This is a genomic window from Arthrobacter sp. fls2-241-R2A-172 (assembly GCF_030208885.1).
Taxonomy (GTDB): Bacteria; Actinomycetota; Actinomycetes; order Actinomycetales; family Micrococcaceae; genus Arthrobacter.
Genome location: NZ_JARVTB010000005.1, coordinates 55,139 through 112,161, shown reverse-complemented (window position 1 = coordinate 112,161; position 57,023 = coordinate 55,139). Strand labels below are relative to the sequence as shown.

The 57,023-nt window shown below is 63.6% G+C and carries 50 protein-coding genes and 1 riboswitch (2 of these 51 running past the window's edge); of the genes, 21 read left to right on the top strand and 29 right to left on the bottom strand.

The window, feature by feature from the left end; genetic code table 11:
• The 3 genes from QRM57_RS11620 to QRM57_RS11610 all read left to right on the top strand — a co-directional run.
• Positions 1–563: the final stretch of an ABC transporter ATP-binding protein gene (locus QRM57_RS11620; protein ID WP_284986711.1), read on the top strand. Its footprint begins 1,591 nt before the window's first position; 563 of the gene's 2,154 nt are visible here — the last part of the coding sequence; the start codon falls outside the window, past its left edge; it ends in the stop codon at positions 561–563.
• 77 nt (positions 564–640) lie between these two features.
• The gene (locus QRM57_RS11615) at positions 641–2,371 is read left to right on the top strand and encodes an ABC transporter family substrate-binding protein (protein ID WP_284986710.1); all 1,731 of its coding nucleotides are present in this window, start codon (positions 641–643) and stop codon (positions 2,369–2,371) included.
• Positions 2,372–2,616: 245 nt separating this feature from the next.
• Positions 2,617–3,663: a Gfo/Idh/MocA family protein gene (locus tag QRM57_RS11610; RefSeq protein WP_284986709.1), complete on the top strand. Its 1,047-nt coding sequence runs from the start codon at positions 2,617–2,619 to the stop codon at positions 3,661–3,663.
• Here QRM57_RS11610 and QRM57_RS11605 read toward each other — a convergent pair.
• On the bottom strand, positions 3,629–4,129 hold the full coding sequence (locus QRM57_RS11605) for a hypothetical protein (protein ID WP_257370761.1): 501 nt from the start codon (positions 4,127–4,129) through the stop codon (positions 3,629–3,631). The genes QRM57_RS11610 and QRM57_RS11605 overlap by 35 nt on opposite strands.
• Positions 4,130–4,147: 18 nt before the next feature.
• On the bottom strand, positions 4,148–5,341 hold the full coding sequence (locus QRM57_RS11600) for a WXG100 family type VII secretion target (protein WP_284986708.1): 1,194 nt from the start codon (positions 5,339–5,341) through the stop codon (positions 4,148–4,150).
• Between the two features lie 281 nt (positions 5,342–5,622).
• Between QRM57_RS11600 and QRM57_RS11595 the strand changes: the two genes are divergently transcribed.
• From QRM57_RS11595 to QRM57_RS11585, 3 genes are all read left to right on the top strand, one after another.
• A complete protein-coding gene (locus QRM57_RS11595) occupies positions 5,623–6,345 on the top strand; it encodes a hypothetical protein (RefSeq protein ID WP_284986707.1) in 723 nt (240 codons plus the stop codon).
• 87 nt (positions 6,346–6,432) lie between these two features.
• Positions 6,433–6,984, top strand: coding sequence for an RNA polymerase sigma factor (locus QRM57_RS11590; protein WP_284986706.1), 552 nt, complete (start codon positions 6,433–6,435; stop codon positions 6,982–6,984).
• The gene (locus QRM57_RS11585; protein ID WP_284986705.1) at positions 6,981–7,760 is read left to right on the top strand and encodes a hypothetical protein; all 780 of its coding nucleotides are present in this window, start codon (positions 6,981–6,983) and stop codon (positions 7,758–7,760) included. Before QRM57_RS11590 ends, QRM57_RS11585 begins: the two co-directional genes overlap by 4 nt.
• 129 nt (positions 7,761–7,889) lie before the next feature.
• On the opposite strand, the gene ald is transcribed toward QRM57_RS11585, so the two are convergent.
• Positions 7,890–9,008: an alanine dehydrogenase gene (gene ald, locus QRM57_RS11580; RefSeq protein WP_257370766.1), complete on the bottom strand. Its 1,119-nt coding sequence runs from the start codon at positions 9,006–9,008 to the stop codon at positions 7,890–7,892.
• A 209-nt stretch (positions 9,009–9,217) separates the two neighbouring features.
• Between ald and QRM57_RS11575 the strand changes: the two genes are divergently transcribed.
• Positions 9,218–10,432, top strand: a complete 1,215-nt coding sequence (locus QRM57_RS11575) for a PucR family transcriptional regulator (protein ID WP_284986704.1) — start codon at positions 9,218–9,220, stop codon at positions 10,430–10,432.
• Positions 10,433–10,591: 159 nt separating this feature from the next.
• Here QRM57_RS11575 and QRM57_RS11570 read toward each other — a convergent pair whose 3' ends face one another.
• The gene (locus QRM57_RS11570; protein ID WP_284986703.1) at positions 10,592–11,743 is read right to left on the bottom strand and encodes a hypothetical protein; all 1,152 of its coding nucleotides are present in this window, start codon (positions 11,741–11,743) and stop codon (positions 10,592–10,594) included.
• Between the two features lie 2 nt (positions 11,744–11,745).
• Positions 11,746–11,891: riboswitch (cyclic di-AMP (ydaO/yuaA leader) on the bottom strand.
• 263 nt (positions 11,892–12,154) lie between these two features.
• On the opposite strand from QRM57_RS11570, the gene QRM57_RS11565 reads away from it, so the two are divergent.
• Positions 12,155–13,219, top strand: a complete 1,065-nt coding sequence (locus QRM57_RS11565; RefSeq protein ID WP_284986702.1) for an ATP-dependent DNA ligase — start codon at positions 12,155–12,157, stop codon at positions 13,217–13,219.
• A gap of 61 nt (positions 13,220–13,280) precedes the next feature.
• Here QRM57_RS11565 and QRM57_RS11560 read toward each other — a convergent pair whose 3' ends face one another.
• From QRM57_RS11560 to ptsP, 5 genes are all read right to left on the bottom strand, one after another.
• Positions 13,281–13,544, bottom strand: a complete 264-nt coding sequence (locus QRM57_RS11560; protein WP_235521087.1) for a DUF6480 family protein — start codon at positions 13,542–13,544, stop codon at positions 13,281–13,283.
• 132 nt (positions 13,545–13,676) lie between these two features.
• The gene (locus QRM57_RS11555) at positions 13,677–14,480 is read right to left on the bottom strand and encodes an alpha/beta fold hydrolase (protein ID WP_284986701.1); all 804 of its coding nucleotides are present in this window, start codon (positions 14,478–14,480) and stop codon (positions 13,677–13,679) included.
• Positions 14,461–14,862 (bottom strand): helix-turn-helix domain-containing protein, encoded by a 402-nt coding sequence (locus QRM57_RS11550; RefSeq protein ID WP_284986700.1) that lies wholly within the window; start codon positions 14,860–14,862, stop codon positions 14,461–14,463. Before QRM57_RS11550 ends, QRM57_RS11555 begins: the two co-directional genes overlap by 20 nt.
• A 24-nt stretch (positions 14,863–14,886) precedes the next feature.
• The gene (locus tag QRM57_RS11545; RefSeq protein WP_235521081.1) at positions 14,887–15,165 is read right to left on the bottom strand and encodes an HPr family phosphocarrier protein; all 279 of its coding nucleotides are present in this window, start codon (positions 15,163–15,165) and stop codon (positions 14,887–14,889) included.
• Positions 15,166–15,197: 32 nt separating this feature from the next.
• Positions 15,198–16,883 carry a phosphoenolpyruvate--protein phosphotransferase gene (ptsP, locus tag QRM57_RS11540; RefSeq protein WP_284986699.1) on the bottom strand — a complete coding sequence of 562 codons (1,686 nt, stop codon included), beginning with the start codon at positions 16,881–16,883 and terminating at the stop codon, positions 15,198–15,200.
• 117 nt (positions 16,884–17,000) lie between these two features.
• Here ptsP and QRM57_RS11535 point away from each other — a divergent pair, with 117 nt between their 5' ends.
• From QRM57_RS11535 to QRM57_RS11525, 3 genes are all read left to right on the top strand, one after another.
• A complete protein-coding gene (locus QRM57_RS11535; protein ID WP_235521078.1) occupies positions 17,001–17,723 on the top strand; it encodes a TetR/AcrR family transcriptional regulator in 723 nt (240 codons plus the stop codon).
• Positions 17,724–17,788: 65 nt separating this feature from the next.
• Positions 17,789–19,825 (top strand): PTS mannitol transporter subunit IICBA, encoded by a 2,037-nt coding sequence (locus tag QRM57_RS11530; RefSeq protein ID WP_284986698.1) that lies wholly within the window; start codon positions 17,789–17,791, stop codon positions 19,823–19,825.
• Positions 19,825–20,973 carry a mannitol-1-phosphate 5-dehydrogenase gene (locus tag QRM57_RS11525; RefSeq protein ID WP_284986697.1) on the top strand — a complete coding sequence of 383 codons (1,149 nt, stop codon included), beginning with the start codon at positions 19,825–19,827 and terminating at the stop codon, positions 20,971–20,973. Before QRM57_RS11530 ends, QRM57_RS11525 begins: the two co-directional genes overlap by 1 nt.
• 381 nt (positions 20,974–21,354) lie before the next feature.
• On the opposite strand, the gene cycA is transcribed toward QRM57_RS11525, so the two are convergent.
• The 5 genes from cycA to QRM57_RS11500 form a co-directional block, all read right to left on the bottom strand.
• On the bottom strand, positions 21,355–22,815 hold the full coding sequence (gene cycA, locus QRM57_RS11520; RefSeq protein ID WP_284986696.1) for a D-serine/D-alanine/glycine transporter: 1,461 nt from the start codon (positions 22,813–22,815) through the stop codon (positions 21,355–21,357).
• Between the two features lie 161 nt (positions 22,816–22,976).
• Positions 22,977–23,738 carry an ABC transporter permease gene (locus tag QRM57_RS11515; RefSeq protein WP_284986695.1) on the bottom strand — a complete coding sequence of 254 codons (762 nt, stop codon included), beginning with the start codon at positions 23,736–23,738 and terminating at the stop codon, positions 22,977–22,979.
• On the bottom strand, positions 23,735–24,508 hold the full coding sequence (locus QRM57_RS11510; protein WP_284986694.1) for an ABC transporter ATP-binding protein: 774 nt from the start codon (positions 24,506–24,508) through the stop codon (positions 23,735–23,737). Before QRM57_RS11510 ends, QRM57_RS11515 begins: the two co-directional genes overlap by 4 nt.
• Positions 24,505–24,870: a DUF1048 domain-containing protein gene (locus QRM57_RS11505; RefSeq protein ID WP_235521065.1), complete on the bottom strand. Its 366-nt coding sequence runs from the start codon at positions 24,868–24,870 to the stop codon at positions 24,505–24,507. Before QRM57_RS11505 ends, QRM57_RS11510 begins: the two co-directional genes overlap by 4 nt.
• A gap of 1 nt (position 24,871) precedes the next feature.
• The gene (locus QRM57_RS11500; RefSeq protein ID WP_235521063.1) at positions 24,872–25,201 is read right to left on the bottom strand and encodes a PadR family transcriptional regulator; all 330 of its coding nucleotides are present in this window, start codon (positions 25,199–25,201) and stop codon (positions 24,872–24,874) included.
• A 140-nt stretch (positions 25,202–25,341) separates the two neighbouring features.
• Between QRM57_RS11500 and QRM57_RS11495 the strand changes: the two genes are divergently transcribed.
• Genes QRM57_RS11495 through QRM57_RS11485 form a run of 3 tightly spaced genes read left to right on the top strand, consistent with a single transcriptional unit; the run spans position 25,342 to position 27,569 of the window.
• On the top strand, positions 25,342–25,812 hold the full coding sequence (locus QRM57_RS11495) for a GNAT family N-acetyltransferase (RefSeq protein WP_284986768.1): 471 nt from the start codon (positions 25,342–25,344) through the stop codon (positions 25,810–25,812).
• A 42-nt stretch (positions 25,813–25,854) separates the two neighbouring features.
• Positions 25,855–26,298, top strand: coding sequence for a MarR family winged helix-turn-helix transcriptional regulator (locus QRM57_RS11490; protein WP_257370780.1), 444 nt, complete (start codon positions 25,855–25,857; stop codon positions 26,296–26,298).
• Between the two features lie 32 nt (positions 26,299–26,330).
• Positions 26,331–27,569, top strand: coding sequence for an MFS transporter (locus tag QRM57_RS11485; protein WP_284986693.1), 1,239 nt, complete (start codon positions 26,331–26,333; stop codon positions 27,567–27,569).
• 54 nt (positions 27,570–27,623) lie between these two features.
• Here QRM57_RS11485 and QRM57_RS11480 read toward each other — a convergent pair whose 3' ends face one another.
• The 3 genes from QRM57_RS11480 to rraA all read right to left on the bottom strand — a co-directional run bounded on the left by QRM57_RS11480 (position 27,624) and on the right by rraA (position 31,930).
• On the bottom strand, positions 27,624–29,093 hold the full coding sequence (locus tag QRM57_RS11480) for a sugar porter family MFS transporter (RefSeq protein ID WP_284986692.1): 1,470 nt from the start codon (positions 29,091–29,093) through the stop codon (positions 27,624–27,626).
• Between the two features lie 577 nt (positions 29,094–29,670).
• Positions 29,671–31,323 carry an MDR family MFS transporter gene (locus tag QRM57_RS11475; RefSeq protein ID WP_235521055.1) on the bottom strand — a complete coding sequence of 551 codons (1,653 nt, stop codon included), beginning with the start codon at positions 31,321–31,323 and terminating at the stop codon, positions 29,671–29,673.
• A gap of 130 nt (positions 31,324–31,453) precedes the next feature.
• The gene (rraA, locus tag QRM57_RS11470) at positions 31,454–31,930 is read right to left on the bottom strand and encodes a ribonuclease E activity regulator RraA (RefSeq protein ID WP_284986691.1); all 477 of its coding nucleotides are present in this window, start codon (positions 31,928–31,930) and stop codon (positions 31,454–31,456) included.
• Between the two features lie 154 nt (positions 31,931–32,084).
• On the opposite strand from rraA, the gene QRM57_RS11465 reads away from it, so the two are divergent.
• Positions 32,085–33,389, top strand: coding sequence for an MFS transporter (locus QRM57_RS11465; protein ID WP_284986690.1), 1,305 nt, complete (start codon positions 32,085–32,087; stop codon positions 33,387–33,389).
• Positions 33,390–33,391: 2 nt separating this feature from the next.
• On the opposite strand, the gene QRM57_RS11460 is transcribed toward QRM57_RS11465, so the two are convergent.
• The 5 genes from QRM57_RS11460 to QRM57_RS11440 all read right to left on the bottom strand — a co-directional run bounded on the left by QRM57_RS11460 (position 33,392) and on the right by QRM57_RS11440 (position 41,250).
• Positions 33,392–34,660 carry an FG-GAP-like repeat-containing protein gene (locus QRM57_RS11460; protein WP_284986689.1) on the bottom strand — a complete coding sequence of 423 codons (1,269 nt, stop codon included), beginning with the start codon at positions 34,658–34,660 and terminating at the stop codon, positions 33,392–33,394.
• Positions 34,661–34,664: 4 nt separating this feature from the next.
• Positions 34,665–36,428, bottom strand: a complete 1,764-nt coding sequence (locus QRM57_RS11455) for an FG-GAP repeat domain-containing protein (RefSeq protein ID WP_284986688.1) — start codon at positions 36,426–36,428, stop codon at positions 34,665–34,667.
• A 121-nt stretch (positions 36,429–36,549) separates the two neighbouring features.
• Positions 36,550–38,655 (bottom strand): FG-GAP-like repeat-containing protein, encoded by a 2,106-nt coding sequence (locus QRM57_RS11450; protein ID WP_284986686.1) that lies wholly within the window; start codon positions 38,653–38,655, stop codon positions 36,550–36,552.
• A gap of 270 nt (positions 38,656–38,925) precedes the next feature.
• Positions 38,926–40,074, bottom strand: a complete 1,149-nt coding sequence (locus QRM57_RS11445) for an FG-GAP-like repeat-containing protein (protein ID WP_284986684.1) — start codon at positions 40,072–40,074, stop codon at positions 38,926–38,928.
• 51 nt (positions 40,075–40,125) lie between these two features.
• Entirely contained in the window at positions 40,126–41,250 is a 1,125-nt protein-coding gene (locus tag QRM57_RS11440; protein WP_284986683.1) for an FG-GAP repeat domain-containing protein, read from the bottom strand.
• 201 nt (positions 41,251–41,451) lie between these two features.
• Here QRM57_RS11440 and QRM57_RS11435 point away from each other — a divergent pair, with 201 nt between their 5' ends.
• The 3 genes from QRM57_RS11435 to QRM57_RS11425 all read left to right on the top strand — a co-directional run bounded on the left by QRM57_RS11435 (position 41,452) and on the right by QRM57_RS11425 (position 44,144).
• Positions 41,452–42,060 carry a TetR/AcrR family transcriptional regulator gene (locus QRM57_RS11435; RefSeq protein ID WP_257370788.1) on the top strand — a complete coding sequence of 203 codons (609 nt, stop codon included), beginning with the start codon at positions 41,452–41,454 and terminating at the stop codon, positions 42,058–42,060.
• Between the two features lie 282 nt (positions 42,061–42,342).
• Positions 42,343–43,533 (top strand): NAD(P)-dependent malic enzyme, encoded by a 1,191-nt coding sequence (locus QRM57_RS11430; protein ID WP_235521044.1) that lies wholly within the window; start codon positions 42,343–42,345, stop codon positions 43,531–43,533.
• A gap of 107 nt (positions 43,534–43,640) precedes the next feature.
• Positions 43,641–44,144 carry a DUF456 domain-containing protein gene (locus QRM57_RS11425; protein ID WP_284986682.1) on the top strand — a complete coding sequence of 168 codons (504 nt, stop codon included), beginning with the start codon at positions 43,641–43,643 and terminating at the stop codon, positions 44,142–44,144.
• 107 nt (positions 44,145–44,251) lie between these two features.
• On the opposite strand, the gene purU is transcribed toward QRM57_RS11425, so the two are convergent.
• The 7 genes from purU to glyA are packed head-to-tail and all read right to left on the bottom strand — an operon-like array spanning position 44,252 to position 53,108.
• Positions 44,252–45,151, bottom strand: coding sequence for a formyltetrahydrofolate deformylase (purU, locus tag QRM57_RS11420; protein ID WP_284986681.1), 900 nt, complete (start codon positions 45,149–45,151; stop codon positions 44,252–44,254).
• Positions 45,152–45,153: 2 nt separating this feature from the next.
• Complete coding sequence (locus QRM57_RS11415; protein WP_284986680.1) at positions 45,154–46,545, bottom strand: L-serine ammonia-lyase; 1,392 nt, start codon at positions 46,543–46,545, stop codon at positions 45,154–45,156.
• The gene (locus QRM57_RS11410; protein ID WP_284986678.1) at positions 46,545–47,174 is read right to left on the bottom strand and encodes a sarcosine oxidase subunit gamma; all 630 of its coding nucleotides are present in this window, start codon (positions 47,172–47,174) and stop codon (positions 46,545–46,547) included. Before QRM57_RS11410 ends, QRM57_RS11415 begins: the two co-directional genes overlap by 1 nt.
• The gene (locus tag QRM57_RS11405; RefSeq protein ID WP_284986676.1) at positions 47,167–50,112 is read right to left on the bottom strand and encodes a 2Fe-2S iron-sulfur cluster-binding protein; all 2,946 of its coding nucleotides are present in this window, start codon (positions 50,110–50,112) and stop codon (positions 47,167–47,169) included. The genes QRM57_RS11410 and QRM57_RS11405 overlap by 8 nt, the downstream gene beginning before the upstream one ends.
• 2 nt (positions 50,113–50,114) lie before the next feature.
• A complete protein-coding gene (locus QRM57_RS11400) occupies positions 50,115–50,495 on the bottom strand; it encodes a sarcosine oxidase subunit delta (RefSeq protein WP_284986674.1) in 381 nt (126 codons plus the stop codon).
• Between the two features lie 16 nt (positions 50,496–50,511).
• Positions 50,512–51,732 (bottom strand): sarcosine oxidase subunit beta family protein, encoded by a 1,221-nt coding sequence (locus tag QRM57_RS11395; protein ID WP_235521032.1) that lies wholly within the window; start codon positions 51,730–51,732, stop codon positions 50,512–50,514.
• Positions 51,729–53,108 carry a serine hydroxymethyltransferase gene (gene glyA / locus QRM57_RS11390; protein ID WP_284986672.1) on the bottom strand — a complete coding sequence of 460 codons (1,380 nt, stop codon included), beginning with the start codon at positions 53,106–53,108 and terminating at the stop codon, positions 51,729–51,731. Before glyA ends, QRM57_RS11395 begins: the two co-directional genes overlap by 4 nt.
• A 151-nt stretch (positions 53,109–53,259) precedes the next feature.
• Between glyA and QRM57_RS11385 the strand changes: the two genes are divergently transcribed.
• From QRM57_RS11385 to QRM57_RS11375, 3 genes are all read left to right on the top strand, one after another.
• Positions 53,260–53,931 (top strand): GntR family transcriptional regulator, encoded by a 672-nt coding sequence (locus QRM57_RS11385; RefSeq protein ID WP_235521027.1) that lies wholly within the window; start codon positions 53,260–53,262, stop codon positions 53,929–53,931.
• A 675-nt stretch (positions 53,932–54,606) separates the two neighbouring features.
• Positions 54,607–55,962, top strand: a complete 1,356-nt coding sequence (locus tag QRM57_RS11380) for an MFS transporter (protein WP_284986670.1) — start codon at positions 54,607–54,609, stop codon at positions 55,960–55,962.
• A 29-nt stretch (positions 55,963–55,991) separates the two neighbouring features.
• Positions 55,992–57,023, top strand: partial view of an aminopeptidase P family protein gene (locus tag QRM57_RS11375; protein ID WP_257370800.1) — the 5' portion only. It continues 225 nt past the right edge of the window; the window shows 1,032 of its 1,257 coding nt (coding positions 1–1,032); its start codon is at positions 55,992–55,994; its stop codon lies off the right edge, out of view.

Sequence of the window (57,023 nt, the reverse complement as noted above, 5' to 3'; positions counted from 1 at the left end):
TCTCCGGCGGCCAAAGGCAGCGCATCGGCATTGCCAGGGCGCTCGCGGTCAATCCCAAGCTGGTGGTCCTGGACGAGCCGGTCTCTGCTTTGGACGTTTCAGTGCAGGCTGGCGTGATCAACCTGTTGGACAAGCTCCGTGCCGAACTGGGCCTGAGCTACCTCATGGTGGCCCACGACCTTTCTGTGGTCCGGCACATCTCGGACCGCGTGGCCGTCATGTACCTGGGCAAGATCGTGGAGACCGGGGACGTGGACGATGTCTTCGACAACCCGCGCCACCCCTACACCCGGGCCCTGCTCTCCGCTATCCCTGTTCCGGACCCGAACCTGGAACGCACCCGCGAGCGCATCATCCTGCAAGGCGACCTGCCCAGTCCGCTTGACGCACCCAAGGGATGTAACTTCGCTACACGTTGCCCGGTGTTCGCCGCGCTTCCCGCAGGGAAGCAGGAGAAGTGCCTTACTCTGGAGCCGCCACTGGCTTCTGAAGGTGCACAGGACTTCGCATGCTTCTACCCGGACGGAGAAATAGATGCCGACATGCTGGTGGTGCATGCCTGACGACATTTGACGCATCCAGTAAGTTTTTGGTCTCACTCGCACATGAATTTTCAGTCGTACAACATGAAGGGCAAACCATGAAGAAGTACACGACGATCGGCGGCGCAGCTGTTGCAGCAGCGCTGATGCTGACCGCATGCGGCGGCGGGGGAACGCCGTCGGGTCCGGCCTCCCAGAAGGCTGAAGCAGCGGGCGGTGACATCAGCAAGCTGATCAGCATCAATGCCAAGGAAACCAAGGACCTGGACCAAGGCGGCACGGTCACTTTGCCGACCGTGGACCTCGGACCGGACTTTAACAACAGTTCCAACGTCGGAAACAGCGCCGCGACCGCAGCTTTGCTGACTCCAGTCAATCCGGCAGGCATGAGCAGTGGCGGCATCGGCGGCTGCTGGAAGCTCGACTTCGACGGCAAGGCCGAGCCCAACAAAGACTTCTGCGAAGACGTCAAGAGCGAAATCAAAGACGGCAAGCAGACCATCACCATCAAGATCAACGACAAAGCTACGTGGAACGATGGAACGCCCATCGATGTCAGGACCTTCGAGAACACGTGGAAGATGTCCCGCGGTGAAGACAAGGCGATTGACATCGTCAACCCCGGGTCTTACCCATTTGTTGACTCGGTCAAGGCCGGCGCCAATGACAAGGAAGTCATCGTCACCACCACGCAGCCGGTCTACCCGCTGGAAGACCTCTTCTTCGGCCTGATCCACCCGGCTGTAAATACCGCCGAAATCTTCAACAACGGCTTTGCCGGAAACATGCACCCGGAATGGATGGCCGGTCCGTTCAAGGTGGAGAAGTACGACTCTACGGCGAAGACCGTCAGCATGGTGCCCAACGACAAGTGGTGGGGCCAGAAGCCCGTTCTCGACAGGATCGTGTGGAGGCAGATGGAACCAAGCGCAACCATCGCCGCCTTCAAGAACGGTGAGATTGACGCTACGGACGCTCGCTCCCTGGGCCGCTACAAGCAGCTTGAAGGAACGAAGGACGCCGAAGTCCGTCGTGGCCAGCGTCTGTTCGCCGGTGGCCTCAACATCAATGCCCAGCGGCCAGCCCTTGCGGATGTCGCCGTCCGCAAGGCGATATTCACGGCCGTGAACCGTAAAGCCCTCCGCGATGTCCAATTCAACGGCCTGAACTGGTCCGAGGAAAGCTCGGGCTCCATGATGCTCATGCCGTTCTCCGAGTACTACCAGGACAACTACCCCGTGAAGGACTCGGACCCTGATGCTGCCAAGAAGGTCCTCACCGATGCCGGTTACACCGCCAATGACAAGGGCATCATGGCTAAAGACGGCGTCCCGGTTTCCTTCAAGGTGACCTACTTTGGAGAAGATCCCACAAGGGCGGCCGTCACACAGACCCTGCAGAAGCAGCTTCAGGCGGCGGGCATGGATGTCGCCGTCGACCAGCGCGGTGACGCCGACTTCCAAAAGGTTCTGGGGTCGCGGGAATTTGACCTGACGATTTCGGGCTACACGGTTGGCGCCGACGCTACCAGCGGAGTCAAGCAGTTCTACGAGTCAACCACCAATGAAAACCAGCTCGGCGATGCTGAGCTGGACGCCGAAATCAAGCGCCTGGCAACCATCGCCGATGATAAAGAGCGCAACAAGGCCGCCATGGAGGTAGAGAAGAAGCACATGGCTAAGTACTTCTCCATGGGTACTCTGCTGAACGGCCCGGAGATCCAGTTCGTTCACACGGGCCTGGCCAACTACGGCCCGTCCCTGTTCAAGAGCCTCTCCAACGTTCCGGACTGGACCACCATCGGCTGGGAAAAGGGCAAGAAGAAGTAGCCACCCCGCTGTAGTTTCCTGAAGGCCGGGAACCACCCCCAATCTGTTGATCGGTTTATCCGGTTCGATCGGTTCGGGATTGGTTCCCGGCCTTCGCCATACCCCCAACCCTCCCTCACTTCCCTCCCCCTTGGGCCGATCCCTCTCTCACATCCCTCCCCCTTGGGCCGATCCCTCTCTCACCCGGTGAGAGAGGGATCGCGGGAAGGGGCTGTTACGTGAGCGAGGGTCGGTAGCCTAGGGGCATGACTTCCACGCCTATCCGCACAGCCGTTGCCGGTTTCGGGCTCTCCGGCAGTGTTTTCCATGCTCCGTTCATCGCCGCCAACCCCGCGTATGAGCTCACCGTCATTGCAACATCGGACGCGGCACGCCAAGCCAAAGCGAAGGACCGGTACCCGCAGGCAAAGATCGTCGACACTCCCGATGACATTCTGGCCCTCGCGGACCAACTGGACCTCCTCGTCATTGGCACACCTCCCGCAACCCACTACCCGCTCGCGAAAGCGGCGCTGGAAGCCGGCCTGGACGTCGTCGTGGATAAACCGTTCGTGGTCCACAGCAACCAAGGCGAGGAAGTGATCCGGCTCGCGGCGAAGCTGGGTCGGGTGCTCACTGTCTACCAAAACCGGCGCTGGGACGCCGACGCCCTTACCGTGCAGAAACTGCTCGACGCCGGCACGCTGGGGACGGTGACCCGTTTCGAAGCGGGGATGGAGCGGTGGGCGCCGGCGATCGCGAAGGAATGGAAAGCCAGTGCCACGGCGGAGGACGGGGGTGGGGTGCTGTTCGACCTCGGCACCCATGTGCTGGACCTGGCTTTACGGTTCTTCGGGCCGGCGGAAGTGACTCACGCGGAGATCCGGGCCCGCCGCCCCCAGGAGAGCGCCGATGACGACGTATTCCTGGTCCTCGACCACAGATCGGGAGTGGTCAGCCACGTGACCCTCAACCTCAACAGCCAGCTTCCCGGTCCACGCTTCCGGATTCTGGGTACCCTCGGCAGTTTCGTGAAGTTCGGGGCGGACCCGCAGGAACCCTACTTGTCCGAAGGCGGGCTGCCCACCGACCCGGAGTACGGCGTCGAGCCCGCGCAAAACCATGGGACCTTGGCGGTAGACGGCGAGCGCACCACGGTCCCCACCGAACGTGGAGCGTATCCGGAGTTCTACCGGTTGCTGGCGGACAAGATCGACGACGGCGGTACGGCGTCGTCGCGCCCGTTGCCTGTTGATCCGGCTGATTCGGTGGCCGTGCTCAAGCTGATTGAGCAGGCCCGGGGGCTGGTGTGATGTCGGCACTCGCAACCACCGAGTAGATCGCTTTCAGGTCGGCATTGCCCTCGCGCGGCTGGCAGCTTCCCGTCAACTGGATGACATCCGCGGCAGCGTTTTGGTCAACCACGGTGACCGCGGTGAACTGCGCCAGGGATCCAGCCTGGGGGTGGGTGTAACGGGCTTCCCGCACGTGCCAATCCCGGCCGTTGATGGTCACCGGTTCTGTACCCAGAAGGACAGCTTCGGGCAAGGAACCCAGGAACTGGTCTACCGATGCGGCAATGTCCTGCAGCCCGTACCCGGGGCGGCGACGCGAGACGGAGATGACGACGTTCGCGGTGTAATTTCCTTCCACGGCCGGTGCCATCAACGCTCCCACCGCTTCGGGCACAACGTGCTGGGTCCAACCGGCCGGTGGGTTGAGTTTGATGGTGGGGTACGCGGGGAATGCTTCGGACGGGAAAACCTGCTGCGATGTCACGGAGAGCCCTTTCGGAGGCTAGTTGTTGACGAAGTCGATGAAACCGGTGACGGAGTCCATGAACCCTTTGGGGCTGAGCGTGATCTGGCCGCCTGCGCCCAGGCCCAGCTCTGCGGTGATCTTGGCACCTGCGCCGAGCGTGAGCCCGTCCTCGTCCAAGGAGACGGTGTAGTAGTGACTCTCACCTGCGCCCGCAGCAACTGTGCCGTTGAGCGTTATTTTCTGCCCCAGCACTTCCACGTATTGGCTGCCGGTCAGCTCAGCACCCGCTCCGGCGCTGAACGCGCTGCCTGTGACGTCCTTGTTCTTGACGCTGACTTCTCCTTCACCTGCGCTGGCCCAGGCGCCTGCCCGCAGCTCCCCGCCCTGGCCCACACTGAACAGGCCCCCGGCAAACTCGGTCTCATTGTCCGTGGTGATCTTTTGACCGGCGAACCCCTCACCGCCGCCGGAGAAGAGGAAGGGGCTGCTTGCGTTGGCATGGGCGCTGGCCTCTACACCGGTCATGACCCGGGTTGTGGAGGTGTTGGTGATCCAGCCGTCAAAGAACTCGGAGCGAACCGTGGTGGTGTTCTCGGCCCCCGCAAACGCTTCACCGTTGGCGCTGGCGTGGGGGAGTCCGAGCCCGAACGGCACGCTGGCCTCAAACTCGCCGTTGGCGCGGGCTCCCACGAACGTTTCGTTGGTGACAGTGGTGTCCATGGGCCCGTATCCGCCATTGGCCGTCCACGTCATCTGCCCGCCGGTGGATGCTTCGCCGGAGCCGCCCACTGCGATCCCGCCCGGTCCCATGGAGCCATGCGTTTCACCCGTTGCCTGGCTGTCGAAAGAACCCTCACCTTCAACTGTGACGGGGCCGTAGGTTGTTGGATCAAACGTGAAACCCAGTGTCCCTGAGCCGCTCCTGCCCTTTCCATCACCCAGCCCACGCCCCGGCCCGCCCAGGGAGGCTTGCTCCTGCTGTTCGGCATTGAGTTTCAAGGTCCGGGCGTTGTCCTTGAGGCATGCTGCTGCGGCGCCCAGCCGGCCCTGGAGATCACTGTGCCAGGCACTGCGGAAGCGGTCGGCGTCGTTGCCCCGCCAGTAGTTGCCTTGCTGGATCAATGCGTTGAGCTGCTGCCGCAGGTCACTGATCTTTTGGGCCTCAGAGTCCATTACTGCCGAAAGCCGCCGGAGATCTCCGACGTCGGCGCCCACCAATCCCTGTGCCATTACCAAACCAGTCCCATCACGTATCCCCTGAACGTAGCGACATTTGAAAACCTGCAGGCCAGTTTGGCGCCAGGCGTCTCCCGAGCATAACCAGTGCCAGGCAGGGCTGCCATGGGGAGAACTGCCGGTGTGAACAAAGCCCGCCAAAAAACTTTCAGCAGGTGCGTAACCTCGTCGCAGTCCCCAGCGATGTAGGGGGTGTACGGGTCATGCCCGTGCATTGATCATCCGGCAGCGACCCAACAGCTGCCGGGGCAATCCCAAGTTTTTCGGAGGGTCTTATGTCCTTGTTCACTGTCCTTGCAACCAGCAAAGTCGCCGCGGGCGTCCTGGCCGCCGGAGCCGTGGCCGCCGGCGGAACAGGCGTAGCTGCCTTCAACGGCGCGCTTCCCCACGGTTTCCAGCAGACGGCGCATGATTTTGTTGGCGCTCCGGCCCCGGTCGACGGGAACACCGCCAAAGCAGTCACGTCCGAAGCAGCCGCCGCGACCGAAACGGCCAAGTCCAAGGTGACTGACGCCGTCGGGACCGCGCAGTCCAAGGCCGCTGACGCTGCTGACGCGGGTCAGGCAAAGGCCGCCGACGCTGTATCCGACGCGAAGGCCACAGCCCAGCGCGCCCTCGCCACCTCACCGGAGGCCTTCGGCCTCTGCACGTCATTCCTCAATGGCGGACTGAAGTCCGACGCCACGGTCCTGGGCTTCAAGTCCCTGGCGATTGCCGCCGGCGGCGAGGCAAAGGTTGAGGCGCACTGCCATGCCGTCGTCGACGCCGGTAAGGCTGCCGGTCTGAAGGTGGACGGCTCCGCGAAGGCAAACGCCGACGTCGATGCTGCCGCCACGTCCGGACTGCCGGCAACGCCCGCGGTCCCTGCCGTCCCCGCGGTTCCGGCTGTTCCTGGTGTCCCCGCGGTCCCCGCCACCCCGGCTGCTCCCGCAGTCCCGGTGCAGGTTCCCAGCCACGTTCCGGCCGTTCCAGGAGCTTCCCTCGATTCTGTCCGCTAAGCGGGCAGGGGCTACGGTTTAAAGGCGGGGCTCCTTGGCTTAGGACAAGGAGCCCCGCTACGTAACGTGGGATGGAGGCGTCCACGGGTGCTTGACCCTTTGGCTGATGAATATGTGCAGGCGGATCAGGACGACCCCGCGCTGCTCTTCACGGCTGCCTACAACAGCTACGCGGGGCCGGTCTTCGGCTACCTCCGTGCCCGGGGCGTGGACGACCCCGAAGCCGTCACGCAGGACGTCTTCCTGGCCCTCCATCCGCAACTCGAAACACTGCAAGGCGGGCTGCAAGGGGCAAAATCCCTGCTGTTCTCCATTGCCCACGCCCGCATGGTGGACTTCTACCGCAAACGTGCACGAACACCCGCTTCCACGCCCTACGAACAGGACCTGGATGGCCGGCGCGCCCCCTCGGCTGAGGACCAGGCGTTTGGGCGGGACGCTGGCCTGGGGGTCTCGGACCTCCTGGAGGGCCTCGCGGACGACTACCGGGAAGTGCTGGCGCTGAGGGTCGTTGCCGATCTTTCCGTTGAGGAGACAGCGGCCATCATGGGCAAGTCGCAAGGAGCGGTGAAGCAGTTGCAGCGCAGGGCATTGGGCGCACTGAAGAAACGGGCACAACAAACGAACGGCACATCATGAGCGAACATTTTCCGCCCCGCGGGCGGCACGACGCGGAAGCGATCGACCACCTGTTGGCCGGTTCCGGGTTGGAGGGCGATGCCGGGGTCCGCGCCGAACTGCTCGAACTCCGCTCACTGGCGGCCACGGCGCCTCTGCCGTCTGAAGCCGTCCGGGCGCTGATGGTCCCGGCCCCCGCGGTGCGCGACCAACCTGCCGCACACGACGAACCTGCCGCACACGACGAACTTGCCGCACACGACGAACTTGCCGCGCGGAGACGGAAGAAGCGCCGCGCTGCCATTGCCGGCCTGGCCGTTGTTGTCTCCCTGGCTGGCGGTGCTACGGCTGCGGCCGCGTCCGAGGGTGGCATCCCGGGCGCCTTCCAGCATCTTGGGGCAGCCATCGGTTCGGTGGTTTCACAGCTGGCGCCCGGCGCGGGATCCGCTCCGAAACAGGGTGGCCCGGCGGGTTCGACCACTGAGTCGCCTTCCGGGGACGTCAGGCCCACTCCTGTGCAGAGCCAACCCGGCCAGGCGCCCGTTTTGCCGGAGCCAAGCGCCCATGAACGCGGTTCCCAGGCGCAACCCGGCGGGAGCGCAGCAACAAAAGCACCCAAGGTTCCCTCGCGGGGCGAGCCCGGCAACGGAGTCATTCCCACACCCCCGGCAGTACCCGTGACGCCTCCGGCCGTGGTTCCTCCCACCATCGACCCGGGAAAGCTTCGTCCATCGGACCTCCCGGTACCCGTTCCCATCCGCCTGGAACCCTCACCGCCCGCCATCCCCTCGAAGTGACAGAAAATGCCAATGTTCGTCAGGAACATTGGCATTTTCTGCCATGTCGGCGCGGCTTAAACCACGACGGCGGGGTGCGGCTTCGTGTGGAAGCCGCACCCCGCCGTCGGGCGGTTGTGGTTTTGCCCGTTAGGCGGAAACCAGGCTGTGCCAGTCGTTGACGAGGGGCAGGTTGTGCGCCTCGGAAACGGAGTGGTGTGCCACGTGGCCGGCGGCGATGTTGAGGCCGGCAGCCAGGGCGGGGTCGCGGTCGAAGGCGGCCTTGACGCCCAGGTTGGCCAGTGCCACGGCGTAGCGCAGGGTGACGTTGGTCAGTGCGTACGTGGAGGTGTTCGGAACGGCGCCAGGCATGTTGGCAACGCAGTAGAAGATCGAGTTGTGGACCTTGTACGTCGGTTCCTGGTGGGTGGTGGGGTGCGTGTCCTCGAAGCAGCCGCCCTGGTCCACGGCGATGTCCACCAGGACCGAGCCCGGCTTCATGCGGGCAACGAGCTCGTTGGTCACCAGCTTGGGAGCCTTGGCGCCCGGGATAAGGACGGAGCCGATCACGAGATCTGCGTCGATAACTGACTTCTCGATCTCGTAGGCGTTGGAGGCAACGGTCTTCAGGCGGCCCTGGTAGAGGGCATCGAGTTCGCGCAGCCGGTTGATGTTGATGTCCATGATGGTGACATCAGCACCGAGGCCCAGCGCCATGGCAGCGGCGTTGGTTCCAGCAACGCCGGCACCCAGGACAACAACCTTGGCCGGACGGACGCCCGGAACGCCGCCCAGCAGCACGCCCTTGCCGCCGGCCGGAGCCATCAGCGAGGAAGCGCCGACCACGACGGAGAGGCGGCCTGCGACCTCGGACATCGGTGCCAGCAGCGGAAGGGCGCGGCCTTCCTGCACGGTTTCGTAGGCGATGGCCGTGACGCCGGAGTTGATGAGCTCGGCAGTGAGCTCGGGCTCTGCGGCAAGGTGCAGGTAGGTGAAGAGGATCAGGCCCTTGCGGAAGCGGTGGTACTCGGCCGCGATGGGTTCCTTGACCTTCATGACCATGTCCGCACGGCCCCAGACGTCATCGGCTTCGTTGACGATTTCGGCGCCGGCGATCGAGTATTCCTCGTCGGTGATGCCCGAGCCGAGGCCTGCGCCGCGCTCAACCAGAACGGTGTGTCCATGCGTGCGGAATTCGTGGACACCTGCGGCCGTGATGGCTACGCGGAATTCGTTGTTCTTGATTTCTTTGGGGACGCCGATGATCATTTGTGGGCTCCATCGTTAGCGGCCTCTTCGGCCGAAAATGTGTTGCGGGCTGTGGTTCCAGAATAAATCCGGCTGTGAGGCAGGCGACATGGAAGCCCAGGGCTACCAGTCAGCAAAAGGCCGGAAATTCAACGATCTTCTTCATATGGACTCGACATTTGTCGAGCACTCAAGCGTCAGGTGTCGCCTCCTGTTGGTACGCTTTCCAGATGCAGCAGGACGTGGAACAGATCGTAGAACGCGTCGCGTTGAAGCTCGGCCGCGGCTTGTCACTGGAAGACCTCGACGGCGTCCTCCTCGCCTACAGCTCCAACCAGTCGCACGCCGACCGCGTCCGCGTGAACTTCCTGCTCAGCAAGCGCGTCCCCACCGACGTCAGCGCCTGGCAGCTGTCCCACGGCATCTCCACGGCAGTACGCCCGGTGGTGGTTCCCGCCAACGACCAACTCGGGATGTTGGGCCGGGTCTGCGTCCCGCTCCTGGTCCGCGGATTCCGGGTCGGCTACCTGTGGGTGCAGTTGGACGTTGAAGAGCAAAGCGCGACGGCGATACTCGCCGAACTGCCCGGCGTACGGGACGAACTGGACCTGTTGGCGGGACTGCTCCTCGACTCGAACACGGCCGAATCAGAGTTTCGGCGCCGCCGCGAGCAGGAGTTCCTTTCGGCCTGCAACGGCGAGTCCAACGCGGTGGCTGCCGTAGCCGGGTGGAAGGAAATCCAGGGGCGGGGTCCATGGCAGCTGGTGACCATCCTCGACCCGGACGGTGCCGGGTCCGCCGTCGACCCCATCGCAGCAACCCTCACCCACCGCTCGGCGGCGCTGCAGTCCACGATCGGTGTCAACGCCGCCTTGTTCAGTGCCGGAACCGAGACGCATTCGGTGGTCCTGTTCCGGGAATCAGGCGGGAGGGCAGACCACGCACAGGTGCTGGTGCACTACCAACTGGAACTCGCCAAGCGCGCCGGAAGGACGGTGGACCGCGTCATCCTTGGCATCAGTGAACCATTCCAGGTGATCCGGCAGATCTCCAGCGCCTACCGCCAGTCCAAAGTAGCGGCCCAGGCTGCCGCGGTTGACCTGCCGCTCGGCGAGCTCGTGGAAAGCCGGGCGGTAGGGGTTTACCAGCTCTTTGATCGCCTTTTGGCGCCCGGTGGCTGGGATGACACCGGATCGGTCCACTACCGGACGCTGGAGGATCAGGACAGGAACGGCGAGCTCCTCCCGGTCCTGGAGTTGCTCTACGACAATGACGGTTCCGTCCAGGACGTCGCAGCGAAGCTCCATCTCCACAGGAGCAGCATCTACAACCGGCTGGGCCGGATCCGCCAGCTCATCGGGGCTGACCCGTTGAGCGGCGCGATCCGGCTTGAACTGCATGCGGCCCTGAAAGCACACCGCTGGGCACGGCGACCCAGGATCTAGGCGCCCTGTGCTCCCTGTTTCGGGGATCCGAGGACTAGGAACGCCTCAACCGCTGGCAGCTCCAGCGGCCCATCCTTCGCCTGAAGGTGGCGGTCCGGCTGCTGGTGCAGTACCGGCCATGCCATCCGATCGGCGTTGCCGTACGGGGTAGCCGGGTGCTCACTTCACGGCCTTCTTGGCGGCGTCCAGGATCGCGTCGAGGGCGGTCCCAGTGGATTGCGGGTTCGTTCCGGCGGTGGGGTTCCCGGTGGGGCGCGGCTTGGGAGTGGCGGGCGACGTCGGCGTGGGTGTCGGCGCGGGCGTCGGGGTGGTGGTCGGCGTCGGCGTGGTTGTCGGGGCCGGAGACGGTGCCGTGGTGACTGTATCGGCGGGCACATCGGTGGGGGCCGGGGCAGGCTGCGTCGGGACTGCCGCGGAGGCACCCGGCGCTGGGTTAGCCGCCGACGGCGCCGCCGAAGGAACCCAAACCGGGGCCGCAAGCGAGACGTGCGGGGCCGGAACCGACGACGGCGACACTTCAGAAGGTGCCTCGGGGACGGTCGCCGGCTGACCGGCTGCCGATGAGGATGACGCTGTTGGCGCTGCCGACGAGGCCGATGGTGAGGACGCGGTGGAATAGGAAGCCCGAGGCCCGGGCGCAGTCGAGCCCGACTCCCTGTCCCCATGGGCGCTCGCATCCTGGGCGGGGGTTTCATGGCCGAAGAACGGCAGCTCAAGGGCCTGGCCGAGGCCTCCCGCCGTGAGCACCAGTCCTACAGCGCCGGCAACAACGGCCATACGCTGGCTCATCTGCTTGACCGATGCGGCCTTTCGAAGCACGGCTTGGGGTTCGCGGTTGAACGACGACGACGAGCCAAAGCCGGTCCTGGCGGGGACGGGAGTAGGTGCCGGCCCGGCAACGTCGACGATGGGGATGGCTGCCGTGGCGGGCTCCGATGGTGTGGACTGCTGCGTGTCCGGCTTGGGTGCCGGCTTGGCAACGTCGACGATGGGGATGGCTGCAGTGGGAGGGCCCGGTGTGGTCGACCGCGGTGCCGCGGCTTGGGCTGCCCGTACTGCCGGGATCGCGGCGGTGGCCGGTTCTGCGGGTTCGGCTTCAGCCCGGGCTGCCCTTTCCCGCTCCGCTGCACGGGCGGCCGCGCGCGTGGTGGGCCTGGCAGCAGCGGTGGGTTCCGGCGTCGTGCTTGGTGCCTCAGGCGCCGTTGCTGGTTCTGTGGCGGATCCGCTGGCTTCGGCCCGACGGCGTCCGGTTGGCTTGGTGCGCTCGCGTTCGATGAGGGCGCGGCGCGGCTGATCCATGGTTGGGGACATGGTGGTTGCCTCTCAACGCCTTCGAGGTTAGCTGTCGGGTTCGGACGAGGCCGTCCGGCCGCCTCAGCGGCTTCACCCCGAGGGCTTGGAAACAAGCCCGGGAACTGTGGGTCCCCCGCCTCTGCCGCGGGTCTGGCGGATCCCGGATTGCGGCAGAGCTCGGCGTCAATCCGGAAGCGGCCCAGCGGAGATACGGGTCGCCCTACGACGGTACATGAGCCGGAAAGTAAAGTCACATTAATGTAACGGACGGTAGGTCGGGCTAAACCGGAGGCTCCGGGCGCCTACGCTTCGGGGCCGGTGCGGGAGCCGGCAGCTGGTGCTGGATCTCCGAGTACTGCCCCCAACACGGCCAAGATATCCACCGCCTAAGACTAGCTTCGGCGTCCGACGGCAGGGTAGACATTTCCTATGGACCTGCCAGTGATGCCGCCCGTCTCGCCCATGCTTGCCAAATCAGTTCCGGACATCCCCGATGTGGGTCACTACGAGCCGAAGTGGGATGGCTTCCGGACCATCGTTTTCAAGGATGGGGACGAGGTCATCCTGGGCAGCCGCAACGAGAAGCCCATGACGCGCTACTTTCCCGAGCTGGTTGAGGCGCTGAGGAAGAACCTCCCGGAGAAGTGTGTGATCGACGGTGAGATCGTCCTGATCGAGGGCAACAGGTTGGAATTCGAGGTCCTCCAGCAACGGATCCACCCCGCGGACAGCCGGGTCAGGATGCTCGCCGAGAAAACGCCGGCTTCCATGATCGCGTTCGACATCCTGGCCTTGGGCGAGGAAGACCTGATGGGCAAGCCGTTCTCAGAGCGCCGGGCCATCCTGGAATCCGCTCTTGCCAAGGCCGAACCGCCTGTCTACGTCACTCCAGCAGTAACGGATCTCGAGCGGGCCAAGGAATGGTTCGTGCAGTTGGAGGGCGCGGGCCTGGACGGGGTTCTCTCCAAGCCGCTGGATGGAACCTACCAACCCAATAAGCGCGTGATGTTCAAGACCAAGCATGTTCGGACCGCGGACTGTGTGGTGGCCGGGTTCCGCTGGCACAAAACTGCGAAGGTGGTGGGTTCCATGTTGTTGGGGCTCTACGACGACGCCGGTCGGCTGCGCCACGTGGGGGTGGTGGCATCGTTCCCCATGGCCAAGCGGGAAGCACTGGTTGCCGAGCTTGAGCCCTACCAGGTGGATCTCGCTGATCACCCGTGGGGCGAGTGGGCCAAGCAGGACGAGGCTGCCGGTGGTTCTCGGATGCCTGGTGCGCAAAGCAGGTGGAGCGGGGGCAAGGACTTTTCGTTTGTACCACTGCGCCCCGAGCTTGTGATCGAAGTGGCGTACGACTACATGGAGGGCGACAGGTTCCGCCACACCACGCAGTTCCGCCGCTGGAGGCCGGACCGGACTCCGGAGAGCTGCACGTACGCGCAACTGGAGGAGCCTGCCGATTACGATCTCGGGGAGATCCTGAGCCTGCCGTAGAACGTTGCCAGCCCGCTGTTACGTTGTCGGCCCGCAACGTAACAGCGGGGTAGCGACGAAATTACTCTTCGTGTCCCTGGTCGCTGCTCATGCTGCCTTCGGCCGGCGGCGTTTCGCCCGGGGGTACCCCTCCGCCTGGCTCCAATCCCGTGACGTTGCCGTCCAGGGGATCAGGGTTGGCAGAGGCCGCGGGATCGTCGTCCTCGTCCTGGCGCATGTCCGGATCTTCGTGGATGCTGTCCGCATCGGCGGTGGTGTCGAAGGGTCCGGTCGCGCCGCTCACGCCGAAGGTTTGGGGATCGTCTTCCGGGTCATAGCTGGTCATGGTCAAACCCTTTCGTAAGCAGACTTACTATTCGCTTGCCTGGCCAGCCTAGCGTGATCCCGCCGGAGCCAACAAGGGGCACCCAACCCAGGCTCCGGCGTCGTGCCCCAGCGCCTAGCTGTGCTGGGTGGCCTAACTGTGCTGTGTGGTCGCGGCGACGAAGCTGCGGATGGCGTCCCCCACCGCTTGCGGCCGCATATGCTGCGCTACGTGCCCCACTCCGGGAATCTCCACCAAGCGCCCTTGGTCCACGGTTCGGGAGAGCCGGAGCGACCAGTCGGGGCCTGCCACCTGGTCCCGGCTTCCGCGCAGGACCAGCACAGGCACCTTGATGCCGGCCAGCCGCTTTTCGGTGGGATAGCCCATCATCACCGGGAGTTCGGTGAGGTACCAGCGGAGCCCGCAGCGGAAGTAGTCGGAGATGACGATCCAATTGGACGAGGGACTCTCTCGCAGGACGCCGTCCAAGGTAAGCGCCAGCGATTGCCGGAGGATACTCTTGTGCCTCGAATCCACCACCGGCCCCATCAACACCAGGCGCTGGACCCGCTCGGGCGCATGCAATGCCGCTTCGATGGCAAACTGCACACCCATGGAATGACCCACCAGGACGTACCGATCGATGCCCCGGGACGCCAAGGCTTCCGCGATGAAGGCGCCATAATCCTCCACCTGGAGCTGCCTGTCCGGCTTGGCGGTCCCCGCGAAACCGGGCAGGTCGAAAGAGTAGGTTGGTGCGTGGGCGGCGAGAACGGCGTGGAGCCGCGACAAATACCGGTGCGACACCCCGACGCCATGGATCAGGACGTACGCCGGTTCGTCCCCGGAGCCAGTCGCGGGTGTCCCAGCGGTCCAGTGGATCCGGCCGGTCAGGCCCGAAACCTCGACGTCCGCCGCCTCAAACGTGGGCCGCTGCCTACTCGCTGATGTGGTCATCGCCATCCCCGGACTGATTCTTTCTCTGCGTTTCCAGCCACTCCATAATTGCTGCCTGCCGGATCCGACGATGCGTGCCCCGGTACTCCACGGGAATCTCGCCACGATCGGTCATGTTGCGCAGGTACGTGTGCGAGATGCCCGCGAGCTCCGCTGCCTGGGATGTGGTGAGCATTTCCTCCACGCTGCTGACCGTCACCGTATCGCCCCGGCCCAGCCGGGCAAGGAGGTCGACGACGGCGTCCCTCGCCTGATCGGGCAGGCGGTGGACTGTGCCGTCCACGAACACAGTGATGTCGTTGCTGTCCTGGAGGGAACGCGCGAGATTCCGGGCGTCGTCGGCGGGGAGGCCGGCCGTGACGCGGGGAGCTATCAGTGCCATGCCAGAAGCCTAGCCCGGAAGGACCTATTCCGCGTCCAGGTCCGTCTCCAGCAGCTTTACCAGTGCGTCCAGCGCGGCATCGGCGCCATCGCCCTCGGCCCGCAGCACCACAACGTCCCCCTTCGCTGCGCCGAGCGTCATGAGCGAAAGGATGCTGGCGGCGTCGAGCGCGTCATCGGCAGGGGCACCCTGCATGGCAATGGTGACCTCCACGGGCTGTTCGCCGGCTGCCTCTGCGAAGAGTGCGGCCGGGCGGGCGTGCAGGCCGGAGCGGCTGGCGATGGTGGCTGTGCGTTCAGGCATGGTTTTCTCCTGGTATTCCGGACGGATAGGGGCTAAAGCCCGAGCTCTTCAAGCACGGGAAGCTTGGCGCGGACCCAGTCGCGCGCTTCGGTGGCGCTGGGAGCTGACAGGGCAAGGCGGGCCAGCTCCTGTGCTTGTTCCAGCGTGACGGTCTTCAACACGGTGCCGACTGCAGCCAGGGAGCGCGCGGTCATGGACAGTGTGTTGACTCCCAGCCCGGTCAGTACGACGGCGAGGGCCGGGTCCGCGGCGGCCTCACCGCAGACACCCACCGGCTTGTTGTTGCCTTCCTGGGCTGAACCTTCCACCGTGAGCTGCACCAGGCGGAGCACTGCGGGCTGCCACGGGGTGTTCAGTTCCGCGAGGGGCCCGAGTTGGCGGTCGGCGGCCATGGCGTACTGCGTGAGGTCGTTGGTGCCGAGGGAGGCAAATCCGACTTCGCGAAGGACGGTGGCGGATGTGAGGGCGGCTGAGGGAACCTCCACCATCACGCCCGGTGTCTTGATCCCGGCCGCAGCACACAGCGAGGCGAAGCGTCCGGCTTCGGCCGCCGTGGAGATCATGGGAGCCATGACCCAGACGTCGGCCTCGGATTCGGAAGCTGCCCGGGCGATGGCTTCGAGCTGGCGCTCAAGGACACCCGGCGTGGTGAAGTCCGTACGGTACCCGCGCACACCGAGTGCAGGGTTGGGTTCGGTAGCGTCCGTGAGGAACGGGAGGGGCTTGTCGGCGCCGGCGTCCAAGGTCCGCAGGACCACCTTCTTGCCCGGGAATGCATCAAACACGGCCTTGTACGCCGCGGCTTGCTCGTCCACGGAGGGTTCGGTGTCGCGTTCCAGGAAGCAGAATTCGGTGCGGAAAAGCCCGACTCCCTGGGCTCCGAGGCCGGCGGCTGCCACGGCGTCCTTGGCACCTCCGACGTTGGCGAGGAGCGGTACCGGGTGGCCGTCCGCCGTCGTACCGTTTCCGTCGAATTCGGCGAGGGTGGCGGAGGTTTCCGCCCAGGCGGTCGCAGCTGCGCGCTGTTCCTCGCCCGGTTCAAGGGTGACAGATCCGGCCGCGCCGTCCACGTACACTTCGGAGCCGTCGGCGATCGAGTCGACGCCGTGGGCGGCAACCACTGCCGGCAGGCCGAGCGAGCGCGCGATGATGGCGGTGTGCGACTGTGGTCCGCCTCCGGACGTTACCAAGGCGAGCACTACGGCCGGATTCAGCGTCGCGGTGTCGGCGGGGGCGAGGTCCTCGGCCACCAGGATGAAGGGGGTTTCGGAGGACGGGATGCCGGGAGCGGGCACGCCACGAAGTTCGGCCACAATGCGGGCCCGCACGTCCAGGACGTCCGTGGCGCGTTCGGCCATGTAGCCCCCGAGGTTGTGCAGCATTTCGGAGACGGATGCACCGGCCTCCCAGATGGCGCGTTCAGGGGAGGAACCGGCGTTGATCAGCTTGGCTGCCGATTTCAGGAGCATGGTGTCCTTGGCCATCAGGGCCGTGGCCTCCAGGACGGCTTTGCCATCGCCTGAGGCAGTGTCCGCGCGGCCCTTGAGCTCGTCGTGGACGGATTGGGCTGCCGCCTTCAAGCCGGCGACGGCGTCTTCCGGACTCAATCCCGCGGCCAACCTTTCGCCCGACGGCGGTTCGCTCACCGGCTTGGGCATCTGGCGGACGGAACCAATGATGCGGCCAGGGCTTACCCCTACGCCTTGGAAATTCTGCACTGAATCCTCTGTTCCTGCTTGTTGGTTCAGACCCGCCGGCGACGGCACCGGGAGCCCCATAAATAACTCTTGTGAGCCACTTCATATAGCAACGCTATAGGTGCTAGGGTAGCGGTTATGAGTTTCGATGACCAGCTTCCGCCCAAAATTCGGTTGCTTCGCGCAGCTGCCGAATTGCTGGCGAATTCGGAAGGGTCAGCGGTCTCAACGCGCCAGATCACCAAGCTTGCCGGGGTCACGGCGCCCACGCTCTACCACCACTTTGGCGACAAAGAAGGGCTTTTCGACGCCGTCGTTTCCGCCGGTTTCGAAGAGTACGTGGCGGGGGAGCGGGATTTTGCGCCGTCCGGGGAGCCCTTGGAAGATGTCCGGCGGATGTGGGACAACCACGTCCAGTTCGGCCTGACCCAACCCCATCTGTATCTGGTGATGTTCGGCAACATCAGGCCGGAAAGCCGCCCAGCAATCGTGGCCGATGCTGAAGCGCTTCTGGAAGAGATGCTGAACAAGGCCGCTATCTCCGGTCAGATCAACGTGCCGCCCCGCGAAGCGGCACGAAGCATCCTTGCGGCCAACGTGGGCGTCACGCTCATGCTGATCGCAGAACCGGTGGAAGAACGGAACCTCGAGCTCTCAACGATGACCCGGGATTCCATGATTTTTGCCGTCTCCACGGACACCGCCCGTGGCGCCGCAGCGGACGACTCCGGCAAGTCCTCGGTTGTTGTTGCGGCAATCGCCCTGAATGCGGCACTGCAGGCCTCGCATTCGGACCAACTATCCAGCTCTGAACTGAAGCTTTTCCTTGAGTGGCTTCACCGCATTTCCAGCAGCTCCTAAGGCTGTTCTCGCTCGATCTGTATCGACTGACCCGCGCCGCCGCGGGATACACGTTAGGAATTCACATGGCAACAGAGACAGTTGCGAAGCCCCGCACCAGCGCCCGCGTTGGTGTCCAAAAGTTCGGAACATTCCTGTCCGGCATGATCATGCCCAACATTGGCGCTTTCATCGCCTGGGGCCTCATCACGGCTTTGTTCATCAAAGTCGGCTGGATTCCGGTCCCGGAACTGGGTGGTTTCGGCACCAATGACAAGGGTGCCCCCAACGTCGGCATCGTTGGCCCCATGGTCACGTACCTCCTTCCGCTCCTGATCGCCTACACCGGCGGCCGGATGGTCTACGACGTCCGTGGTGGCGTCGTTGGCGCCATTGCCACCATGGGTGTCATTGCCGGTACGGACTCGCCCATGTTCATCGGTGCCATGATCATGGGCCCGCTGGGTGGCTGGACCATGAAGCAGATCGACCGCCTGTGGGACGGCAAGATCCGTCCGGGCTTCGAGATGCTGGTGAACAACTTCTCCGCCGGCATCTGGGGTGCAGCTTTGGCGTTGGGTGGCTTCTACGGCCTCTCCTGGGTCGTCAAGCGTTTCACGGAAGGTGCAGGCAGCGTGGTCGAATTCCTGGTCAACAACGGCCTGCTGCCGTTGACCAGCATCTTCATCGAGCCCGCCAAGGTACTCTTCCTCAACAACGCCATCAACCACGGTGTGCTGACCCCCTTGGGTATCCAGCAGTCGCTTGAACACGGCAAGTCCATCCTGTTCCTGCTCGAAGCCAACCCCGGCCCGGGCCTGGGCATCCTGCTGGCGTACATGTTCTTCGGCCGCGGCGCCGCACGGGCATCTGCTCCTGGCGCTGCCATCATCCAGTTCTTCGGTGGCATCCACGAGATCTACTTCCCGTACGTCCTGATGAAGCCGATCCTGATCCTCGCTGCCATCGGTGGCGGCATGACGGGCATCGCAACCCTGGCCATCACCAACTCCGGCCTCGTTGCTCCGGCAGCACCGGGTTCCATCATTGCTGTCATTGCCCAGACTTCACGCGATAGCTACATTGGCGTCATCCTCGCAGTTGTCCTTGCAGCGACGGTGTCCTTCCTCATTGCCTCGCTGATCCTGCGTACCTCCAAGAACAAGGGCGAGGACGATCTTTCCGCGGCCACGTCCCGCATGGAGGCCATGAAGGGAAAGAAGAGCTCGGTCTCCTCGGCACTGGTGGGCGACGCCGGCGGCCGCAGCGATGTGGCTGTACTGACCCGTCCCGTACGGAACATTGTGTTCGCCTGTGACGCCGGCATGGGCTCCAGCGCCATGGGGGCTTCGGTCCTGCGCAACAAGATCAAGGCGGCCGGCTTCCCGGACGTGAAGGTCACCAACTCGGCCATCGCCAACCTGAGTGACACTTACGACGTCGTCGTTACCCACCAGGACCTGACCGAACGCGCCCAGCCGAAGACCTCCAGTGCAGTGCACTACTCGGTGGACAACTTCATGAACAGCCCCAAGTATGACGACATCGTCGAACTCGTGAAGACCAGCAACGCCGAAGGCCCTGCCGCCGGTTCAGGCCCCGCCGTCGCGGACGCTGACGGAACTGCCGAAGCAACAGCAGCCGGCGCCCATGGTGCGCACGCTGCCGAGCCTGCCGCCGACGTCGAAGGTAAATCAGTACTGCTGCGCGAAAGCGTGATCCTCAACGGCAAGGCTGGAGACCGCGACTCGGCGATCGACGAAGCCGGGCAGCTCCTGCTGGACCGTGGCGCAGTGGACATGAGCTACGTCCACGCCATGCACGAGCGCGAAGAATCGGTGTCCACCTACATGGGCAGCTTCCTGGCCATTCCGCACGGCACCAACGACGCCAAAGAGCACATCATGCACTCGGCAGTGTCCATCATCCGCTACCCCGAGGGCATCGATTGGGGCGGCAAGCAGGTGAAGTTCGTGGTCGGCGTGGCCGGCATCAACAATGAACACCTCCACATCCTGTCCTCCATCGCGAAAATCTTCACCAACAAGGCACAGGTTGCCCAGTTGGAGGAAGCCACCACGGTTGAGGAAGTCCTGGAACTGTTCGGAAAGGTCAACGCATAGTGAAGGCAGTCCATTTCGGGGCAGGTAACATCGGGCGCGGCTTCGTGGGGTTGCTGCTCCACGAAGCGGGCTATGAGGTGGTGTTCGCCGACGTCGCGGACGCCCTGATCAGCCAGCTTGCGGAGGCCACCAGCTATGACGTCCACGAGGTTGGCGACAACCCTGCGGTGAAGACCGTGGAAGGCTTCCGGGCTTTGAACTCAGCGACGCAGGAAGCCACCGTTGTGGAGGAAATCTCGACGGCGGATGTGGTCACCACCGCGGTGGGGCCCCACATCCTGAAGTTCGTCGCTCCGGTGATCGCCCGCGGGTTGGCCGCCCGCCCCGTGGACCTGCCGCCGCTGCAGGTGATGGCATGCGAAAACGCCATCAATGCCACTGATGTGCTGCACTCCGAGATCCAAGCCGCTTGGGATGACTCCGCCGGGGACCTGGACGCCGTCGCTGTTTTTGCGAACACGGCGGTGGACCGTATTGTCCCCAACCAGGCACCGGGCCAAGGCCTGGATGTCACGGTGGAGACGTTCTACGAATGGGTCATCGACCGGACGCCTTTCAAGGGCAACGCGCCGGTGATCCCGGGCGCCACGTTCGTGGACGAGTTGGGACCGTACATCGAGCGCAAGCTCTTCACGGTGAACACGGGCCACGCTTCCGCGGCCTACTTTGGCTACGCGGCCGGCATCGAGAAGATTTCGGACGCCATGGCTGATCCTTCGGTGGCCGCCAAAGTCCGGGCTGTGCTGGAGGAGACCAAGGAACTCCTGGTGGCCAAGCACGGTTTCGATGAGGCTGCGCAGGAGGCGTACGTGCAGAAGATCCTGCAACGCTTCACCAACCCGCACCTTCCCGACACCGTGAACCGCGTGGGCCGCGCGCCCCTGCGGAAACTCAGCCGGCACGAGCGGTTCGTTGGTCCGGCGGCTGAGCTGGCCGAGCGCGGCGTCACCCCCGTGGCGTTGCTCGAGGCCATGTCAGCAGCCCTTCGGTTCGACGATGCTTCGGATGTCGAAGCCGTGGAGCTCGGAAAGCTGCTGTCCGAGCTGGAGGCGGCCGCCGCCGTCGAACGGATCACGGAACTCACGCCTGCGCACCCCCTGTTCCCCGCGCTCCAGAAACTCGTGGAGGACCGCCAAGCGGAGCTCTGACGCTCTCTCATGTTCCGCCCGGTTGGGCGTGACGCTCTCTCACGTTCCGCCCGGTTGGGCGTGACGCTCTCTCACATTCCGCCCGGTTGGGCGTGACGCTCTCTCATGTTCCGCCGTGTTGGGCGTGATGCTCTCTCATGTTCCGCCCGGTTGGGCGTGATGCTCTCTCATGTTCCACCTAAAGGCCCGGCGTCGAGCACTCACCTGAGTGTCCGACGCCGGGCCTTTCCGCGCCGGTGAGTGCGGGTTGGTGGGAAGCGGTTGGGATGTGAGTGAGGGTTGGTGGGAAGCGGTAGGGATGTGAGTGAGGGTTGGAAACAGAAAAGCACGACGACGGGCACCCAACCGGGTGGCCGCCGTCGTGCTTTTCGGTGTGCGGGTTTAGCGCGCTGCCGCGGTTTCCGCTTCGGACATCGCCTTCCATTCGGCCACGCGGGCCTGATGCAGGGGCGATTTCCGGACCACCGCGTAAGCGACACCCAGGATTGCGAACCAGATGGGCGTCACCAGCAGGGCGGTGAGTGTGTCCGGCTGCGTGGTCAGGGCCCAGACGAGGAACGCGAAGAAAGCAAAGACCACCCAAACCATGGGGATGCCGCCGGGCATCTTGAACGGTGAAGCGCCGTGCTGCTCGGGGCGGCGATTGCGGTACACCAGGTAGCTGGCCAGGATGATGGACCAAACGAACATGAAGCAGACGGCGGACACGGTGGTGACCATGTCGAACGCCACGCCAACGTCCTTGCCCGCGTAGAGAAGCGCGACGCCGGCCAGCAGCAGGACGCACGAGAGGAACAGTGCGTTCTGGGGTACTTTGCGGCTGGAGAGCCGGCCGAAGAGCTTGGGTGCGTCGCCGTCGTTGGCCAAGCCGTAGACCATGCGCGACGTCGAGTAGATGCCGGAGTTGGCCGAGGACATGGCAGAGGTAAGGACCACGAGGTTGACCAATGTGGCGGCCATGCCGAGCCCGGCAAGGGAGAACATGGCGATGAACGGGCTTTGGCCTGCCTTGAACTCGGTCCATGGGGTGACCGACATCAGGATGATGAGGGCGCCTACGTAGAAGAGCATGACGCGCAGGGGGATGGCGTTGATGGCGCGGGGGAGGTTGTGCTCCGGGTTCTTGGTTTCGGCGGCGGCTGTGCCCACCAGTTCGATGCCCACGAACGCGAAGACGGCGATCTGGAAGCCAGCCACGAAGCCCATGAATTCCTTGGGGAAGAACCCGCCGTGGCTCCAGAGGTTGGTGAAGCTGGCTGTTCCCGCGTTGGACTGGAAGCCGGTGAAGATCATGACCAGGCCCACCACGATCAGCGCAACGATGGCCACGATCTTGATGAGCGCGAACCAGAATTCGGTTTCGCCGAAGGCTTTGACGGTGGGCAGGTTCAGGAGCAGAAGGATGATGATGGTGGCCAGGCCCGGGATCCAGAGCTGGATTCCCGGCCACAGCTCGTTGGCGTAGCCTGCGATCGCGATGACGTCCGCAACGCCGGTGACTACCCAGCAGAACCAGTAGGTCCAGCCGGTGAAGAAACCGGCCCACGGGCCCAGGAGATCGCCCGCGAAGTCGCTGAAGGACTTGTAGTTCAGGTTCGACAGCAGGAGCTGGCCCATGGCCCGCATCACGAAGAAGAGCATGAAGCCGATGATCATGTATACGAAGATCACGGAGGGGCCGGCAACCGAGATGGTCTTGCCGGAGCCCATGAAGAGGCCCGTACCGATGGCGCCGCCGATAGCCAGGAGCTGGATGTGGCGGTTGCTGAGCGAGCGTGACAGGTGGGGCTCGCTGTCCCTGCTTGAGGAGCGGAGTCGCCCCTGTGTTGTCTGGTCGGACATTAGTTCAAGAACCCTTCGAAGGACCCGCCATAATAGTGACGGCCGTTACAAATGTGTTCGATAAAGTTATAGCTAATGTCTGACCAATTGCGAATCGGTCTGCATGGCGAAAGCTCCCCTGGTGAGACAGGGAGCTTAGGCCGTTGTTTTGGTTGGTCGGGTCAGGCGATTTGGCGCTTGTAGGCTGCGGTGGCAAATACGTAGGCGAGGACCAGGATTCCCAAGCACCAGGCCAAGGCGACCCAGATGTCGCTGCCTACCGGGCGCTGCGCGAACAGATCCTGGATGGTGTTCACAATCGAGGTGACCGGTTGGTTCTCCGCGAACCAGCGAACCGGTCCCGGCATGGTCTCCGTGGGGACGAAGGCCGAGCTGATGAAGGGCAGGAAGATCAGCGGGTAGGAGAAGCCGCCGGCGCCATCCACCGACTTGGCAGACAGGCCTGCGATGATGGCGATCCAGGTGAGCGCCAGGGTGAACAATGCCAGGATTCCTGTCACGGCGAGCCACTCCAGCACGCTGGCTGAGGTGCGGAACCCCATGAGGAGCGCCACCAGCACGATGATCACCAGCGAGAGTCCGTTGGCAACGAGCGAGGTCAGGACGTGCGCCCACAACACCGACGAGCGTGCGATCGGCATGGACTGGAATCGCTCGAAGATTCCGCTCTGCATGTCGGTGAACAAGCGCACCGCGGTGTAGGCGATGCCTGAAGCGATGGCGATGAGCATGATTCCGGGGAGCAGGTAGTTGACGTAGTTCCCCGTATCGGTCCTGATGGCGCCGCCGAAGACGTAGACGAACAGCAGCATCAGGGCGACGGGTGTGATCGCGGTGGTGATGATGGTGTCCACGCTGCGGAAAATGTGCCGCATGGACCGCCCCAGCAGGACAGAGGTGTCTGCGAAGAAGTGGGTGTTCATGACCTGTCCTTTACTGAATCGTTGCTGCCTGTGCCCACGAGAGCCAGGAAGATGTCCTCCAGGCTGGGCTGCTTCTCGACGTATTCGATCTTGGCCGGTGGAAGGAGCTGCTTGAGTTCGGCGAGCGTTCCGTTCGCAATGATGCGGCCCTCATGAAGAATGGCAATGCGGTCTGCGAGTTGTTCGGCCTCGTCGAGGTACTGCGTGGTGAGCAGGACGGTGGTTCCTTGGTTGGCGAGCTTCTTGACGATATGCCAGACCTCTAGCCGGGCTTCGGGATCGAGGCCCGTGGTTGGCTCGTCGAGGAAGATCACTTTGGGGTCGCCGATCAAGCTCATGGCGATGTCCAGCCGGCGGCGCATGCCGCCGGAGTAGGCCGCCACTTTCCGGTTTCCGGCGTCGCTGAGGTTGAACTGGGCCAGCAACCCGTCCGCGATCCGGCCCGGGTTCTTCAGGTGGCGGAGCTTCGCCACCAGGACCAGGTTCTCCTTGCCCGTGAGGATCCCGTCCACCGCGGCGAACTGTCCGGTGAGGCTGATGGACTCCCGCACCCGCTGCGGCTCTGCCGCGACGTCAAAACCTTCGACGGCGGCCGTTCCGCCATCCGCTGTGAGCAGCGTGGACAGGATCTTCACCATGGTGGTCTTGCCCGCGCCATTGGAGCCGAGAAGGGCGAAGATGCTGCCTGACGCTACCTCGAAGTCCACCCCGCGGAGCACGTGGAGATCTTTGTAGGATTTCTCGATACCTTGGACGCTGATGGTCGTCATGATTCCGCTTCCTTTGCTTTATCGATGGCCTTGATGAGGCGATCGCGTTCCTTGTCGATCCAGCGCTTTCCGCCGTAGGCCTGTGCGAACGCTTCGGCGAATTCGATGGGGTCCTCGCCCACGATTTCGCTCACGGGCGTGCTGTCGATCGCGGCGCGCTCCCAGAGGTCTGCGAGGTCGGTGAACATCTGCACCATGGTGTCGCCTTCGGTGACGCCGCCGTAGTACATGAGGTACCGGTTGAAAGCCGTCGCTGCGGTGAGGTACGGCTCCGGCAGGGCCTCCAGCCGGGCCCTTGCCTGCTTGAACTGCTTCTTCTGCTCGAGTGATCCGGTGACCAGTTCGATCCATTTTGCTGCCATGTTATTTTCCTTCCTTGCGGAGCTGTTCGAGCCGTTCGGACAAGAAGCTCCAGGTGTTCCAAAATTCGTTGAGTTCTTTTTCGCCTTGGGTGTTGAGCGTGTACACCTTGCGGGGTGGCCCTTTTTCGGACGGCCGCTTCTCCACATCCACCAGGCCCTTTTGTTCGATCCTGACCAGCAGTGCGTACACGGTGCCTTCGGCGATCTCCGTGAATCCCTGCTCTCGGAGGAGCGTGGTGATTTCGTATCCGTAGGCTGCCTTTCCGGTCAGGAGGGCCAGGACGATTCCCTCCAATGTGCCTTTGAGCATCTCGGTCATTTGCTTGCCCATCAGACACCTCCATTCGCTACTCAGTATTACTAGCTACCACTACATAGTAGAACTAGGTACCGGTACTTAGCAATACTGAGTTCCAAGGAAGATGGCATGCTGGGCTGGTGACCACAGAATCCGGTTCCGCAACCACTTTGATGACCGCCGCCGTCGAGCCTGGAGTCTTCAGCCTCCGCCGCGCCCAAAAGGGCGACCTGCCGCGGATCCTCGCGCTGCTCGTTGATGACCAGCTCGGGGCCGCGCGCGAAAGTCTCGAGGATTTGGGCCCTTATGAGCTGGCTTTTGACGCGATCGACGGCGACCCTTCCCACCTTCTGGTAGTGGGCGAACTCCAAGGCGATGTCGTGGCCACTTTCCAGCTCAGCTTCCTCCCGGGGCTTTCGCGGAAGGGGTCGTGGCGGGCGCAGATCGAAGCGGTCCGGGTGTCTGATGTCCTGCGTGGCCAGGGTGTTGGTGCGTTGATGATCGAGTGGGCCGTTGACCAGGCGCGGGAGCGTGGATGCTCGCTGGTCCAGCTCACCACGGACAAGTCACGGGTCGATGCGCACCGTTTCTACGAGCGCCTGGGCTTCGTTGCGAGCCACGAAGGCATGAAGCTCGCGCTCTAGCCGCTTGACTATTAGGTACCCTAACTATTAGGCTACCTAAATATGACGAGCACTTCGGATAACGCCCTTACCAACCTCGCGAAGGAATACCGCGAGGCCCTCCGTTTGGGCGTCTATATGTTCCGCCGCCTGGACCCGGAAGGCGAACTCACTGCCGCGCAGCTGAGCCTGCTCTCCATGATCCAGGACGCCGGCCTCAGGGTGGGCGACATCGCCAAGAACCTGGGGATCAAAGTCCCGAGCGCCACGGAGCAGATCATCAAGCTCGAGCGGGCAGGCCTGGTCACCCGCCAGCCCGACCCCGACGATTCCCGGGCCGTCCAAGTGGCCGTCACCCACGCCGGGAAAGCCGCCGTCGAGTCTGCCGACAAGCGGCGCAACGCCATGGTGGCCGAACTGCTACACGGCCTCAGCAGCCAGGAGATTGAGCAGCTCGCGGCCGCACTGCCAGTGATCGCCAAGCTCAACAGTTCATTCCAGAACTAACCAGAATCAACGCACCGACAAGGAGCCATTGAATGTCACGCCCGTTGGCTGACGCTTCAGCAAGCGCCGAAACAACCATCGAAAACACCCTCGAGGCTGAGAAAGCATCCCTCCTCAAACAGCCGAAGGCTGTATGGGCCACCGCCCTAGCGGCAGTTTTCGCGTTCATGGGCATCGGGCTCGTGGACCCCATCCTCCCTGCGATCGCCAAGAACCTCGAGGCGTCCACCAGCGAAGTGTCGTTGTTGTTCACCAGCTACTTCCTGGTGACCGCCGTCGCGATGCTGATCAGTGGCTTCGTGTCTTCCCGCATCGGCGGCAAGAAGACCCTGCTCATCGGTCTGGCGATCATCGTGGTGTTCGCGTCGCTCTCCGGCTTGTCCGGCAGCGTTGAACAGCTGGTGGGCTTCCGCGCCGGTTGGGGCCTCGGCAACGCGTTGTTCGTTGCCACGGCGCTGGCTGTCATTGTCGGCGTGGCCAGCGGTGGAACCGGCACGGCCATCATCCTGTACGAAGCCGCCCTTGGCTTGGGTATCTCGCTTGGCCCACTGTTGGGCGCACTCCTTGGTGGGTGGCAGTGGCGTGCACCGTTCTTCGGCACGGCAGTCCTCATGGCCGCCGCCTTCATTGCCCTGCTGGCGCTGCTGCCTAAAACACCAGCCCCGGCCAAAAAATCGCGGCTCCGCGACCCGCTGCTGGCGCTTGGGCACAAGGGCCTCCGCACCACGGCCGCCAGCGCACTGTTCTACAACTACGGCTTCTTCACCATCCTGGCCTTCACGCCGTTCATCCTGGGCATGGACGCTTACGGGATCGGCGGCGTGTTCTTCGGTTGGGGCGTCGCCGTGGCCGTCTTCTCGGTGTTCGTCGCTCCCGTCCTGCAGAGGCGCTTCGGTGCCGTCAAGGTCCTGACGGGCACGCTGGCCGCACTGATGCTCGACCTGCTCGGGCTGGGACTGGCCGCGGGGCACTCGGTGACTGCCGTCGTCGTGCTTGTCATCGTGGCCGGTGCCCTGCTGGGCATCAACAACACGGTCTACACCGAGCTGGCCATGGGCGTCTCGGATTCGCCGCGTCCTGTCGCCTCAGCCGGTTACAACTTTGTCCGCTGGATGGGTGGAGCGCTGGCTCCGTTCGCGGCGGCCCAGCTGGGCGAGCACTTCGGCCCGCAGGTGCCGTTCTTCGCTGGGGCGGTGGCCATGGTGATCGCGATCCTCGTAGCCTTCGGAGGCCGCCGTTACCTCAGTTCGCACGAGCCGCACCTGGTGTAACGCTTCCCACCAAGAAAACGAGCCCCGCGGTAATCCGCGGGGCTCGTTGTGCGTCTACTTGACTTCGTCCGAGGTGACCGGCAGCGGCGCTACCGGCGCCCCCTTGGGAACGAACAGTGTCTCGGCCTGCTCAAGGGACATGCCGTTCGTCTCGGGAACCTTGAACATCACAAAGAAGAACGACGCCGCCGCGAACGCTGCGTACATGGCGTACGTCAGGGGCAGCGAACCTGCCGCCATGATGGGGAAGCTGAGCGTGATGGCAAAGTTCGCGATCCATTGCGCGGCCGCGGCCAGGCCCAGGGCGCGGGCACGGATACGGGACGGGAAGATCTCGCCCAGCAGGACCCACACCAGCGGACCCCAGGAAGCCCCAAAGCTGACGACGAAGACGTTCGCAGCGACCAAGGCCACGGGTCCCCAAGCGCCGGGCAGCGAGATCTCGGAACCCGTTCCAGTCGCCGAGGAGAACGCCAACGCCATGACAGCCAAGGAGACGGCCATGCCGATCGAACCGGTCAGCAGGATGGGCCGGCGGCCGATGCGGTCCACCAGCGCAATGGCCACCAGTGTCACCAGGATGTTGGTGACGGAGGTAGCAACGGAGATGGTCAGGGAGTCCTTTTCCTGGAACCCGACTGCCTTCCAGAGCGTCGTTGAATAGTAGAAGATCACGTTGATGCCCACGAACTGCTGCAGGACCGACAAGATGATGCCGATCCACACCACGGGGAGCAGGCCGAACCGGTTGCCGCGGAGGGAGCCCTTCTTGGTGGAAAGCTTTTCCTGCTGGATGGACTCGCGGATCTCGCGGATGTGCCGTTCGATGTCGTCGCCCGGGATGAGCCTCTGGAAGATGCCGCGGGCCTGGTCTTCCTTGCCGTTAAGCACCAGGAAGTGCGGGGACTCGGGCAGGCGGAACGCGATCAAGCCGTACACGGCAGCCGGGACGGCGCAGGCGATGAACATCCAGCGCCACGCCTCGATCCCCAGCCACAGCATTCCACCGGCACCGCCGGCTGTGTTGGCAAGGACAGCGTCGGAAAGAAGCGCCGCAAAGATACCTGTGGTGATGGCCAGCTGCTGAAGTGAAGCGAGGCGCCCGCGCACGTGCCGCGGGGAGATCTCGGAAATGTATGCGGGAGCAATGACGGAGGCCAGTCCGATGCCCAACCCGCCTACCAGCCGCCAGAAGACGAGGTCCCACACGCTGAACGCCAGGCCCGTTCCGACGGCACTCACCAGGAAGAGGAGGGCACCGATTTTCATGGCGGGGATACGGCCGTAGCGGTCGGCTACTTTGCCGGCCAGGTAGGCACCCGCGGCACAGCCCAACAAGGCAACCGCGACTGCGAAGCCCGTTACTGCCTCGCTCATGACGAACTCGTCTGCCATTGCGTCCACGGCGCCGTTAACAACGGACGAATCGAAGCCGAAGAGGAAGCCGCCCACCGCGCCGGCAACGGCCAGGCCGATCACCTTCCGCGAAACTGGGGGTGCGCCTTCGGTGCTGGAACTGGACATGGGACTCCCTTTGGGAATGGTGGTGTGGGATCGCGGTGCGGGACGTCGTCGGCTGTTCCGACGGGGACGCCGGTGCACTCGCGCTACACAGTGTGGCACGGCCCGTCACGCAAGTTCCAGTCAAGGCCTGCCAGATGACCTGTGTTCACTTTCTTAACCCAATAGGGGCTGGCTGTGAGCTGAGTGTTCCCTGATAGCTTCACCGGGTTTGTTTTCGGGGCTAAAAACTCCTTGTTGGATCAACTAATTGAACACAAAGCACGACGGCGGTCCTTGGGTCTGGTGGCAAACCCAAGGACCGCCGTCGGCCGCTCCCCAACCGTTCCCCATGTTCAAGGGTCCGCATTTCAGTCCACGGATCGATTACGGCGTGCTAGCCCAAAACTGCGCGCCATGATGGAGGCTGGATTCACGTTGCCGTCCGAGATGGGCGATCGGGACCTGCGGGGCGATGTTGAACGTGCGCTCCGGCTTGTTCGGGTCGCCTACTGATCTGGACCTGCTTCTCACGACAAAAGAACGGCAGGCAGTCCGGGGACTGCCTGCCGTTCTTTCTGCCGTGGAGCTGAATCCGGTGCTAGTGCGCCGGAACGGAATCCTTGGCCGCGGCCTTGGGATCCGTGAGCTTCTTGTTGGGCAATGCGAAGCTGATCAGGAACGCGATGATCATGAGCCCGGCCGCAGTCAGCATGACCACATCGATGGCTTGGGCAAATCCTTCGGTGATGGGCCGGGTGAGCGTGCTGTTGGCCGAATGCAACCAGCTGGTGTCGTTCAGCGAGTCGTTATTGGCGCCGTTCTTGAAGAAATCAAAAAGCTTGGCATTCGCAGGGTCTGAGGCCACGGCTGGATCCCGCATGACGGCTTGGTAGTCAGGGCTGGCCGCGGCCGTCTTCATGCCATCGGCGATCTTGTCAGCTGCCGTGCTGAACAGCATGGAGATGAACACTGCCGTGCCCACTGCGCCACCCATGGAGCGGAAGAACGCAGCCGTGGAAGTACCCACGCCCATATCCTTCGGCGGAACCGAGACCTGCATGGCAAGCGTGAGCGGCTGCATGCAGAAGCCCAAGCCGACACCGAAGAACACCGCAATCAATCCGGGAACCCACAGGCCTGTGTCGACTCCCAGTACGAAGCCCATGACGGTAGCCGCGGCTGCCAGGATCGCGGTTCCCAGGATGGGGAAGATCCGGTAAACGCCGGATGAGGAGATGGTCCGCCCTGCCGAAATGGAACCGAAGAGGATGCCGACGGTAAAAGTGATCATCATCAGGCCTGCCTCAGTGGGGGTGAGGCCCTTCACCAGCTGCAAGTACATGGGCAGCATGGCAATCGCACCGAACATGCCGATACCAATGATGAAGTTCAACAGCGAGGACAAGCCGAAGGTGGTGTTGCTGAAGAGGCGCAACGGGATCAGCGCGTAGTCGCCGGCACGCTTCTCAACCAGCAGGAATGCCACGATGCCGATGACGCCGAGGCCGTAGCAGAGCCACGACCCGCCCGAAGACCATCCCCACGTGCGTCCTTGTTCAGCAACCAGCAGCAACGGAACGATGGCCAAAGTGATGGCCGCCGCGCCCCAATAGTCGATCTTCTGCTTCACATGACGGGCAGGCAGGTGCAGGTACAGGAAGACCACCACAAGCGCAGCAAGGCCGATAGGCAGGTTGATGAAGAACACCCAGCGCCAGCCATCGAAGCCGAGGATGTTGGCTGAGCCGGCGAAAGCGCCACCAATTACTGGGCCAAGAACAGAGGAAATACCGAAGACGGACATGAAATAGCCCTGGTACTTTGCCCTGTCCTTCAGCGCAACGATGTCGCCGATGATGGTCAGCGCCAATGCCAGCAAGCCGCCGGCGCCAAGCCCCTGGATGCCACGGGCAATGGCGAGCTCAGTCATGGAGTGGACCGAGCCCGCGTACAGGGAGCCAGCCAGGAACACCAGGATGGCAGTGAGGTACAGCGGCCGACGGCCAAAGATGTCGCTGAGCTTGCCATAGAGCGGCGTGCTGACGGTCGACGTGATGAGGTAAGCAGTGGTGGCCCATGCCTGGAGGGACAAACCATCCAGGTCGTTGGCGATGGTGTAGATGGACGTGGACACGATGGTTTGGTCCAACGACGATAGGAACATGCCGAGCATGAGTCCCACCATGACGGTGAGCGTCTGACGATGCGTCAGCACCTCACCGGCGGCCCGCACGGGCGTGGATTTGGACATATCTTCTCCAGAGATGGCAGAAAAGGGATTAAGCAGGATAGTTGCTTTCAGTAACTATCCTAATGCCTGTTTGATTCCCGGAGTGAGAATATTTCCTGGGCAGGGTCCGTTGTTGACGGGGCCGGCGGTATCAGCGCTCCACCAGGATGCCGTCCGGGTCGCAGTAAATCATCACGCCCGGTCGAACACGAACGCCATCAATGACAAGCTCGACATCTGCCTCGCCTGCACCGGTTTTGCTGCTCTTTCTGGGGTTGCTGCCGAGGGCCTTGACACCCAGGGGCAAACCGGAGATGGCCACGCGGTCCCGGACAGCGCCGTTGATGACCACACCGGCCCATCCGTTGGCCACGGCGCTCTCAGCGATCATGTCGCCCATGAGTGCCGTTCGCAGGGATCCCTGGCCATCGATCACCAGGACGGCTCCCTCTCCTGGTGACCCGAGCACAGTCTTGACCAAGGCATTGTCCTCGAGGCACCGAATGGTCCGCACGGGCCCACTGAAGTTCGAGCGTCCGCCGAGGTCCAGGAACTGCAGGGATATGGACTCAAGTTCTTCGCCGCGTTCGTCGTAGAGGTCGGCGGTATTGGGGTGCTCGTTCACCATGTTGCTCCTTCGTCGGTTCATGCCACAGTAACCTCCCGCGTTCCCTCCCACCGCGCACTTTTCGGGCATATGTGGATAAAGGTCAGGATGGCGGTCCGGTGTCGTCCCGCCACGCTAGGCTGAATCCAAAGATTGATACGAGGGGGAATCGTCCATGAGCCTGTCCGACCTTCCGGGCCCGGTGCCGGACCCAACCGCCATCCACGGCGGCACCGCCACGGCACTCGCCGAGCCGGTTGATCGGGTCAGGCCGCTTTGGGTCACTGGCGTGGTGCTGGTCAACCTGGGCATCAACGCCGCGTTTTTTGGTCCCCTCCAGGTGCTTCTGGGTCAGCAGGCCGCGCACTTTGACGAGGGCCAGAAGGAAGCGATCCTTGCGCTGGTGACGGGGTGCGGTGCGGCCGTTTCGATGGTGGCCAACCCCTTGTTCGGCGCCTTCAGCGACCGGACTACCTCCCGCTTTGGGCGCCGTGTCCCATGGGTCCTCATGGGTGCCATTCTCGGCGCAGTCGCCCTTGTCGCCTTGGCAGGTGCTCCGAACGTTGCCGTGATGGCGTTCCTGTGGTGCCTGGTGCAGGCCGGCGCCAACGCCATGTACGCCGCAATAACGGCCGCTGTCCCGGACCGCGTTCCTGTGCCCCAGCGTGGAACGGTGGGCGGCCTGGCTGCCATGGGACAAACGGTAGGCATCCTCGTTGGTGCCGTGATCGCGGCCGTCGTGGCCGGAAACTTTGCCGCCGGGTACTGGGTGTGCGCAGCGGCGCTGTTGGCCGGCGTCGTGCTTTACCTGTTCAGGAGCGACGACCAACCCTTGCCGCAGCAGGAGCGGCCGCCGTTCGGCCTGTGGCGGTTCGTCGGGGGCTTCTGGGTTTCGCCCAAACGCTATCCGGATTTCGCCTGGGCTTGGCTGACCCGGCTCCTGGTCAGCACCGGTAACCACATGGTCACGCTGTATCTGCTCTTTTTCCTCAGCGATGTCGTCCGGCTTAAGGAAACGGAGGGTATTGAGCCGGAATTTGGCGTGCTTGTCTTGACCGGCCTTTACGCGGTGACCGTCATCATCACCAGCGTGCTGGGCGGACGGCTGAGTGACCGGATGGGCAGGCGGAAGCCCCTGGTCATAGCATCGTCAGTCATCATCGCTGCAGCGTCTCTGATCCTTGCTTTTGCCCCTACCTGGGTTGGGGGACTTGCAGGCGCGGCGGTACTTGGAATCGGTTTCGGAGCCTACCTTGCGGTGGACTTCGCGCTCATCACCCAAGTCCTCCCAACGGCGTTGGACCGCGGCCGCGACCTCGGTGTCATCAACATCGCGAATTCCCTTCCTCAAGTGCTCGCCCCGGCGATTGCCTTCCTGTTTGTTGACTCCTTGGGCGGCTACGTTTCGTTGTACATAGCCGCCGCAGTCATTGGGCTCCTCGGTGCCGTGTTCGTTGTGAAGATCAAGAGCGTTGACTAGGCCTAGAAGACGGCCGTGAAGCCACCCCAGCCCCAACCAACGACGGATTGTCCGTACCACCGGATGTCCGGTCGCCCGCTGGTCAGGTAATCGGAACCGTTGCCGTAATACATGGTCAACTGCCCTCCGGAATTGATGCTGTAAGCGTCCATCTTGTTGTCCCCGTTGAAGTCGCCGGCAGAACCCACGGTGGTCATACCGCCAAATCCGGTACCGATGCGCTCAGTACCCGCAAACCATCCGTTGCGGGAAGACTCATGCAACGTCAGGTCCCCATAGATGTCTCGGGAGACAACACCCAGTTTGCTCGTGCCTCCGAAGTGGCCGATTGCGAATACAGGACTCTGGTTGATCCAGTAGGTATCCACCCCGTACGGCTGCAGGAATCCGCCCCGTCCGTTGCCCGGGTACAGAATCGCTTGATACCAGTGATCAACAACAAGCAGATCATTGGTCCCATCGCCGTTGAAGTCGCCGGCGCCTGAGATGGTTCTGAAGTCCTGCCAGCCCTGGCCGATCTGGAAGGCGTTCTTCCAACCTCCGCTTCCGTTGCCCTGGTACAGGAAAAGTCGTCCTTGGGCGTCCCGGCCAATAACGTCCACTGTGCCGTCACCATCGAAGTCTCCGGGCGAAAACAGGGTGTTGAAGACGTTCCAACCGGTGCCGAGGACTTGTGCCGGACGCCAGTTGCCCCTGCCATCGGTGGGGTAAAGGAGAAGCCGGCCGGCGGCGTCACGCGCAAAGATGTCCAGGGTGCCATCGCCGTTGAAGCCCCGTGCCCGCGGTTTCGCCGCAATTCGCAGCGGATAGTCCGCTTGCAGCGTCAGGCGTGATTCTGCGTCGAAGGAGACGGTGACAAGAACACCAACCACCCTGCCCAGGTCCACAGCCGTGGCCCGGTACGTCGAGCCCGTAGCGCCGGGGATTGCTTGGCCGTCCCGTGTCCATTTGTAGCTGAAGGCAGGCGTTCCGCCCGCTGGAACCACAAAGGGTGCGTAGCCTCCCAACTCGGCGCTGAGCACGCCACCCACCGTGGGGTCCCCGTTGAGCTGCGGCTGCCCCATGAATACCTGCCGGGGCGAGGCTGCCACGAAGGAAGCCGCATGAGCCGGAGTGGATGACGGCGCGGCGGTGGCCGGACCGGCTGCAACAGGAGCGGCCAAGGCTCCGGCACCGGCAATCACCGATGTTGTCAGTAGTGCGAGGACGCGGCGCACCTGGCTGGTTGCGGACGATCGCAGGATATTTACATGCTCCAAAGTTTCCCCCAAGTGGCTAGAAGACGGCGGTGAGATAGCCCCAGCCAGTGCCGATCTGGTACGACTGCCGGTACGAGTAGCTGTCTGTGCTCATTTCTTCGCCGCGGAATACGCCTTGGTCAGTCACACTGAAGAAGTAGTTATAAATCTCTCCTGGATTGAAGCCGCCCAAGGGACCCATGTACCGGTTGGAAGCGTAGTTTCCGTCCAGAACCCGGGAAGAAGTCCATCCACCCTTGCCATCGGGATAGTAGGCGTTCAGCCTTCCGTCCGTTCCTCTCGCAAGGATGTCGGAGACGCCATCGCCGCTGAAATCGCCCGGGGTAAACACCTTGTTGAAGATATTCCACCCCTGCCCGACTTGCGATGCCGGAAGCCATCCACCACGGCCGTTGCCGGGGTAGAGGAAGAGCCTACCCTGGGCGTCGCGGGCCAGGACGTCGCTGGTACCGTCACCATTGAAGTCACTGGCGGGAATGATCTCGCTGAAGACACCCCACCCGGTACCAATGACTGAGGAGCCCAGCCAGCCGGCGCGTCCATTCCCCCGGTACAGCCACAGCTGTCCTGAGGTGTCCCGGGCCAGGACGTCCATGAAGCCATCACCGTCAAAGTCGCCGGGAGATGAGAGGGACGTGAAGCCGGCCCAGCCCCACCCTACGTCCTTGCTTCCGCTCGCGAAATCTCCTCCGGGGGCGCCGGAGAACAGCGTCAGCGTGCCATTCGGCTTCCTGGTGATCACGTCCGGCCGCGAGTCGCCATCGAAGTCGCGCAGGAGCGAGTGCATCCTGATCCTCGGGTCCGATTGGCTGCGGAAGATGCCCACCACACTGCCGCCGTAGCTGACCACCGCCGCGACGCCGATTTGCTTACCGACCTCATAGGGCTTGGGGACGTACGTGTCGCCGGTGGCCCCGGCTATGGGCTTATCCATGTCTACAAGCCATTGGTAGCTCACCGATGGTTTGGCTCCTGCCGGCAGTCCTTTGATGGTTGATGCATTGAACACTGCTTTGATGGGAGTGCGGACCGAGACATTGGGAGCCATGTACGGTTCGGTTGCATCCACCAGGTAGAAGGGTGCGGTTTCCACGGTTTCGGGAAGGCGTCCCGGTGCCATGGCCGTGAGCTTCAGGGTCAGGCCGGACCCCGTTCCGGCATAGGAGTCCCGAACGTAGAAATCCGCTGCGTCAGCGTTTTGCCGGACGCCATCCCTGAACCATTCGTAGCTGTACGACGACGGCGGAGCCGACCATGTCCCGTGATCAACAGAGAACGAGGCGGAGGAGTATCCGGCCTCTTTGCGGATGCCAAGTCTGGGGGAAACCAGATTGGGATTGGGAACCAGGGCACTGGCGGGGTTGTTCACGGTGAAGTCGAGGCTTTCCCACGACACCGGCAGAGTGGGTTGATTGGGGGAGCCGCGGTAGTACGCCAGGGAGTCGGAGCCGTAGTAAATGACTATGCTCTGCAGCTTGTGCAGGCCATGGGAGAAGGCGCCGGCCGTGACCGGAGTTGATGCAGTTGCCGTGAGTGGGCCGGCAGCGGGCGTGCCGGTCCATTCAAGGCGGTTTTCGGTGACCAGGGATCCGTCTTTGTAGACGAAGACCACCCGCTGGGCGCGCTGGGCCAAGGTGAAGTTGATCTGGACTGCGGAGCCAGGGGTAACGCTTTCCGGCGAAGCGCGTTTCATGGCTGTGACCTGCGGCGCGGGTTGGTCAGCCGCCATGGCAGGCGAGCCCGTCAACACGGCCCCTGGTGCAACCAGGGCTGCGGACATGGCCAGCCCCATGAGGAGTCCAAGAAGTCGATGCGCGGAACGTTTACGACCAGTCTGTGCTGGGGTGGTTACGGTCAAGGGGTCCCCCGGTGATGAGTAGACGGTGCGGGCTGGGCGTGGGTCAGAAGACGGTGTTGAAGGCGTTCCAGCCCCAACCGATGGTGGCTTGGCGTTTCAGCGCGATGTGGCCCAGCCCGTAGAACATGGTGAGCCGTCCATCGGGGTGGATTCCGAACACTTCCGGAACCCCGTCGCTGTCGAAGTCACCCGGAGCGCCGATGCGGCTGAAGCCTCCCCAGCCATAACCCGCGTAAGCCCCGAAGGCATTGGGTGTCCACGCGTTGTCAGCGAAGTATCCATTGCCGGCCCCCGTGTACTTCCTCAGGTTGCCCTCGCGGTCACGGGCGAAGATGGAGCTTGTGGCTGGAGAGACGAAGGCATCGAAGTCACCCCAGCCGCCGCTGAGCGTGTATGGAGTGAGGAAGCCGCCCCGACCGTTTCCGGGATACATCACCATGGTGTTGGACGAATCCCTGACAATGAGATCAGCCGTTCCGTCACCGTTGAAGTCGCCAGGGGCCACAATGTCTTTAACGGCACCCCACCCTTGGCCAATCTGGTAGGAGCGGAGCCATCCACCCTGGCCGTTGCCTTGGTAGAGGAATAACCTTCCGGCACTGTCCCTCGCCATGACATCGACGTTTCCGTCGCCGTCGAAGTCTCCGGGCGAAAGCAGGGAGGTGAAGCCGCCCCATCCTTGGCCGATCTTCTGTGCCGGCAACCAGCCGCCGCTCCCATTGCTGGGGTATAGCCAGAGGTTGCCACCGGCGTCACGGGCGAATATGTCGCCAGTGCCGTCCGCGTTGAATCCCTTGCCCCGGGTCTTGTCTGAAATGCGGCCCCTGAGGTCCACCACTTCGGTGACCACAGTGCCGGCGTCGAAGCGTGCGGTGACCCCTGCCGTGATGATGACGCCCTTGTCCTCCAGCGTGGGCTTGTATTCCCTGGAGGTTGCGCCGGGAATGGGAGTTCCGTTGCGCTTCCAGACGTAGGTGTAACTGGGTTGTCCGCCAACGGGGTCAACCCCGGCGGCCCCATGATCCAGCCTTAGCAGGCCGCCAACGGATGCATCGCCGTTGATGTTCAAATTGCCCACCCAAGCGCGGCGCGGCATGGGTCCAACAGGGGTCAAGGAGACGACGGCGGGTAGGTACCCGGCTGCCCGGGCGGTAAATCGCACCCAGATCATGTTTCCTGGGTCCACGGCCATGTTGGACTGGTAGGTGTTCTGAATGGCGTAGTCGATGGGAGTGCCATTCCTGTACCACTGGTAATCGGAAAAGGAAGGTTCCGACGGCCAGGTCCCGGAGTTGATGCCGAGAACCGTGTTGTACACCATCGCTCCACTGATGCCCGGGGCCACAGTTGGAATGAGTTTCGGCAGTACGTTTGCCGGGTTATTGACTGCGAAGTTGCCTCCGGCGAGTTCTGCGCGGCCTACGTTGCCCGTGGGTACAGCCGATGTCCGTTCCAGGGAGCCGTCACGGTGGTACGTGTCCTTGGCCAGCCCATCGAAGTAGGTGATCTCCACGCGTTCCAGAGTGTAAGCACCTGCTGCCTGCGCGGCCGTAACCGCTGCTGTTGCCGTGACCGTTTGCGGCCCGGACGCGGGGTTCCCTGCCCATGCCAGCTCGAAGGTGGTTACCTCGGACGGGTCCCGATAAACCAGCCTGACAGCCTGGGCAAGCTGGGACAGCTTGACCTGGACTCCTGCCGTCTGTCCGGGAGCGAACGTGGCCTTGGCAGGAACAAGGGCCACCGGGACCGGTGCCACGTAGGGGAGCAGCGGGTTCCTCACTTTGAAGTCCTGCGCGGCTGGATCACCGAAAGGCGTGGTTCCTGTTGCTGGTGGGTAAATGCTGCCTCCCCGGTAATAGACCTGGGAGGCGCCCGCCGTCGTAATTATCTGGACGTAGCTGACCTCGATTGCCCCGGACGGCCATGAGGAAGCAGAAGCCACGCCCGACACCAGGCCCTTTTGGGCGCCGGCCGGTTCAACCCATGCCATGGTGTGGCTTCCGGCTACGCTGCGCAATCCCACTTCCACCCGCTTTACGGGCACTGAGGTGGCAAAACTGAAACTCACAGAGCCGCCGGCATCCACAGTGGCCGCCGACGTCCGCGCGAAGGCGGAGAGAACGGGACCGGCCGCGTTCGCAGGCAGCACTGGTGTCAACAAAAGAGCGGTCAGGGCGACCACCAAGGCGATCAGCAGAGTATGGGCTGATGTGGACGCAGAGTGAGAGCGAGCTGCGTTAGAGTGCGCAGCAGGATGAGACCCCAAAGATTCCCCCAGAAGTACAGGCCAGCACGGCCTGTAGAGGCCAATTGAGATGAGGATACAGCCACGTGGCCCCGGGAAACGCAGATGGGAGTGAAACACCGAAATTGATATGAATGTGACGCACGTCAAGTGCGCATATCAACCGAAATCGGCTTAGAAAAGGGCCGTGAACCCGCCCCAGCCCCAGCCGATGACGCCGGAACCGTTCCAGCCGCCGTCGCCGTCGCCGTAATACGCCATCAGTTGGCCCGAGCTGTCCACGGCGTAGACGTCCACGTTGCCATTGCCGTCAATGTCCCCGGCAGAGCCTATGGTGCCCATACCGCCCCAGCCTTGGCCGACAACGGACATGGTGGTAAAGCCGCCGCCGCCGTTGCCACGGTAGAGGCGAAGCGCTCCGGAGGTATCGCGCGCCAGGACGTCCACTGCGCTGTCGCCGTTGAAATCTCCCGGGGTGATGATCTTGTTCACCACATTCCAGCCGCTTCCCACCAAGGAACGTGCCAGCCACCCGCCCTTTCCGTTGCCGGGGTACAGATACAGGAGGCCATTGGCGTCCCGGGCCAGGAGGTCGTTGGCACCATCGCCGTTGAAGTCGCCGGGGGCCACGATCATGGTGAATGCGTTCCAGCCACTGCCGACCTGCCGGCCTGCGTAAAACCCGCCGTTGCCCGTGCCTGCGTAGACGAAGAGGTTGCCCGCTGCGTCCCTTGCCAGGATGTCGTTGACGCCGTCTCCGGTGAAGTCTCCGGGGGAGAGGACAGTGGTGAAGCCGTTCCATCCCGGGCCCACTGTCCTAGGGGATTCCCAGGTGTTGTTGACGCGGGAGTACAGCATGAGGGTGCCATCCGTCCGGCGGGCCAGGAGTTCGTGGGCGCCACGGCCGGTGAACCCGTTGGCGCGGTTGGACGCTGCAATCGGTGCGGTTTCTTCGCTGCTGACCTCTTGGGGGTCACAGCCGTTCTGGCTGGCCACCACGTGTGCCGCGATCGTCTTCCCGCGGTCGTTTACGTCCAGGGTGTACTGATAGAAGTTCGGATGGTCGGTGGCAGGGACACCGTCGCGCGTCCAGTAGACCCGGTAGTCCGGGCCCGCCGCAGCGCCGCAGCCAGAGTAGGTGCCCGGCTCAATCTCCAGCGTGAGCGTGGAGCCCACATACGGAGCGCCGTGGATCACGGGATTGTCCGGATCCATGGTGGCCATGGCGGGCGCGGGTGATACGGCCATCGCGGCAACCACAGCCGCGGCGAAACCCGCCACGATCCGGCGCACGCCGGACGTCGGGCGCTTTGAAGCCTTCATGGTGTCCTCCCCAGACTTTATGGGGACAATTCTAGCGCGGCTGGGCGGTCCCTAGAAGATCGCTGTGAAGTTGCCCCAGCCGTTCCCGGCAACCACGGAGTCCTTCCATCCCGTCCGGCCGTTGCCGAAGTAGACCACCAGGCGGCCCTGTTGGTCCACGCCGTAAACGTCGTTGAAGCCGTCGTTGTTGTAGTCGCCCGCAGCACCCACCGACTTCAGGGCATTCCAGCCGACGCCGATCAGCCAGGACCGCGTCCATCCGCCCGCGCCGTTGCCGCCGTAAAAGTAGAGGTAGCCGTTGCGGTCCCTGGCGAGCACGTCCACGGAGCCGTCGCCGTTGAAGTCACCCGGCGTCAGCAAGGCGTCCATCACCTGCCAGCCCTGCCCGACGGCGGTACGCGCCAACCAGCCGCCGGAACCATTGCCGGGGTACAGATACAGGGCGCCGCCCGGTTCGCGGGCCAGAATGTCGTTGGTCCCATCACCGTTGAAATCGCCGGGGCTGACGATCTGGTCAAACACGTTCCAGCCCCTGCCAATCACTTGGCCGGGCTTCCAGCCGCCGCTTCCGTCACCGGAGTAAAGGTACAAAGTCCCTGCTGCGTCCCTGGCCAGGACATCGGACTTGCCGTCGCCGTCAAAGTCGCCGGGCGAAAGGACAAGGTTGAAGCCACCCCAGCCCCAGCCCACCGTGCGGGGAGCGTCCCAGGCGCTGCCCTGGCGGCCGAACAGCTGCAGGGAACCGTCGTTGGCGCGGGTCAGGAGTTCGAAGCTCCGGCCGGAGAAGCCAGCTGCCCTGTTGACCGCGCCCACAGGTTTGGTTTCATTGCTGTGCAGCGACTCGCCTCCGCAGGCGGTTTTGCTGGCCGTGACGTGCACTGCCATTCGGGCGCCGGTGTCTTCCGGTTCCAGCGTGTAGCTTTGGGCTGTTTCGCCTGCCACCAGGAAACCGTCCCGGGTCCAATAGACGGTGAAGTCCGGGCCCTTCCCGCCGCCGCAACCGTAAAAGGTGTAGGGGCCGATCTCCGTTGTGAGCTTCTGCCCGACGAACGCGTCTCCCGTCAGTATGGGATCCGGACCGCTGGGAGCTGCCGACGCCGGCATTGCGCCAAATGCCATGGCCGCCACAGTGGCGGCCAGAAGAGCTGCTGCCACCCGACGTCGAAATCCCTGCATGTGTTTCCTCCCGTGTACCAGACCTGTTGAGAAGTGTATGTGGGGGCGGCCACAATACGGGGGAGCGGCATGCATGCCGCGGCCTCGGGCCAGCTCTCAGGAAACGGTCATTTAGCTCCCGTATCATTGATGCGATCGGCCAGCCGTGGGTCTCAACCCAGCCGGCCGTTTCCTTGTCAGCCTGCCAAGAGATCGCCGGAAATGCCCGTATCAAACTCACTGGAACCGTACTCCCTTGACCTGACCACGGGGTTGCCCCGTATGGCTGCCGCGCCCACCACACCGCGGCAGCAGCTCCGCTATGCCCGGATCCTCAGGACAGCAGCCGGCTTTGCCCAGCGGCAGTTCGATACCTTGAGCCTTTCTGACGTCGCTGCGCGCGCGGACGTGCCACTGGGCACGCTGTACCGGTACTTTCCCTCGACGGCCCACCTCATGCTCGCTGTGTACCGGCAACAGCTGCGTGAGCTCCGGGAGGGCGTCCGGCGTCGGGAAGGCAAGGGGCACGCGCTCGCTGGTTTGATGATGGAGATTTTCCACTTGAGGGTCATGCAGCCCGGCGTGGAGCACTGCCTGATCCGTCCTGCAGGCAAGGATGAGGATACGGCGCAGCTGCTGCGTGAAATCGATGCCTTATCCGAGGAAGTCGTTGGTTCGCTGAGCAAGGACACCGGTAAGGACACTGTGCGTGCCCGCATTCTGCTGCACCTGGTGAGTGGTCTCGTCCAGGCTGTCCGGTGCCGTCGGTTGTCCCTCTTTGAGGCAGAAAAGGACCTTAAGAAGGCCTGCACGCTGCTGACCGGCGATTAGCAAAGCCACCCGGTGGTCTAGACCGATAACCTCCGAGAAGCCGCTTTATGGCATGACGTGGCTCACACTTTCGGCTGGTTGAACGTTTTACTCTTGAATCGTCTCTCTTGGTATTGAATCTTGTACCCTTCGCCGTTCCCTAGGCTGGAAGCACCGAAGCGGCTAGCAGCCCCCTTACCTGCAGAAGCAACGCCGGGCCAGCCACCCTTGGCCCGCACAGCAGTTCTGTTCCTGCCCTGACATCGTGCCGTGGGACCACGGCTAGCCTGAGGAGACAACGACGTGTCCATCGAGACAATTGCTACTGACAACGACGCCCTGGTACTGAGCGAAGAAGAGATCTTTGCAGCCCATGAGGGCGGCAAGCTGACCATCTCCAGCACCGTACCCCTGGACAACAAGCGCGATCTTTCCATCGCCTACACCCCCGGAGTTGCGCAGGTCAGCCGCGCAATCCACGCCAACCCGGAGCTCGCCCGCACGCACACCTGGGCAGAGCGCCTTGTTGTGGTTGTCAGCGATGGCACCGCAGTCCTCGGCCTCGGCAACATTGGGCCCAGCGCTTCCCTGCCCGTCATGGAGGGCAAGTCTGCCCTGTTCAAGTCCTTTGGCGATCTCGACTCCATTCCGTTGGTATTGAACACCACCAACGTCGATGAGATCATCGAGACCCTGGTCCGCCTCCGTCCGAGCTTCGGCGCAGTCAACCTCGAGGACATCTCGGCTCCCCGCTGCTTCGAGCTGGAAGAGCGCCTCATCGAAGCACTGGATTGCCCCGTCATGCACGATGACCAGCACGGCACCGCCGTCGTGGTCCTCGCAGCGTTGACCAACGCCGCCAAGGTGACCCAGCGCGAACTCGCCGGCCTCAAGGTGGTTGTCTCCGGTGCTGGTGCCGCAGGCATCGCCATCGCCGAAATCCTGCTGGCGGTTGGCATCAAGGACGTCATCCTGCTCGACTCCAAGGGTGTGGTGAACGCTGAGCGTGCCGACCTCGTGGCTGATCCCGGCAGTGTCAAAGCCCGGATGGCCGCACGCACCAACCCCCGTGGGGTCACGGGCGGCCCGGGCGAAGGCCTGACCGGCGCCGACGTTTTCGTCGGCGTCTCCTCCTCCAAGCTGGACGAAGAGCACCTGAAGCTCATGAACGATCAGTCGATCGTGTTCGCGCTGTCCAACCCGGATCCGGAAGTTCTGCCCGAGGTCGCCCAGCAGTATGCAGCCGTTGTTGCCACCGGCCGCAGCGACTTCCCCAACCAGATCAACAACGTCCTGGCCTTCCCCGGCATCTTCCGCGGCGCATTGGATGCCGGCGCCCGCCGGATCACCCCGGCCATGAAGATCGCCGCTGCGAACGCCATCGCTGAACTGGCCGCCGAGGACCTTTCCGCCGACTACATCGTGCCGAGCCCGCTGGATGCACGCGTGGCCCCGGCCGTCACTGCGGCAGTTGCTGCCGCTGTAGCCGAGTAGCGTTCACCAACACAAGACCGACGACGGCGACGCCTCCCGTGCTGGGGAGCGTCGCCGTCGTTCTTTAAGTGGCAGGCGGGGCGGCCGGCCGCACCTAGACTGGGGCCATGAACGCCGAACTCATCGTGACCATCCTGTGCGGCCTGGCCATAGCAGTGGGCGTCGTTGGAACCATCATCCCCGTATTGCCGGGCAGCATCCTGATCGGTGCAAGCCTTTTGGCGTGGGCCATCTGGGGCGGCGCTGGTGGCATGGGATGGGTGATCTTTGCTGTGGGCATGCTGTTTGTGGTGTCCGGAATGGCGGCCAGTGCCGTGCTGACCGGCCGCAAAATGAAGCAGCACGGGATCCCCAACAGATCGGTGCTGATTGGCGTGCTGCTGGGTGTGGTGGGCATGTTCGTTATCCCCGTGGTGGGGCTCTTTGTGGGGTTCGCCCTGGGGCTTCTCCTCAGCGAGGTCCAACGCACGCGGAACTTCAAGACCGCGCTGCGTTCCAGCGGTGCTGCGCTGAAAGCCACCGGCATAGGGATGCTGGTGGAATTCGGACTCGCTTGCGCGGCGGCGACCACATGGATCATCGGGGTGTGGATCGACGCCGTGAACGGCTAAGCCCCTCAGGGCGGGCGTCTTAAACAGCCAATTCGACGGCTCGCTGCGCATTCGACGGCTCAAACCGTCTATATGGCAGCAAGCCGTCGAATCGGGAAAGCAAAGCCCTACTTCAGCACGATCGTCCTGTTCCCATTGAGGATGATCCGGCCCTCGCAGTGCCAGCGAACGGCGTTGCTGAGTGCCTTGCATTCGGTGTCCCGACCGGCGGCCACCAGGTCCTCGGGTCCAAACGTGTGGTCCACTTCCACCACCTGCTGGGCGATGATGGGCCCTTCGTCCAGCTCCCCGTTCACGTAGTGGGCCGTGGCACCGACGGTTTTCACGCCACGTGCATAGGCCTGGTGGTAGGGCTTGGCTCCCTTGAAGCTGGGCAGGAACGAGTGGTGGATGTTGATCGCGCGGCCGTCCAGCTTGCGGGCAAGGTCGTCGCTGAGGACCTGCATGTAGCGGGCCAGGACAATGAGTTCCACGTCCAATTCGTCGATGATCTCCAGCAGGCGCCCCTCGGCCGCCGGTTTAGTGGCAGCCGTGACAGGGACGTGGAAGAACGGAATTCCGTGCCATTCAGCAAGTCCCTGATGATCGGTGTGGTTGGACACCACGCCCACCACGTCGATGGGCAGCTCCCCGATCCTTGCCCGGAACAGCAGGTCGTTCAGGCAGTGCCCGAACTTGGAAACCATGATCAGCACGCGGCGTTTGTAACCCTGGCGTTCCAGCTGCCAGTTCATGGCGTACTTGTCGCCCACCGGCGCAAAAGCTTCCCGCAGGGCATCCACAGTGGAGGCATCGCCGTCGGACGCGAAGTGCACGCGCATGAAGAAGTGACCCTCGGCGCGATCGCCGAACTGTTTGTTGTCGATGATGTCGCAACCGTGTTCCAGCAGGAAGCCGGACACGGCGTGCACGATTCCCGGACCCTCGGGGCAGTCCAGGGTGAGGACGTGTTCCACGGTGGTCTCCGGGCCGGAAGGAACGGCGGTTTCAGCTTGAATGGCAGTCATGGCTAGCACTCCACTACGTTGACGGCGAGGCCCCCACGGGAGGTCTCTTTGTACTTGGATTTCATATCTGCGCCCGTTTCGCGCATGGTCTTGATGGCTTTGTCCAGCGATACCTTGTGGCTGCCATCGCCATGCAGTGCAAGGCGGGCTGCGTTGATCGCCTTGACACTGGCAATGGCGTTGCGCTCGATGCAGGGGATCTGCACCAGCCCGCCCACGGGATCGCAGGTGAGCCCAAGGTTGTGTTCGATGCCCACTTCCGCGGCATTTTCCACTTGCTCCGGCGTTCCGCCCAGGACTTCGCAGAGCCCGGCAGCGGCCATGGAGCAGGCCGAACCTACCTCGCCCTGGCAGCCAACCTCGGCGCCGGAGATGGAGGCGTTGATCTTGAACAGGATTCCGACGGCGGCCGCCGCCAGCAGGAACCGCACGACACCGTCGTCGTTGGCTCCCGGAACAAACTTGGTGTAATAGTGCAGCACGGCCGGGACAATTCCGGCGGCACCATTGGTGGGCGCGGTGACGATCCTGCCGCCCGCGGCGTTTTCCTCGTTCACGGCCAGAGCGAACAGGTTCACCCATTCCATGGCGAGGAGCGGGTCCGCTGAAGCACTACCGTTCAGGTCGGCGTCGGTCTCGGAAAGCTTCTTGAACAACGACGGCGCCCGTCGCCTGACCTTCAGGCCTCCCGGCAGGATTCCCTCGGCAGAGCAGCCGTTGTCCACGCACTCCTGCATGACGGCCCAAATGCCCAGCAGCCGCTCACGAAGTTCGTCCTCGGAGCGCCACACCAGTTCGTTGGCCAACATGACGTCCGAAATGGACATGCCTTCGCGCTCGCAGATCTCCAGGAGTTGGTCCGCCGTGGTGAACGGGTAAGGGAGCACCGTATTGTCAGCCACCACTTTGTCGGCTCCGGAGACGTCGCCGTCCACCACGAAGCCGCCCCCGATGGAGTAGTAGCTGCGCTCCCGCAGGACCGTCCCGGTGTGGTCCAGGGCCCGGAACGTCATGCCGTTGGGGTGGGCGGGGAGGGACTTGCGGCGGTGCAGGACCACGTCCTCGTCCCAATTGAAGTCAACGCGGTGGTTCCCGCCCAGACGCAGCTCGGCGTCCAAGGCAGCGGCGGCCACCTGGTCATCCGCAGTGTGGGTATCCACAGTTTCGGGAGAGTGGCCCTGCAGTCCCAGCACCACGGCTTTGTCAGAGCCGTGGCCCCGGCCGGTGGCGCCCAGGGAGCCGAAAAGCTCAGCCTGGACGCGCACCGTGGCCGGAAGCTGGCCGGACGATTCAAGACCATCCGTGAACTGCTTTGCCGCACGCATCGGGCCCACCGTGTGTGAGGACGACGGTCCGATGCCAACAGAAAACAGGTCAAGCACACTCAGTGCCATCAGGGAACCTCAGGGGAGGCGTATTCCCTCATGGCGTCCAGGAGCCAACGGCCCAGGAAGTCGGCAAACGAGGCCCGGGGAAAGATCCGGTAGCTTTCCTCCGAAGTCTTCCACAGCATCACCGGGATGTGCGCCAGTTCCGTGGAAACAGCCGTGCCCGGCTTGAAAACGCGGGGGTGCAGGTCCAGGGAGCAGGTCTTCTCCAGGACTGCCCGGGCGTGGCTGCCGGAGAGCTCGAACGTGGTGCGGTTGGCGGACAGGTCCACCACCTGGCCGGCGTCGTTGCCCAAGGCAGTGGTCAGATCGCTGACCAGGGAGCCGCCCATGGAATCGTGGGCTTCTTCGGGGGCCACCACCAGGAACTCGGTGGGGCCGAGCCACAGGGTGCTCACGGAATCCTTGCCCGTCACCTCGCCGCAAGCGGCAGGCAAGCCGCCGATGACGGACGCAACCCGTGCACCGGCGTCGGACTTTCGGTCAACCCGGATGCCCACCATGGCCTGGTACGGGATCTCGGTGAGCGTCACTGTGCCCGGAACTGAGCCGGACGTGAACGCCTCAGCCAGGTGCTGGGCCGGACTGCGGCGTGCACGGCTCACGGTTTCTGCGGGGGTTGCTGTTTCAGCCATCTTTGCGGGTCCCTTCAGCATCGAAAAGTACGGTTTCGCCAACAACCACGTCCACCAATTGGTCTCCCAAGGAGGCCTGGAGGGTTTCACCGATGCGGTTGCGGCCGTTTTGAATGAGGGCCAGGCCGAAGGAACGGCCAAGCGCGGCGCTGTGGTAGCTGGAGGTCACGAAGCCTTCCATGGGGACGGGTCCGTTGGCCGGGTTGACCGGGATGCCCTTCTCCACCAGCTGGGTGCCTTCCGGCAACCGCAGCGAGTGGTCCACAGGAAGGACGCTCACCAGGTGCTTACGGTCTTCACGGCTGGCGTCCTGCCGGAGGTAGGAGCGCTTGCCGATGAAGTCCTTGGCTTTGGAAACAATCCAGTCCATCCCGGCATCCTGCGGGGTTACCGTTCCATCGGTGTCCTGCCCAACAATCGGGTAGCCCTTTTCGGCGCGGAGCACGTGCATGGTTTCGGTGCCGTACGGGGTGATGTTGAACTCCGCACCCGCGGCAGCAACAGCTTCCCAGGTGTTGAGTCCGTACCAGGCCGGCACGTTGATTTCGTAGGCGAGTTCACCGGAGAAGGAGATACGGCAAACACGTGCCTGCACTCCTGAGGCCAGCGTGGTTTCGCGGAACGTCATGAACGGGAAGGCTTCAGCGTCCAGGCCGCCGTTTTCGGCGAGCTGCGGGGCAACCTTGGCCAGGACCGCGCGGGACTTCGGGCCCACGACGGCGATGGTGGTCCACTGCTCGGTCACCGAGGTGCAGACCACGTCGAGTTCCGGCCACTCTGTCTGGTGCCACTCTTCCAGCCAGTCCAGCACCTTGGCTGCGCCGCCGGTGGTGGTGGTCATGAAGTAGCGGTCATCATCCAGGCGCAGGGTCACGCCGTCGTCGAAGATCATGCCGTCCAGGGTGCACATCACGCCGTAGCGGGCAGATCCCGGTGCGAGCTTCTTGAACGCGTTGGTGTACACGCGGTTCAGGAATTCACCCGCGTCCTTGCCGCGGATCTCGATCTTGCCCAGCGTGGTGGCGTCCATGAAGCCCACGGAATCGCGGACGGCGGCGCATTCACGCAGGACTGCCGTGTCCATGTCCTCACTGCCCTGCGGGTAGTACCAGGGGCGCTTCCACTGTCCAACATCTTCGAACAGTGCGCCCTGGGCAACGTGCCACGGGTGGATGGAGGTGACGCGGGCGGGGTCGAACAGCTCGCCGCGCTGGCGGCCTGCCAACGCTGCGAAGGCCACCGGTGTGAACGGTGCACGGTATGCCGTGGTGCCGATCTCGCCCACGCCGGGAATGCTCTCGGCGCCGCCGAACTTCAGCGCAGCGGCGATGACGCCGATCGCGTTGACGCCGGACGTCTTGCCCTGGTCGTTCGCGGTGCTGATGGAGGTGTACCGCTTGACGTGTTCCACAGACCGCATGCCGGCACCGGTGGAGCGAAGGACGTCGGCCACGGACTGGTCGCGCTGGAAGTCCACGAAGTGGTGGTGCCATTCGCCCGGTTCACCGGTCTGTCCGGGAACCAGCCAGAGTTGGCGGCTCGGTGCGCTGGCCACGGGTTCCTGCAGTTCCACGGGGGTGGTTGCCGACTCGAAGCCGGCGGCAATGGACGCTGCTGCTCCCGCGGAAATGCCCTCGGCCAGGCAGTCCTCGAGTTCAAAGGTGCCACGGCCCGCACCCACCACCTGCTGGTCGCGGACCGGCTTGGCGGGAATGAAAGCTGCGAGCTCGTCGTCCCAACGCAGCTTGCCTTGGCGCTGGCTGTGGAGGTGGACCACCGGGCTCCAACCACCGGAGACTGCGAGCAGATCGGCAGCCAGTTGTTCGACGCCCGAGGTGAGTTCGCCGTCGTCGTTGATGCTGCGGACGGTGACGCCATTCAGGCGGCCGTTCTCATCCGCCGAGGTGTCCGCCACGGCGCTGCCGATCAGGACCCGGATACCGGACTCGACGGCCGCAGCGGCCTTCGCGCTGATCTGCGGACGGGCATCCACGACGGCGGCAATCGCCACGCCTGCTGCCTTCAGGTCCGCGGCAAGCGCGTAGGCGGAGTCGTTGGTGGTGCTGATGACCACCAGCGAACCGGCGGCGACGGCGTACCGGTTGAGGTACGTGCGTGCAGCGGAGGCGAGCATGATGCCCGGACGATCGTTGTGCTCGAAAACCAGGGGACGTTCGTGGGCACCGGGGGCCAGGACAACCTGCTTAGCACGGATGTGCCAAATACGCTGGCGGCTGACTCCCGGGGCTGCCGGAACGCTCAGGTGGTCCGTGCGGTTCTGGGCCGCGATGAAGTAGTTGGAATCGTAGGAGCCGAAAGCGGTGGTGCGGTTCAATACTGTGCATTCCGCGGCCGAGACCAGCTCCGCTTCAACGTCCGCAACCCATTCCAGGGCCGGCTTGCCCTCAACGGTGTCGGCCAGGCCTTCAGCGGTGGAACCCGAAAGCAAGGCGCCGCCGAGCTCGGGCTGGTCGTCGATGAGGATGACGCGGGCGCCGGTGCGGACGGCCTCGCGGGCAGCTGCCAGGCCGGCAATGCCGCCGCCAACTATCAGGACGTCCGTGTGGACGTACTTCTTGTCGTACTCGGCCTTGTCCTCGTTGGGATCAAGCTTGCCCAGGCCGGACAGGAGCTCAATGTTCATGCCGTCCACCAAAGACACTGCCGTGGCGGGAAGCATGGACTCGGCAACGTGGCCCGGGAAGCGCGGGGCGATCTTGACCAAGGCGTTGGACTCTTCCACGCCGGCGGCCATGATGCCGCGCGGGCGGTCCTCGTAAAGGGAGTTGCCGGCGTTGATGTGGCCGTTGGCCAGCAGCGCCGATGCGATGGTGTCACCCGGGTGGCCAGTGAATTCCTGGCCGTCCACGGTGAAGCGCCAGGAGATGCTGCGATCGATGCGTCCGCCGGTGGCGAGGCGTGCGTTCTTGCTGGTCACTTCTAGACTCCTTCCGAGGAGGTGGGTGCGGTGGTAGCGGCGCCGGGGGCCAACCCGGGTTCCTGGCCGAACTCGCCGGCCTGGCTGAACTCACTCGGTTTGTCTGCCTGGAGATCGGGGCGTTGCTGGCCCATCGCGTAGATCGAGTGGATGTCGTAGCTCACGGTGTCGCGGAGCATGTTGAACCACTGCCGGCATCCGGTGCTGTGGACCCAGCGCTCGGCGAAAGTGCCCTTGGTGTTCTCGCGGTAGAAGAGGTACTCGGCCCACTCGCGGTCCGTGAGGTCATTCGGGTTTTCCGGGTAGGCGATGTGCGCCTGTCCGCCGTAGTGGAATTCGGTTTCGTCGCGTGGCCCGCAGTTGGGGCAAGAAATGAGGAGCATGTCTGTCCTGTCCTGGCTAGTGGGCCACGGCTGCGGCGCCGTGTTCGTCGATCAAGGCGCCGGTCTCGAAGCGTTCCAGCGCGAACGGCTTGTTCAGCTTGTGCGGTGCGCCGGTGGCGATGGTGTGCGCGAAGGTCAGGCCGGCTGCAGGGGTTCCCTTGAAGCCACCGGTTCCCCAACCACAGTTGACGAACATGTTCTCCACGGGGGAGAGGCCCACAATCGGTGAGGCGTCCAGGGTGGTGTCCACAATGCCGCCCCAGGTCCGGAGCACGTGGGCCCTGGCGAAGATCGGGAAGAGCTCCACGGCTGCTGCCATCTGCTCCTCGATCACGTGGAACGAGCCGCGCTGGCCGTAGCCGTTGTAGGAATCAACGCCGGCGCCCATCACCAGTTCGCCCTTGTGGGCCTGGGACACGTAGACGTGGACGTGGTTGGACATGACCACCGTGGGGTGGACTGGTTCGTGCAGTTCGGACACCAGTGCCTGGAGCGGGTGCGACTGGATCGGCAGGCGGAAACCGGCCATTTCCGCCAGGACCGAGCTGTGGCCAGCGGCGCAGAGGCCTACCTTTTCGGTATTAATGGTGCCGCGGGTGGTTTTGACGCCGGTGACGCGGTTGCCGTCCTTGATGAAGCCGGTGACTTCACAGTTCTGGATGATGTCTACGCCCAGCTCGTCGCACTTGCGGGCAAAGGCCCAGGCCACGTGGTCGTGCTTCGCGATGCCTGCGCGCGGCTGGTACGTGGCGCCCATAACGGGGTAGCGGATGTTGTCGCTGATGTTCAGGATGGGGCAGAGTTCCTTGACCTGCTGCGGGTCGAGCCACTCGGCATCCACGCCATTGAGCCTGTTGGCACCAACGCGGCGAACACTTTCACGGACATCGCCCAAGGTGTGGGCCAGGTTCATCACGCCGCGCTGGCTGAACAGGAAGTCGTACTCCAGCTCTTCCGGAAGGATTTCCCACAGCTTGAGGGCGTGCTCGTAAATGGCGGCGCTCTCGTCCCAGAGGTAGTTGGAACGGATGATCGTGGTGTTGCGGGCCATGTTGCCACCGGCCAGCCAGCCCTTTTCCAGGATGGCGATGTTGGTCATGCCGTGATTCTTGGCCAGGTAATAAGCCGTGGCCAGGCCGTGGCCGCCGCCGCCGACAATGACGGCGTCGTAGCTCTTCTTAGGGTCCGGGTTGCGCCAGAGGAAGTCCGGGTGTTCGGGGAGGTGGTCTGCACTCACTGGGCTGCTCCAATCAGTTCTGCTTCGAGGTTGGCCTTGGCGCCATTGCCGAGGTGTGGGTAAAGGGGAAACTTGTCGGCCAGCGCGGTGACGCGGTTGCGGAGTTCGACGGCGGTGGCATCGTCCAGGGCGACGTCACCTTCGGTGCCTGCTTCGGTTCCTGCGGATGTGCCGCTCTTTGCAGCGGCGATCAACGCCGTCGCAATGATGTCCGAGACTTCAGTGAAGTCTTCGGCACCGAATCCGCGTGCGGCGAGGGCCGGGGTGCCGATGCGCAGGCCGGAGGAAACCATGGGCGGGCGGGGGTCGAACGGGACGGCGTTGCGGTTGACCGTGATGCCGATCCGGTGCAGCGTGTCTTCGGCCTGCTGGCCGTTCAGTACTGAGTGGCGGAGGTCTGCGAGCACCAGGTGGACGTCAGTTCCGCCGCTGACAACGGAGATGCCGGCTGCTGCAACGTCGTCCTGGAGGAGGCGCTGGGCAAGGATCTTGGAGCCTTCCAATACGCGGACCTGTCGCTCCTGGAACTCGGGCTCGGCGGCCATCTTGAAAGCTACGGCCTTGGCGGCGATGACGTGCTCCAGCGGGCCACCCTGCTGACCGGGGAACACGGCCGAGTTAACCTTCTTGGCGATGTCGGCGTCGTTGGTCAGAATCACGCCACCCCGCGGTCCGCCCAGAGTCTTGTGGGTGGTGCTGGTGACAATGTGGGCGTGTGGAACGGGGCTGGGGTGCAGTCCCGCTGCCACCAGTCCGGCGAAGTGGGCCATATCAACCATGAGGTAAGCGCCCACCAGATCGGCAATGCGGCGGAATTCAGCGAAATCCAGCTGCCGGGCGTAGGCGGACCAGCCGGCGACGATCAGCTTCGGCTTGTTTTCCAAGGCCAGGCGTTCAACGTCGGCCATGTCCACGGTGTGGGTATCCTCGCGGACGCCGTAGGGAACAACGTTGTACAACTTGCCGGAGAAGTTGATGCGCATGCCGTGGGTGAGGTGGCCGCCGTGGGCCAGGTTCAGGCCCATGATGGTGTCGCCCGGGGTGATGAGCGCGTGCATGGCGGAGGCGTTGGCCTGGGCGCCGGAGTGCGGCTGCACGTTCGCGTACTCGGCGCCGAACAAGGACTTCAAGCGGTCGATGGCCAGCTGTTCGATCACATCAACGTGTTCGCAGCCGCCGTAGTAGCGCTTGCCCGGGTAGCCCTCGGCGTACTTATTGGTCAGCACCGATCCCTGCGCCTGCATGACGGCGGTGGGAGCGAAGTTCTCGGAAGCAATCATTTCCAGCGTGGACTGCTGGCGGATGAGTTCCTGGGCGATCGCCTGATCGACCTCCGGGTCCGCCTGGGACAGCGGGCGGATCAAGGGTTCAACCATGGTGTTCTCCTTCAAAGCTTGTCTGGGTGCCGACTGTTAGGCAACTGATATATTAGAACTGTTGCCATAGTATGTTGGAGATCACATAGTCGTCAACAGGTCAGTGGTAATCCATCCGGCAGACTGGGAATGCGACTAACGGGAGAGAGCAATGAGCGCAGCACTGGAAGCACTGGAATCCGTTCCGCAGGGCACATCCCTCGCGGAGAACGCCTACCTGCTGCTGCGTGATCGACTCATCATGCTGGACATCAAGCCCGGTGACCCCATCAACGACGGGCAAGTCGCAGCCGAACTCGGCATCGGGCGCACCCCCGTCCGCGAAGCCATCAAGCGACTGGAAAGCGATCACCTGGTGGTGTCCTACCCCCGGCGTGGCACGTTTGCCACCGGCGTCGACATCACCCAGCTCGCCGAGGTTTCCGAGATCCGCGAGCTCCTGGAGCCCCTGGCCTCCCGGAAAGCCGCACGTATGGCTGGTCCTGCGATGCGGGAAGAGCTGCGCGCGGTTGCCGCTGCAATCAGTGCGCTGGACGGCCAGGACAATTCCTCGCAGGAGCTCATGCGCTACGACATCCAGGTGCACCGGCTGATCTACAAAGCCTCGGCCAACGCGCACCTGGAAGACGTCCTGATCCGCTACGACAACCTCGCCACCCGCATCTGGTGCCACATGCTGGAAAAAATGCCGTCCGTTTCGGGGCACATCTCCGAGCACGCCGAGCTCCTCACGGCCATTGCCGACGGCGATGAAGAACGCGCCGCCGAGCTCGCCCTGCACCACGTCGTCAGCTTCGAAGAGACCATCCGCAAGGTCCTCTAAGGCCTTGAGCCGCTGAGTCGCCGCCCGCCGGCGGGCTCATCCTCTGCGCGCTCGGTCGTTCCTCCCTTGGACGCGCGCTGCCGGATAACCCCCCTCCCGACGCTCTCTCACGTCCCTCCCGTTTGGGGCGGACCCTCTCTCACATCCCTCCCGTTTGGGGCGGACCCTCTCTCAGGTCCCTCCCGTTTGGGGCGGACCCTCTCTCACGTCCCTCCCGTTTGGGGCGGACCCTCTCTCACGTTCCGGCGTTCCCCGTTGCTGCGCGGAGCCCTCTGAGGGGCGGGCGACGACGGCGGGGAGACAGTAGACGCCGTCATCGCGCCGTTGGGCCTCGGCGGTGAGTGAGGGTTGGGGTGGGGGGTGGGTTGTGAGTGAGGGTTGGGCTGAAGGGGGTGGGTTGTGAGTGAGGGTTGGGGTGATGGGGGGTGGGTTGTGAGTGTTGGGGTGAGGGGGGTGGGTTGTGAGTGAGGGTTGGGCTTGGAATTCCTTTGATTGCAACCAGAACTCGCTGAGCGCAACAACGTGAGCAACCCCACCACGGACCTTCAAAAGCTCACCCAGCGCCGAAAAGCACCAATAATCCTTTCAAAAAAGACTCTTGACCGTGACCACCGACACACTTAGTCTGGTGCAACAGTGTTGCGTTGAATGCAACCCCAATGATTTTGGTGGACCATGAGCAATGAATCCTCAGTGGCAGCCGACCAAGGCAGCCCTTCCCCCAGCCTCAACCGGACAACCAATCCCAACCATGGAGTCAGCAAGGACACTCGACGGCGAGTGGTCACGGCGAGCTTCATCGGCAACTTTGTCGAGTGGTTCGATTACGCGGTGTACGGATACCTGGCCGGCATCATTTCCTCTGTTTTCTTCCCCGAGTCGGACCGTCAGACGGCCCTGCTCGCAACCTTCGGCGTGTTTGCCATCAGCTTCTTTGTCCGGCCCCTCGGCGGTTTCATCTGGGGCCACATCGGGGACAAGCTGGGCCGCAAGCAAGCGCTGAGCCTGTCAATCGTCCTGATGTCCGTGGCGACGTTCTGCATCGCACTGATCCCCGGCTACGCCACCATCGGCGTGATGGCGCCGATCCTGCTCCTCCTGGTGCGCGTCATTCAGGGCTTCTCCGCAGCCGGGGAGTACGCCGGGGCGTCAGCTTTCCTGGTGGAGTACGCGCCGGCGAATCGACGCGGACTCTATGCCGCCGTCGTGCCTGCCAGTACCGCAGCGGGACTGCTGCTGGGCTCTTTGCTGGCCGCCCTGCTCAGTTCAGCGATGACCCCGGAGCAGCTCAGCGAGTGGGGCTGGCGCCTGCCGTTCCTGCTGGCTGCCCCCATGGGGTTGATCGGCCGGTACATCCGGACCAAGCTCGAGGACACGCCCGCGTTTCGGGAGCTCGCGGCCAAGGACAACGCAGTCAAGGCCCCCGCATTCGCCATGTTCAGGACCTACCGGAAGCAACTCATCATTGCCACCGGCGCAGTGTTGCTGAACGCGGTGGGCTTCTACGTGATCCTCAGCTACATGCCCACGTACCTGTCGGAGGAACTGGGCTTTGGCGCAACGGAGTCGTTCCTTGCCACGACCATCGCCCTGGCCAGCTACATCGGCTTCATCTTCCTGACCGGCATGGCGTCGGACAAGTTTGGCCGCAAGCGGATGCTCATCACGGCGTCGGTCCTTTTCGTGCTGCTGACGGTGCCGGCGTTCATGCTCCTGGATACGGGCAATTTCCTGGTGATCGTCCTGGTGCAGATACTGCTGGGCGGCATGCTCACCCTGAACGACGGAACGTTGCCGAGCTTCCTGGCCGAACTCTTCCCCACGAAGGTCCGCTACACCGGATTCGCAGTCAGCTTCAACCTCTCCAACGCTTTGTTCGGCGGCACCGCGCCGTTCATGGCCACCCTTCTTATCGGCATGACCCACAACCAACTGGCTCCCGGTTGGTACCTCGTGGCTGCCGCCCTGGTTTCCCTCATCGCGGTCCTGTTCGCCGCGGAGTCTTCCAAGAAGCCTCTGCTGCAGGACTAGAACAACCAACCCATCGAAAGGAAATGACCATGACCATCACGCAGAACGAGGCCGTCAACGATGTCGCCAAGCTCGAGCGCACCAAGGTCCTCAACAACGGCGAAAAGGTCTCGCTGACCTTCTCCGACGCGGAATTCGAACGCCGCCTAGCCGGACTCCGGAGCATCATGGCGGAGAAGGAACTCGACGCCGTCATTCTCACCAGCTACCACTCCATCAAGTACTACTCCGATTTCCTCTTCACGTACTTCGGCAGGTCTTACGGGATGGTGGTCACCAAGGATGACGCCGTCACCGTTACGGCAAATATCGACGCCGGTATGCCTTGGCGCCGCAGCTACGGCGAGAACCTCGTGTACACGGACTGGCGCCGTGACAACTACATCCACGCAATCCAGGAGGTCCTTCGGACCCGGGGCATCAACCCGCGGCGCATCGGCGTCGAAGACGATTCCCTGCCGCTGGACAACCGCAACAAGATCCAGGCCGCTTTCTCCGGTGCAACTCTGGTGGACGTGGCGCAGGATGCGATGCGTCAGCGCATGATCAAGTCCGCCGAGGAGATCGCCGTCATTAAGCACGGCGCCCGCATTGGTGACCTTGGCGGCGAGGCCATCCGCAACGCCATCACGGCCGGGATCTCCGAGTACGAGGTTGCACTGATCGGTACCGAGGCCATGGTCCACGAAATCGCCCGGACGTTCCCGGATTCTGAAATCCGCGACACCTGGGTGTGGTTCCAGTCCGGCATCAACACCGATGGTGCGCACAACTGGGCAACCACCCGCAAGATCCAGGAACACGACATCCTGTCCCTGAACTGCTTCCCCATGACCAGCGGCTACTACACCGCCCTGGAGCGCACCCTGTTCTATGGCGAACCGGACGCCCGCTCGCTGGAACTGTGGAACATCAACGTGGAGGTCCACAAGCGCGGACTGGAACTCATCAAGCCGGGTGCCGTGTGCAAGGACATCGCGGCAGAGCTCAACGAGATCTATATCAGCCACGGACTGTTGGCCAACCGGACCTTTGGCTATGGCCACTCCTTCGGTGTGCTG

Bases quoted from the DNA above. Each gene is read 5' to 3' on its own strand.
- QRM57_RS11615 (WP_284986710.1), top strand. From the start codon at position 641: ATGAAGAAGTACACGACGATCGGCGGCGCAGCTGTTGCAGCAGCGCTG.
- QRM57_RS11610 (WP_284986709.1), top strand. From the start codon at position 2,617: ATGACTTCCACGCCTATCCGCACAGCCGTTGCCGGTTTCGGGCTCTCC.
- QRM57_RS11600 (WP_284986708.1), bottom strand. From the start codon at position 5,341: ATGGCACAGGGATTGGTGGGCGCCGACGTCGGAGATCTCCGGCGGCTT.
- QRM57_RS11595 (WP_284986707.1), top strand. From the start codon at position 5,623: ATGTCCTTGTTCACTGTCCTTGCAACCAGCAAAGTCGCCGCGGGCGTC.
- QRM57_RS11585 (WP_284986705.1), top strand. From the start codon at position 6,981: ATGAGCGAACATTTTCCGCCCCGCGGGCGGCACGACGCGGAAGCGATC.
- ald (WP_257370766.1), bottom strand. From the start codon at position 9,008: ATGATCATCGGCGTCCCCAAAGAAATCAAGAACAACGAATTCCGCGTA.
- QRM57_RS11575 (WP_284986704.1), top strand. From the start codon at position 9,218: ATGCAGCAGGACGTGGAACAGATCGTAGAACGCGTCGCGTTGAAGCTC.
- QRM57_RS11570 (WP_284986703.1), bottom strand. From the start codon at position 11,743: ATGTCCCCAACCATGGATCAGCCGCGCCGCGCCCTCATCGAACGCGAG.
- QRM57_RS11565 (WP_284986702.1), top strand. From the start codon at position 12,155: ATGGACCTGCCAGTGATGCCGCCCGTCTCGCCCATGCTTGCCAAATCA.
- QRM57_RS11560 (WP_235521087.1), bottom strand. From the start codon at position 13,544: ATGACCAGCTATGACCCGGAAGACGATCCCCAAACCTTCGGCGTGAGC.
- QRM57_RS11555 (WP_284986701.1), bottom strand. From the start codon at position 14,480: ATGACCACATCAGCGAGTAGGCAGCGGCCCACGTTTGAGGCGGCGGAC.
- QRM57_RS11550 (WP_284986700.1), bottom strand. From the start codon at position 14,862: ATGGCACTGATAGCTCCCCGCGTCACGGCCGGCCTCCCCGCCGACGAC.
- QRM57_RS11545 (WP_235521081.1), bottom strand. From the start codon at position 15,165: ATGCCTGAACGCACAGCCACCATCGCCAGCCGCTCCGGCCTGCACGCC.
- QRM57_RS11535 (WP_235521078.1), top strand. From the start codon at position 17,001: ATGAGTTTCGATGACCAGCTTCCGCCCAAAATTCGGTTGCTTCGCGCA.
- QRM57_RS11530 (WP_284986698.1), top strand. From the start codon at position 17,789: ATGGCAACAGAGACAGTTGCGAAGCCCCGCACCAGCGCCCGCGTTGGT.
- cycA (WP_284986696.1), bottom strand. From the start codon at position 22,815: ATGTCCGACCAGACAACACAGGGGCGACTCCGCTCCTCAAGCAGGGAC.
- QRM57_RS11515 (WP_284986695.1), bottom strand. From the start codon at position 23,738: ATGAACACCCACTTCTTCGCAGACACCTCTGTCCTGCTGGGGCGGTCC.
- QRM57_RS11510 (WP_284986694.1), bottom strand. From the start codon at position 24,508: ATGACGACCATCAGCGTCCAAGGTATCGAGAAATCCTACAAAGATCTC.
- QRM57_RS11505 (WP_235521065.1), bottom strand. From the start codon at position 24,870: ATGGCAGCAAAATGGATCGAACTGGTCACCGGATCACTCGAGCAGAAG.
- QRM57_RS11500 (WP_235521063.1), bottom strand. From the start codon at position 25,201: ATGGGCAAGCAAATGACCGAGATGCTCAAAGGCACATTGGAGGGAATC.
- QRM57_RS11495 (WP_284986768.1), top strand. From the start codon at position 25,342: ATGACCGCCGCCGTCGAGCCTGGAGTCTTCAGCCTCCGCCGCGCCCAA.
- QRM57_RS11490 (WP_257370780.1), top strand. From the start codon at position 25,855: ATGACGAGCACTTCGGATAACGCCCTTACCAACCTCGCGAAGGAATAC.
- QRM57_RS11485 (WP_284986693.1), top strand. From the start codon at position 26,331: ATGTCACGCCCGTTGGCTGACGCTTCAGCAAGCGCCGAAACAACCATC.
- QRM57_RS11480 (WP_284986692.1), bottom strand. From the start codon at position 29,093: ATGTCCAGTTCCAGCACCGAAGGCGCACCCCCAGTTTCGCGGAAGGTG.
- QRM57_RS11475 (WP_235521055.1), bottom strand. From the start codon at position 31,323: ATGTCCAAATCCACGCCCGTGCGGGCCGCCGGTGAGGTGCTGACGCAT.
- rraA (WP_284986691.1), bottom strand. From the start codon at position 31,930: ATGGTGAACGAGCACCCCAATACCGCCGACCTCTACGACGAACGCGGC.
- QRM57_RS11465 (WP_284986690.1), top strand. From the start codon at position 32,085: ATGAGCCTGTCCGACCTTCCGGGCCCGGTGCCGGACCCAACCGCCATC.
- QRM57_RS11455 (WP_284986688.1), bottom strand. From the start codon at position 36,428: ATGTCCGCAGCCCTGGTTGCACCAGGGGCCGTGTTGACGGGCTCGCCT.
- QRM57_RS11445 (WP_284986684.1), bottom strand. From the start codon at position 40,074: ATGAAGGCTTCAAAGCGCCCGACGTCCGGCGTGCGCCGGATCGTGGCG.
- QRM57_RS11440 (WP_284986683.1), bottom strand. From the start codon at position 41,250: ATGCAGGGATTTCGACGTCGGGTGGCAGCAGCTCTTCTGGCCGCCACT.
- QRM57_RS11435 (WP_257370788.1), top strand. From the start codon at position 41,452: ATGCCCGTATCAAACTCACTGGAACCGTACTCCCTTGACCTGACCACG.
- QRM57_RS11425 (WP_284986682.1), top strand. From the start codon at position 43,641: ATGAACGCCGAACTCATCGTGACCATCCTGTGCGGCCTGGCCATAGCA.
- purU (WP_284986681.1), bottom strand. From the start codon at position 45,151: ATGACTGCCATTCAAGCTGAAACCGCCGTTCCTTCCGGCCCGGAGACC.
- QRM57_RS11415 (WP_284986680.1), bottom strand. From the start codon at position 46,545: ATGGCACTGAGTGTGCTTGACCTGTTTTCTGTTGGCATCGGACCGTCG.
- QRM57_RS11410 (WP_284986678.1), bottom strand. From the start codon at position 47,174: ATGGCTGAAACAGCAACCCCCGCAGAAACCGTGAGCCGTGCACGCCGC.
- QRM57_RS11400 (WP_284986674.1), bottom strand. From the start codon at position 50,495: ATGCTCCTCATTTCTTGCCCCAACTGCGGGCCACGCGACGAAACCGAA.
- glyA (WP_284986672.1), bottom strand. From the start codon at position 53,108: ATGGTTGAACCCTTGATCCGCCCGCTGTCCCAGGCGGACCCGGAGGTC.
- QRM57_RS11385 (WP_235521027.1), top strand. From the start codon at position 53,260: ATGAGCGCAGCACTGGAAGCACTGGAATCCGTTCCGCAGGGCACATCC.
- QRM57_RS11380 (WP_284986670.1), top strand. From the start codon at position 54,607: ATGAGCAATGAATCCTCAGTGGCAGCCGACCAAGGCAGCCCTTCCCCC.